Source organism: Bacillus sp. RC51 (genome assembly GCF_044908115.1).
In the GTDB taxonomy this organism is placed as follows: domain Bacteria; phylum Bacillota; class Bacilli; order Bacillales; family Bacillaceae_G; genus Bacillus_A; species Bacillus_A mycoides.
Genome location: NZ_JBIYCW010000002.1, coordinates 283,575 through 341,040 on the forward strand (window position 1 = coordinate 283,575; position 57,466 = coordinate 341,040).

Genomic DNA, 57,466 nt, shown 5'->3' on the forward strand with positions numbered 1-57,466 from the left:
AAGTTTGTTTAATAGAGGGGTCATGTTAGGCCGTGAAATCGCTAGCCGCTTGCCAATTTCTGAAACTGCTAATGTACCATTTTCATGCAAAAGCAGTAACACTTGCGTATGTGATGGCGGCATATGTCTTTGAGAAGAAAACTCTCCAGGAAGCATAAATTTGCGATAAAAAAGAGGCACTAGCGAAAGAAGATGATCAACAATACGTTCCCACTCGCGTGATTCCATATAATGGCCCCCTTCCACTATCATTGTAACAAAAAAGACAAGGTATAAAAATAGAATTGTTTCATGTTAGCCTTAATATTTGTAGGATAACACTTGCTTTGTAAATGTATTGGCAATAATCGCATAACCGTTATCATTTGGGTGTACTTGGTCAAATAGTAACTCTTTTTTATCATTCGATATTAATTTGCGAATTGGTAAAACGATCGACGGTTGATGTGCTTTTGAAATAGAATAAATAGAATCATTCCAACCGTCTAAAAACATATCTGCATAACTTGCGATGGAGTCCTCTAGTTGTAAAGGGTTATAGAGTTCAGAGAGAATGAGTAAAGCATTCGGATTTTGATCTCGAACGGTCTTTACAATGTTTTTTACATCCGTTTCAAAACGGGCTTTTTCTTTATTTAACATTTTAATACCATCTATAACACCTACATCACGATTTAAGCGGAATAAATTATTTCCTCCAATACTAATAGTAATGATATTTGCTTCCCTAATTTTTTGTTGAACATCTTCTGATTGAACTTTTTTTGCGAGACGATCTGTAGTAAGACCGTTTATCCCAAGGTTTTCTACTGTAATTGGTTTATGGATTTGTGTTTCTATTTGTCTAGAAGCTAATTCGGCAAATCCCCCTTGTGTAGATCCATATCCTTTTGCAAGTGAATCACCTAATACGAGGTGATAAAAAGAGTCATTCGTTTGCTTATAAATCCAACTCGGAGCAGATGTTTTTTCTGCTTTTCCTTCAGTTTCTTTTTGTTCTATCTCATCGTTCTTTTCAAAATTAGAACAAGAAATGATTAGAAGGAGGAGACAAACAATTGTTAAGATGACTTTTTTCATAAATTCATCCTCCTTGTAATTGGTAATTGTATCATATTCAGCAGTATTAGCAATGTAAGGGCATATTATATGTTTATGAAAAGTTTATAATAACTTTACAGAAAATTTGTTGAAGTTTGTCAAAAAATATTGACGATACGAAAGAACTTTATATATGATAATGTCAGATAAGGTGAAATTCTACTTAGTGGGAGCGTTATCTCCCGTTAATTGTTAGTTTTCATCAATCGGGCGTTTAAGGGGACTACTCGTTAGCGCAAGATGAAATGAAAATCGTGTCTCTAATAGAAGAAAAAAGGTATGTGGTTAGAGACAGATAGGGGTTCATTTCATTATTTCTGGTAATTGTATAAGGGGGATTTTTTGTGAAAAAGTCAAAAAAAATGCTAGCTGGAGCAACACTTGCTATTGGCGTTATAGCACCGCAAGTGTTGCCGACAACAGCTCATGCAGAGGAAAAAGCTGGGGAGAGTACAGTTAACTTACGAATTTTAGAAACATCAGATATTCACGTTAACTTAATGAATTACGATTATTATCAAACGAAAACAGATAATAAAGTAGGTCTCGTGCAAACTGCAACACTTGTTAATAAAGCACGTGAAGAAGCGAAGAACTCTGTCTTATTTGATGATGGGGATGCATTACAAGGTACGCCGCTTGGAGATTATGTAGCGAATAAAATAAATGATCAGAAGAATCCTGTTGATTCTAGTTATGTACATCCACTATATCGTGTAATGAATTTAATGAAGTATGACGTCATCTCTCTTGGGAACCATGAATTTAACTACGGTTTAGATTATTTAAACAAAGTGATTAGTAAAACAGAATTCCCAGTTATTAACTCAAACGTCTATAAAGACGATAAAGATAATAATGAAGAGAATGACCAAAATTACTTTAAACCATATCATATTTTTGAAAAAGAAGTAGAGGATGAATCTGGTCAAAAGCAAAAGGTGAAAATCGGTGTAATGGGATTTGTTCCACCCCAAGTTATGAACTGGGATAAAGCAAATTTAGAAGGAAAAGTAAAAGCGAAAGATATTGTTCAAACAGCGAAGAAAATGATACCGAAAATGAAAGAAGAAGGTGCAGACGTTATCGTTGCGTTAGCTCATTCAGGTGTTGATAAGAGTGGATACAATGTTGGCATGGAAAACGCTTCATATTATTTAACAGAGGTTCCTGGTGTAGATGCAGTATTAATGGGACATTCACATACTGAAGTGAAGGATGTATTTAATGGTGTTCCTGTTGTAATGCCTGGTGTTTTTGGAAGTAACTTAGGTATTATTGATATGCAATTGAAAAAGGTAAACGGAAAATGGGAAGTACAAAAAGAGCAATCGAAGCCGCAACTTCGTCCGATTGCTGATAGTAAAGGGAACCCATTAGTACAATCTGATCAAAGATTAGTTAATGAAATTAAGGATGATCATCAAGCGACAATTGATTATGTGAATACAGCTGTAGGAAAAACGACAGCGCCAATTAATAGTTATTTCTCATTAGTACAAGATGATCCTTCTGTACAACTTGTGACAAATGCACAAAAATGGTATGTAGAAAAACTATTCGCTGAAAACGGACAATATAGTAAATATAAAGGAATTCCAGTATTATCTGCAGGGGCGCCATTTAAAGCAGGTGGCCGAAACGGTGCTACATACTATACGGATATTCCAGCAGGGACGTTAGCAATTAAAAACGTAGCGGATTTATATGTATATCCAAATACGTTATATGCTGTAAAAGTAAACGGGGCACAAGTGAAAGAATGGCTTGAAATGTCTGCTGGTCAATTTAATCAAATTGATTCAAAGAAAACAGAAGAACAACCATTAGTAAATATAGGTTATCCTACATATAACTTTGATATTTTAGATGGCCTAAAATACGAAATTGACGTAACGCAACCAGCGAAATACGATAAAGATGGCAAAGTTGTAAATGAAAATACGAATCGTATTGTAAATATGACGTATGAAGGTAAGCCTGTAGCTGACAATCAAGAGTTTATTGTGGCTACAAACAACTATCGTGGAAGTAGCCAAACGTTCCCTGGTGTAAGTAAAGGCGAAGTTGTATACCAATCACAAGATGAAACGCGTCAAATTATTGTGAAGTACATGCAGGAAACACCAGTTATTAATCCAACAGCAGATCAAAATTGGGCGTTTAAACCGATTATTGCAGATAAATTAAATACAACATTTGATTCTTCACCAAATGCACAAAAATATATAAAGAAAGATGGAAAAATATCATATGTTGGACCATCTGAAAATGAATTCGCTAAATATGCAATTGATATAACGAAGAAGAATGATGATAAGGAAACTGGTGGAGAGAATCCAACGACACCGCCAACAGGTGAAGGCAATAATGGAGAGAATCCAACGACACCACCAACAGGTGAAGGTAATAATGGAGAGAATCCAACGACACCGCCAACAGGTGAAGGCAATAACGGAGGAAATCCAACGACACCACCAACAGGTGAAGGTAATAATGGAGAGAATCCAACGGCACCGCCAACAGGTGAAGGCAATAACGGAGGAAATCCAACGACACCACCAACGGATGAAGGTAATACTGTTAATGAACCAAAACAAGATGGAAACAACGCGGGATCTGGACAAACTACAACAGATAATCAAAATGAAAAAGAAACAACGAAAGTAAGTGAAGGTAAAGAAGAACGTGATTTACCGAAAACAGGTACAAGTGTTGCTTCTACAATTGGAGCAGGTCTGGCGTTTGTTGGAGCGGGATTACTTATGTTATTTAGAAGAAAGAAAGCGAATAGATAGTACAGTATTGTAAAAAGGATTACCGTAATCGGTAATCCTTTTTACAATATATATTATGAAACTGGTACTGTTTTTTCTTTCTTCCATGAAAGACCAAATCCAGTGAAACCAACAATAATTGTTAAGACCGGGCAAGCTAAACAGAAGATTGCGAATGGAACGTAATCAAATGTCGGAACGCCAAGGACATTCGATAAGAATACGCCACTTACTCCCCATGGTACGAGCGGGTTAATAACTGTACCTGCATCTTCTAATACTCGTGATAAATTACGACGTTCTAAACCGACTTCATCGTATTTGTTAGCGAATGCTTGTCCTGTTAAAACGATGGATAAGTACTGCTCACCAAGTAAGAAGTTTACACCAATTGCAGTTGAAGCAGTAGAAATAATTAAGCGTGTGCTATTTTTTACAAAGCTAGAGATAATATTCATCAGCTGCGTGATAATGCCCATTCCTTGTAGTAATCCTCCCATACAAAGAGCTAGGAAAATAAGAGCAATCGACATCATCATACTTTGTAGACCACCGCGAGATAGTAAGCTATCAATGTCTTTAATACCAGTTTTAGAAACGTAGCCGTCTTGCATAATTTTCATTAAATCAGCTAAAGAAGTGCTAGGTTTAAAAATAAAGAGAATAATAATTCCTACCACAATTCCTGCAAGTAATGTTGGAACTGCTGGAACTTTTTTAAATGCGAATAGGAACAGTAATAAAATTGGAATAAGTGTAACGATAGAAATCGTTGTGTTTTGTTCTAACGTGCTAATAAAGTTTGTGAAGTCAACGTCTCCACTAGTACCGCTTCCTAAAATGAAAAATGCGATAAAAGCAATAATAAAAGCAGGAACTGTTGTCCAAAGCATGTTACGAATATGCTCAAATAAATCTACACCTGTTACAGCAGGAGCTAAGTTTGTTGTATCAGATAAAGGAGACATTTTATCTCCAAAGAATGCACCAGAAATAATTGCACCAGCGATCAGAGCTGGATCGTATCCGAGAGCACTACCCATTCCCATAAAGGCAAGTCCTACAGTTGCGGCAGTCGTAAAGGCACTACCGATACTCGTTCCAACAATTGCACAAACAACAAAAACAGTTGGGACGAAAATTTTAGGAGATACAAGCTGGAAGCCGTATACCATTAAAGTTGGAATTGTTCCAGCAGCGATCCAAACACTAATTAATACGCCCACAAGTAAGAAAATAAAAATAGATGGAATACCAGCTGAAATACTACTTATCATTCCTTTTTCCATAATAGACCAAGAAATTTTTTTCATAAATCCAAATGCTAATAAAAGAACGATACCAAATAAAATTGGGATGTGTGGTGAAACTTCTAATTTGATAACACTAAAGCCAATACAGAAAAAAATAAAAATTGTTAAAAGAACAGATTCAATTTTTGAAACCATTGTTTTCCCCTCCTAAGTAATTTAAAATAGCTCTTTTTTATATAAAATTCGCCAATATTGTATATTTCCTTCTAAAATTTAGAATTTTGTGACAAATTACCGGTAATTGTCAACATCTCAATATGATACGGAAATGATTGGATAAAAAAACGCCCCTGCATATAATTATGCAGGGACGAAGAAATCGCGGTACCACCCTAGCTTGTGAAAGGAATGTATCACAAAATAAAGGGTCATATGATATGCGCTAATAAAATAAAAACGCCCCTGCAATATATGCAGGGACGAAAAATTCGCGGTACCACCCTAAATTGTGAAACAGTTTCGTTTCACCACTCTTTAGACATAACGGTCTAAACCGTCTTTCACTACTCCTCACGTTTCGTAAAAGAAGCTCCAGGGGGTAATTCATAAATCGCTCTGTACTGGTTCGCACCGACCACCAGCTCTCTGAAATCAGAAAACGAAATACTACTAAATCCTATCAACGCCGATTCATATGATGTTAGTTAAATTTTTATCATATATTCATCATACATGTCAATAAAAACATTCGATATTTTTTTAGGGAAATAAAGGAGAAATGTTTTTAATACTGTAAAAGTGTGCGTTATAATGAATTTGAAAGGGGAGGAAAGAGTGAAGAAAAAAATAATTCTTTTTACCACCTTACTAGTCGTTGGCGGAAGTGCTGGAATTTACACAGCTTTTGCAGCTGAATCAGAGCAGTCGAAACAAAAGCAAATACAGCAGTCAGAAGTGAAGAAAGTGAAAGAAATTGAAGAGAAGAAATCGATGGAAAAAGCAGCTATGAAACTAGGAGTTTCTACTGAGGGGAAAACAAAAGAAGAGGTTACAAAAGAAGTAGATACCGCTAGATTTGAGCAGCGCCATGATTTGTTAATTGAGCATGCTAAGCAACTTGGAATTGATGCAGAAGGAAAAAAAGATGAAGAGATTATTTTAGAAATTGGAAAGATACAACATGGAAAGTAGAACAACTTATCGTATGATAAGTTGTTCTTTTTTAAGAATTATTTGATTTAAAAATAATTGACAGTCATTTATTTTTAATGTTAACTTTATTTATAAACAAGTTAACATTAGGGGTGGCAATTGTGGCTGTTAATAGTAACATGAGTGAAAAATCATCTTATACATATGAAGAATTATCGAAGAAGAATAAAGATTACGTATGGCACCCATTTACACAAATGAAAGATTATTTAGAAGAAGATCCTGTCATTATTGAACGTGGAGAGGGAAGAAAGCTATACGATGTAAATGGAAATGAATATTGGGACGGTGTTTCATCTATTTGGTTAAATGTTCATGGGCATCAAGTACCAGAACTAGATGAGGCAATTCGCGAGCAATTAAATAAAATTGCTCATTCTACTATGCTAGGACTTGCTAACGTTCCATCTATTTTATTAGCAGAAAAAATAATTGAAGTTGTACCAGAAGGTTTGAAGAAAGTATTCTATTCAGACTCTGGTTCTAGCGCCGTTGAAATTGCAATTAAGATGGCCTTTCAATATTGGCAGCATAAAGGAAAACCGAAAAAACAAAGATTTGTTACATTAAAAGAAGCATATCACGGTGACACGATAGGTGCTGTTTCAGTGGGGGCAATAGACTTGTTTCACCAAGTGTATAGTTCACTATTATTTGAGGCAATTAAAATGCCGTATCCATATACATATCGTTCTCCTTATGGAGATAATAAGGAACAAATTGTAAAGAAACATTTAGAAGAAATGGAAGAAATGCTACAAGAAAAACATGAAGAAGTAGCAGCTATTATTGTGGAGCCATTAATGCAAGGTGCTGGTGGGATGATTACAATGCCAAAAGGATACTTAAAAGGGCTTCGCCATTTATGTACAAAATACAATGTATTATTTATTACAGACGAGGTAGCGACTGGATTTGGGCGTACCGGAAAAATGTTTGCATGTGAACACGAGGATGTGACGCCAGACATTTTAACAGCCGGAAAAGGTTTAACAGGTGGTTATTTACCGGTGGCAATTACGGTAACGACAGATGAAATTTATAATGCCTTTTTAGGAGGCTATGAAGAACAAAAAACGTTTTTCCATGGTCATAGTTATACAGGGAATCCGTTAGGTTGTGCCGTAGCAATTGCAAATTTAGAACTATATGAAAAAACTAATTTAATAGAAGATGTTGCGCATAAAGCAGAATATGTAGCGGCACAATTAGAAGCTCTTAATGAATATAAGCACGTAGGAGATATTCGTCAGTGTGGGCTAATGGTTGGTATTGAACTTGTGAAGAATAAGGAAATGAAAGAATCGTTTGAATGGACAGAAAGAGTCGGTGTTCAAGTGTGTAAACGCTCAAGAGAGCTGGGCATGATTTTGCGACCACTCGGTAATACGATTGTATTTATGCCTCCTCTTGCATCTACGGTGGCTGAGATTGATGAGATGTTACGCATTTTATATAAAGCAATCTCGGATGTTACGGAGGGAGAGTAATGAGTGGTTTCTTTATAACAGCAACGGATACAGAAGTTGGCAAAACGGTAGTGACAGGAGCATTGGCAGGTATATTTCGAGAGCGTGGACATAATGTTGGTGTATATAAACCGTTGCAAAGTGGACATGTTGCATCAAATCCTGAGGGTGATGCAGCAAGGTTAAAAGCATTATCGGGTGTACCGACAGAAGAGGATGAAATTTGTCCTTATTCCATTGAAGAACCACTTGCTCCGAGACTTGCCATGAAAAGAGCTGGAAGGACAGTAACGTTAAAAGAAATTACTGCTCACTATAATGAACTACTAAAAGAGTTTAATAGCCTATTTGTAGAAGGAGCTGGTGGGCTTGCAGTTCCATATACAGAAGATGCTTTAGTGATTGATTTTGCAAAAGAATTACAGCTCCCTCTTATTGTAGTAGCGCGTCCGACACTAGGGACAGTTAATCATACTGTCTTAACAATTTCTTATGCAAAGGCACACGGTTTAACAGTAGCAGGTGTAATTTTGTCTGGTTGTAAAGAATGTGAAAAAGAAAGAGTGCAAGAAAACAAAGAAATGATTGAGGAGTTAAGTGGAGTACCTGTTTTAGGGTTATTACCATTCCTTGAAGGTGAGTTTACAAGGGAAGAATTATTGGAATCGGCAAAAGAACATATTATGATTTCAAAATTAGAGGAGCTCATCCAAAATGAATCAAATGTGGCGCACGCATCTTCAATCTAAAGTAGAACAATTAAAGGAGCAAGGGCAGTATCGTAATTTACATGTAACAGAGAAAGCGGAAGAGACATGGCTTATTCGAAATGAGAAAAGGATGCTAAATTTAGCATCAAATAATTATTTAGGGTTAGCTGGAGATGAAAGGTTGAAAGAAGCTGCTATTGTCTGCACAAAAAAATATGGAACTGGAGCGACTGCCTCTCGTCTCGTTGTAGGAAATTATCCACTGTATGAAGAGGTTGAGAGAAGTATATGTGATTGGAAAGGTACTGAAAAAGCTTTAATTGTAAATAGCGGGTATACAGCAAATGTAGGTGCTATATCTGCTTTATCCTGTCGTCACGATATGGTTTTTAGTGATAAATTAAATCACGCAAGTATTGTTGATGGAATTATATTAAGCGGAGCAGAGCATAAAAGATATCGTCATAATGATTTGGATCATTTAGAAAAGATGTTGCAAATAGCGTCACCAGAAAAGAGAAAATTAATCGTAACAGATACGATTTTTAGTATGGATGGAGATATTGCATATTTGAGAGGCTTAGTTCAGCTGAAAGAGAAATACGGGGCAATCATTATAGTTGATGAAGCACATGCAAGTGGAATATATGGAATCGGTGGAGCCGGATTATCTCATGTAGAAAAAGATATTGCTCAAAAAATTGATATACATATGGGGACGTTTAGTAAGGCTTTAGGGTGTTATGGTGCGTATTTAACGGGCGATTCCATTTATATAGAGTATTTACAAAATATGATGAGAAGCTTGATTTTTACTACAGCTTTACCACCAGGAACATTAGGGGCGATCCGAAAAGTAATTGAAATTGTGAAAGAAGATAACGAAAGAAGAGAGCGACTTATAGAGAATGGTGCATATTTCAGGACGCATTTACAAGAAGCTGGTTTTGATATTGGGAATAGCTCAACTCATATTGTACCGATTGTAGTTGGGTCAAATGAAAATACTTTACGGTTTAGTGAAAGGTTACAAGAGGTAGGTATCGCAGCCATTGCAATTCGTCCGCCGACTGTTCCAGTTGGTAGTTCTCGAGTCCGTTTTGCAGTTACGTCACAACATACAATAGCCGATTTAAAATGGGCTATTCAGCATATTATACGCATTGGTAAAGAAGAGGGGTTTTTAGTATGAAAGAGCTAAAGCTTATTTTTATTCCAGGATGGGGAATGGAAGAAGGTGTTTGGACTTTGGTTCTGCCGTATTTTAAAGGATATTCTGTTCAATGTATAGATTGGCGTAACGTGAAAGAACAAAGTGAATTTGCAGGGCGAATAATAGATGTAGCGCAGGATGAAAATGTAATTTTAGTTGGATGGTCACTAGGAGCGTTAGCGGCAGTACAAGCTTATAAAAAGATTAAGGCCCAAGGTATGGTACTAATTGGTGGTACCGCTAAATTTACCAATACAAGTGACTATACAAGTGGATGGAATTCCTTGCATGTAGAACGTATGAAAAAGAATTTAACGAGAAAAAAAGAAGATACTTTGAAGCGTTTCTATGAAAATATGTTTACAAAAAGTGAGCTGAGGGAGAATACGAGTTTTGAAGAGATTGCGCAGAAGTTTAAAGGAGACTCGATTCAGTCTTTACAATTAGGCTTAGATTATTTAATAGAAACAGATATGAGAAATGAAGTAATAGATATGAAAGCCCCGCTGTTACTCCTTCATGGAGAGCAGGATGTAATATGTCCATTGTCTGCAGCCCATAGTATGGCGAATAATACGAATGCCAACCTAAAAGTAGTAAGCGGTGCTGGGCATGCATTATGTGTAACGAATTTTGAATATTGCGCAAATGAAATTATTCAATTTGTAGAGGGGATACGACATGATCAACAAAACGTTACTGCAAAAACGGTTTAACGGGGCGGCTGTATCCTACGATCAATATGCAAATGTACAAAAAAAGATGGCGTATTCGTTACTTTCTACATTGAAGGAACGATATAGTGAAACATCATCGATACGTATTTTAGAACTTGGATGCGGGACAGGATATGTAACAGAGCAATTATCAAATTTATTTCCGAAAGCTCATATTACAGCTGTGGATTTTGCTGATGAGATGATTGCAGTCGCGAAAACTAGAAAAAGTTTGGAAAATGTGATGTTTCGATGTGAAGATATTGAACAATTAAAATTAGAAAATTCATATGATGTCATCATTTCAAATGCTACATTTCAATGGCTTAATGATTTAAAAGAGACAGTGAAAAATTTATTTAACTATTTGTCTGAAGAAGGAATATTATTATTTTCCACGTTTGGTAATACGACTTTTCAAGAATTGCATACGTCTTTTCAGCGTGCTAAGAAAGAAAAGGGGATACACAATTGTACTTCAATAGGACAACGATTCGTTTCGACAGAACAGTTAGTAAATATATGTGAAATGCCATTAGGAAATGTACATGTTTCTGAAACATGTTACATAGAAAGATTTGCAGAAGTTAGGGAGTTTCTACATTCTATTCGAAAAGTAGGAGCGACCAATAGTAATGAAGAGTCTTATTGTCAAAGCCCTTCACTCTTTCGTACGATGCTTCGTATATACGAAAGAGACTTCACGGAAAAAGAAGGGATAGTAGCAACATATCATGCTTTATTTACGTATATAACAAAAGAGGGGAAGAGATGAAATGAAACAAGTGCAAATAAAAAGGGATTGGAAAAAACTTGCATACGACGTAGTAGAAGAGAAAATGATTGCGAAAGAAGATGCAATTGCAATATTAGAAGCTGATGATACAGAGGTTTTAGAAATTATGAATGCAGCTTACATCATTCGCCATCATCATTTTGGTAAGAAAGTAAAGTTGAACATGATTATAAATACGAAATCTGGATTATGCCCTGAAGATTGCGGGTATTGTTCACAGTCTATTATTTCAGAAGCACCGATTGATAAGTATGCATGGTTAACACAAGAGAAAATTGTTGAAGGAGCGCACGAAGCAATTCGTCGTAAAGCAGGTACATATTGTATTGTTGCATCTGGTCGTCGTCCGACGAATAAAGAAGTAAATCACGTTATTGGAGCAGTTAAGGAAATTCGTGAAACGACAGATTTAAAAATTTGCTGTTGTTTAGGATTTTTAAATGAAGATCAAGCAGGTCAGTTAGCAGAAGCTGGTGTGCATCGTTATAATCACAATTTAAATACGCATGCCAACAATTATGATAGCATTTGTTCAACGCATACGTATGACGATCGTGTTGATACAGTCCAAAAAGCGAAGCAAGCCGGTATTTCTCCATGCTCTGGAGCAATTTTCGGAATGGGAGAAACGATTGAACAGCGCGCTGAAATTGCATTTGAATTACAACGTTTAGATGCGGATTCTATTCCATGTAATTTCCTTGTTGCTGTAAAGGGTACTCCGCTTGAAGGACAAAAAGAATTAACACCTGTAGAATGTTTAAAAGTGCTGGCGATGATGCGTTTTGTAAATCCAACAAAAGAAATTCGTATTTCAGGTGGTCGAGAACTTAATTTACGTTCTGTACAGCCACTTGGTTTATTTGCAGCAAACTCTATCTTTGTCGGGGACTATTTAACAACAGCTGGACAAGAGCCGACTGCGGACTGGGGTATGATTGAAGATTTAGGATTTGAGATTGAAGAATGTGCGCTATAAGATAGATGAAAAGCAAACTCTTTAAAGGGTTTGCTTTTTTTTGTAAATAAAATGTAATAAAAGTCCATTAACGCTTGATAGTAGTCACTTTTGGACGAGAAAAATAATTTTGTGGACGAATTTTCCAAGCCCTAATTGTACATAGTAAAAATGTAATTTATATCGGGTTGGAGGATTTTACATGTACAAATACATATTAACTATTATGACCTGTCTGATTTTAATAAAAGCGATAAGTGCTGATCCAGTTAAGGCGGCTGAAAATCCTGAACAAAAAGAAATGCAACAAAGAATTGAACAGCATTTTCGAACGAAAGCTGAACATTTTGGGCTTGAAACAGAAGGAAAAGATTTAAAAGAAGTGAGGAAGGAAATTTCTATTATAGAAGAAGCGGAAAAGAGAGAAAATGTGTGGAGAACAGCACAAGCTCTTCGTATAAAAACAGAAGGAAAAACGATGGATGAATTAATAGAAGATGTACGAAAAAAGGTGAGAAAATAAAAAAGAGGCCGTAGCCTCTTTTTTAAGCCCATTGTTTTGATAAATGAGCCATTTCGATCGCAGCAACTGCCGATTCATATCCTTTATTACCAGCTTTTGTACCTGCACGTTCAATCGCTTGTTCAATTGTTTCTGTCGTTAATACACCGAAAATAACTGGAATGTCCGTTTGTAGTGATAAAGACGCAACACCTTTTGCTACTTCATTACAAACGTAATCGTAATGTGTTGTAGCACCGCGAATTACTGTACCTAATGTAATAACAGCATCATATTTTCCGCTATTGGCCATCTTTTTAGCGATTAAAGGAATTTCAAATGCACCAGGAACCCATGCAACATCAATATCATTCTCTTCTACACCGTGACGCTTTAATCCATCTAAAGCTCCGCCAAGTAACTTACTTGTAATAAACTCATTAAAACGTCCAACAACAACCCCAACTTTTAATCCTGTACCAACTAAATGACCTTCGAATACCATAATGTATCTCTCCTTTAATTATAAAGTGAAACTATAATCAGTGGGGGGATTCATCCCCCGCTGATTATTAGCCCGCACCAATCGGGCCTTTACGGGCAGCCCGACTCCCACCTAACTTCTTTGCTCCAGCCGAATTTTGAGGTGGGAGTTTTACTGCCCGTTAATGCGGGATAAGTTTAGTAAATGTCCTAATTTGCTGACTTTCGTTTGTAAATACGTTTTGTTTTCTTCTTTTGTTGGCATTTGCAACGGTACCCGCTCGGTTACTTCTAAATCGTAACCTTGTAAGCCAGCAATTTTTCGTGGATTATTCGTTAATAATCGTAAACTTTGTAAGCCTAAATCTTTTAAAATTTGAGCACCAATACCGTAATCACGAAGATCAGCTGGGAATCCAAGTTTTTCATTTGCTTCTACAGTATCTAACCCTTCTTCTTGTAACTTATAAGCGCGAAGCTTATTCAGAAGGCCAATGCCTCGTCCTTCTTGTCTCATATAGAGAAGAACACCTTTTCCTTCACGCTCAATTTGAGCAAGTGCAGCATGTAACTGTGGTCCGCAATCACAGCGGCACGAACCAAATGCATCTCCTGTTAAGCATTCTGAATGAACGCGTACAAGTAAAGGTTCGCCTGTTGAAATATCACCTTTTACGAGCGCGATATGTTCTTTCGTATCTAATGAGTTAGAATAGCCAATTGCATGGAAATTACCGAAATCTGTAGGTAATGTAATTTCCACTTCTCTCGTCACAAGTGTTTCGTGATGGCGGCGATAAGCAATTAAATCTTCTATTGTAATCATTTTTATATCAAATTGTTTTGCGCACTCTAGTAAATCAGGTACACGTGCCATCGTACCGTCCTCATTTATAATTTCGCAAATGACTCCAGCTGGCTCAGCTCCGCAAAGTTTTGCTAAATCAACAGCAGCTTCTGTATGACCTGCGCGGCGAAGGACGCCACCTTCTTTCGCAATTAATGGAAAGATATGTCCAGGGCGGTTAAAATCAGTTCCTTTAGATGCGGGATTTAATAATTCCTGTATTGTTGTAGCACGCTCATGAGCACTAATGCCTGTTGTTGTAGAAACGTGATCGATGCTTACTGTAAAAGCAGTGTGATGTGAATCTGTATTATGAGATACCATTGGTTCTAACTGTAGACGTTCTGCGTACTCCTCCGTAATGGGTACACAAACGAGACCACGACCGTGTGTAATCATAAAATTAATCGTTTCTGGTGTAATGTACTCTGCTAAAGCAATAAAATCGCCTTCATTTTCTCGGTTTTCATCATCACATACGATAACAACTTTTCCTTGTTTTAAATCTTCTAGAGCTTCTTCAATACGATGAAACATTGTGCTTCCCCCTTATAGAAATCCGTTTTCTTGTAAAAAGTTTTCGGTCATTGACCCTGTTCTTTTTACTGGCTTTGAAATAAAGCGTTCGATATATTTTCCAATCATGTCACACTCAATGTTTACGATGTCTCCGGCTTTTTTTTCTCCGATGACAGATTCACTTACTGTGTGCGGGATGAGTGAAATTGTAATTGAAGATTCGTCTATATCAAATATTGTTAAGCTAGTGCCATCAACAGCAACGGATCCTTTATGCAAACAATAGCGTAGTAATTCATCAGAAATTGCTATTTTGTAATAGATGGCATTGTAATGTTGTTTTTTAGTTAAAATCGTACCGATGCCATCGATATGTCCGGTAACGAAATGGCCACCGAATCGTCCATTTGCAGCCATCGCCCGTTCTAAATTCACTTTGGCACTGGGCTTTAGCATACGAAGTGATGTTGCTTTCATTGTTTCAGGCATTGCGTCGACAGTGAATGAAGTAGTCGTAAAAGTAGTTACTGTTAAGCAAATGCCGTTAACCGCGATACTATCACCTAATTTGACATCGGATAAAATTTGATTCGCGCTAATAGTTAGCTTCATTGCTTCACCACTTTGAGTCATGCTTGATATCGTTCCTAACTCTTCTACGATTCCTGTAAACATTCCGTCACCTCGCTTTTTAAGGTTGCAACAATTTTTATGTCATTACCGATTTGTTTCATCTCTTGAATTGTTAAGGAAAGTGCATCTTGTAACTTCGAAAAACCAGCTCCGCCAAATAAGGTGGGTGCATCTTTTCCACCAATTAATTTCGGGCTTATATAGGTCACGATTTCATTAAAACTATTTGTTTTTAAGAAGTTTGCATGCACCGTTTGACCACCTTCAACGAACAGAGAAAGAATTTGTTTCTCACCGAGCAGGGATAGGACATCTTGTATTTCAATTTGCTGTGTTTTCATTTGGAATACAGCTATATTGTTAGATTCATAAGACGCTATTTTCTCTTTGTTTACATCCTTACCGACAATAATCCATGTCGGAGTTAAGCCATCTGTTATGACATGAGAAGATGGCGGCGTTCGTAAGTGGGTATCTAAAATAACGCGTATAGGATGTTTACCTCCGTTTGAAATTCGTGTTGTTAAGTGTGGATTATCAGTTAGAACTGTATTCACACCGACTAGAATAGCATCATGTATATGACGATATTGGTGAACGTCAGCGCGTGCTTCTTCGCCTGTAATCCACTTACTTTCACCGGTTACAGTTGCTGTTTTTCCATCTAAGCTCATTGCTGTTTTTATTGTTACAAAGGGACGTTTCGTTTTCATATAGTGAAAAAAGTATCGATTTAATAAAGTGGCTTCCGCCTCAAGAACACCAGTAGTTACCTCGATTCCAACTTCTTCTAATCTCCTTTTTCCATTTCCGGAAACGAGTGGATTGCAATCAAGAGTAGCAATTACAACACGCTGAACTCCTTTTTCAATGAGTAATTCACAGCAAGGTGGTGTTTTTCCAAAATGGCTACACGGTTCAAGTGTTACATAAACAGTAGCACCTTTTGCTTTTTCACCAGCCATATGAAGTGCATGAACTTCGGCATGTTCTTCACCAGCACGCAAGTGAGCTCCCATTCCTATGATGTTTCCATCTTTTACAACAACAGCACCAACCATAGGATTTGGGCTTGTTTGTCCCGATGTTCCTTGTGCTAACTGCAAGGCAATCCTCATATATTCTTGATCTGTCATTCTTTTCACCTCTCCTGAAAAAATCAAAAAACCCCAAGGATTTTATATCCTTGGGGTTTGGGAGACGTGATTTCTAGAAATATAGTTCGAATACGAAAGTATAGGAAAGAAACCTAACGATGACTGATATTTTGGCATAAGGAAAAAACCTAGCAAAATATCAAATTCTTTCAACGCTAGTCGTATCTTTTTATTTCAGTATAGAAACATAAGTATACAAAATAAAACATATATAAAGATTCAAAATGAAACTTTAAAAATATGCATACTGAAATAAAAGTGTATTCGCTATATAAAATTACTAGAAAACATATCCTTCTCCCATCCAGACTATACTGTCGGCCCTAGAGTTTCACTAGATCCACCGTTTTCGCGTTGAAAACGGGTCACGGACTTAGAAGCTATCGCTTCATCACCGCCGGTTGGGAATTTCACCCGACCCCGAAGGATGTTGTTTGCTCACATTATAGCACAAAAAAGAAAAAAGCAAAGTGGAAAATATTCGAATGTGAAGAATTGTGTGAAAATATATGCCGATTTGAATGGGGACGGAAGTAATAGAAATGTTGAAAGGGGAAGGGCTGTATAGGCTTTGATCAAAAGAAAAAACATACACAAATAAATGTGCATGCTCTTTAAATATTTATTCTGCCTCTGGTGCTCTAACAACAGACTCGAATTTTCCTTTATGCGAAGCATCGCAATAAGGCATGTTTTTTGATAAACCACAACGACATAAAGAAAATGCTGGTTTTGCTGGGAATACATTCCCTTGTGAGTCAACTAATTCCACGTCCCCTGTAACGCGAAAAGAGCCATTATCATTCACTTTAATTTGTACTTTTGCCAACGTTATCCCTCCTTTCCAAACGCTTACTCTCATCATATAATTAGGGAGAGTACTTGACAATATAAAAAGAGCACTTTGTTTGAGAGAGAAGAGAGTGTTATAATAGTTTTTATAACTGACTAGAGTAAGGTGACGAAAGATGGATAAAAAATTACACACACTACAAAATATTGCAAATGAGCGCACATGGGCATCATTTTTGAATGATAATCATCCATATAGTTTACTTCATTGGTCAATCGCAGGTGTAGGACAAGAACCGAAAGATGTTTGGTTACTTCAAGATGAGGTAACTTTTCAAACGACGGAATTCCCAACGCTAGACGAGGCAGTAAAGTGGATTTCTGAAAATATGGAACAAGTTACAGACGTTTTAGCGCAGTAAAAAAACAGGCTTATGCAAGCCTGTTTTTTGTTTCTTTTACATATGTGTTTAAAAATTGATCGATGGCATCTTCGTACTCTTCTTTATTTTCATTATAAGAGCAAGCGTGTGCACCATGTTCTGCAATATAAAGCTGTTTATTATTTTCTTTCGCTTCATAAAGTGATTTCGTCATATCAGATAAAATATAGTCATCATCTTTACTATGAATAAAGAGAACCGGATTGTTAATATTTTTTATACAATCAATTGGTGAAACTTCACGAATTGTATAGCCATCACGAACTTTTAAAAAGGCATTTGCTAAAGGTAATAAAGGCCATTTTGGCAAATGAAACTCAACTTTCAAACGATGTTGTAACTGTCCATAAAAATCAGAGAAAGGACAATCAGCAATATAAAAATCAGCACCATCTTCTACAAGTCCTGCATATTGAAGAAGAGTTGCAGCACCCATAGATTCACCATGAATTCCGAGTGTAATATTCGTTCCGAAACGATCTTTTAGCCAGTCAACTACTGACTTTAAATCATGTTTTTCATAATAGCCATAACTTGTTGTTTTACCACCGGTTTTACCATGACGGCGATGATCATAAATAAATACGTTATATCCTCTATTTAAAAATAAGTTTGCATATTTAACGGAATTCATTTTATTTACAGTCACACCGTGGCAAAAAATCATAAATTTATTGGAATGACCAGCTGGCATGTAATATCCGTGAAGTTCGTATCCGAATTGAGAAGGGATGTGAACCTCTTCTTTTTGAATAGCCTTAAAATCGTCCAAATGAAAATGCTTTTTCGTTTCGCGTTCTAAAACTTCTTCCTCTGTTTTTTTCTTCAAGTACATAACTTTATTTGTAAAGAAAATCCCAATCGCAGTTAGTGCGCCTAGTATAGTAAACAATGCTGTAAAAAAACGTTTCATACTTTACCTCATCCTCCAAATACCTCTACATGTGATACACTAACATTGTATCACAATGATGTGAAAAGGGGAGAAATCGTGTATGGTTCATATACAAAAAATCACACCAGAAATGAAAGAAGCAATTCAGGATTTTATGTGTGAAAACTGGGGAAGCTCAATGATGGTCTCGCGAGGCAGAGTACATCAATTAGAAGAATTACCTGGTTTTATTGCACTTAGAAATAACAGAATAGTAGGAATTTTAACATATAAAGTGATAGAAAACATGTTTGAAATTGTATCGTTAAATAGTTTTGAGGAAGGGAAGGGGATTGGTACAAAACTGGTGGATTGTGTATTGCGAGTGGCAAAAGAGAACGAATGTAAAAAAGTGTGGCTTATTACGACGAATGATAATATGAACGCACTTCGTTTTTATCAAAAACGTAACTTCATGATGACGAACTTATATATTGATGCGGTAAAGGAAGCACGAAAAATAAAGAAAGAAATTCCATTTATTAGTTATGATAATATCGCGATTTCACATGAAATTCAGCTGGAGTATATTTTCTCCCACATTAACGGGCAGTAAAACTCCTACCTCAAAATTCAGTTGGAGCAAAGAAGTTAGGTGGGAGATCCACTGCCCGTAAACGCCCGATTGGTGAAGGCTAATAATCAGTGGGGGATGAACAAAACCCGCACTGATTAAAGTTTCACTTTATGAGTAGAGTGGAAATTGTGTAACAATTTTCAGAAATATAAAACAATAACCTTGACGAATGTTATATTTTGGTTTAATTTAAAATTGTAATCTATTACCATATTAAGGGGTGACGATGTGGCAACTATACGTGATGTTGCAAAATTGGCCGGTGTTTCAGTCGCAACCGTTTCAAGAGTCATTAACGAAAAAGGATATGTCCATGAAGATACGGTGAAACAAGTAAAAAAAGCAATTGAAGAATTACATTATAGACCGAATGCTACAGCAAAGCCTTTATTTAAACAGCCTTCAACGGTGATTGCATTACTTGTAGATAATTTGCATAATCCATCATACATCACTTTGCTCCGTTTCGTTGAGGAAATAGCATACAAAGAAGGGTATCAAGTAATAGTTTGTAATATAGAAAATAAGAATAGATACATAGATATGTTGGCGCAAAATAACATTGCAGGCGTTATAATGACGAAATCTGTTTTTCGAAGTATAGGAGAAATCTCACTTCCTTTCGCTGTGCTTGAAGAACGACAATCTCTTATGAGCTATTATGAAAGTGGACAGAAAGCTGTTTCTTTATTAAAAGAGAAAGGCTGCCAGTTTCTTGCTTATATCGGTGAGGAAGTAGAGAGTGAAGAAATGGAAGAGCATGTGGCAGGATTTCTAGATACTGCTTGGAAAGAAGGACTTTCTTATCGAGAGGAAATTGTACAAGGGTATACGAATCAACAGTTTCTTGAATTGTTACAAAAGCATCCATACATAGATGGGGTTGTAGCTTCAAGTGATAAGGTCGCTATTGAGCTAATCAGGGCGGCGAAAACTCTTAATATTCATATACCAGGTAAGTTACAAATCATTGGATTTAACGGGAGTGTAGAGGGTGAATGGATAAGTCCATCATTAACGACGATTGGAAGTTATATCGAAGAAAATGGGGAAATAGCTTTTCAACAGTTAATAGGAAAAATAAAGAAAAAACAAGTGCGACAAGAAGAAGTGGAAACAGAATTTAGATGCATTGAGAGAGAAACAACAAAGTAAAAGGTGCGTTTTTAAAACGCACCTTTTATAGTGTAATTGCGGCAATAAAGCCGAATATAAGTAACGGTATATTATAGTGTAGAAATGTTGGGACACATGTATCCCATATATGATGGTGCTGACCATCAGCATTTAAACCAGACGTTGGTCCAAGTGTACTATCAGATGCTGGAGAACCTGCATCACCAAGTGCACCAGCTGTACCGATAATTGCGATTGTAGCCATGGGACTAAATCCGAGCTGGACGCATAACGGTACGAAAATTGTTGTTAAGATTGGGATGGTTGAAAAGGAAGAGCCAATTCCCATCGTAACGAGAAGTCCAATAATGAGCATAAGAAATGCAGCAAGCGGTTTATTATTTCCGATTATATGTGCACTCGTTTGCACAAGAGATTCAACATGTCCAGTTTTTCGAAGAACAGCGCCAAATCCAGCGGCAGAAATCATAACAAATCCGATAAAGGACATCATACGCATTCCACTCGTTAAAATAGCATCGGCTTCTTTAAGAGGGAGGCTACCGCTAACTGATAAGACAATAATACCTGCTAAAGCACCAAAAATCATTGATTCTGTTGCTAATTGCACAGTTAATGTAGCGAGTATTGATAATAAACCCAAAGTAATGCTTCTTTTCGTATAGGGGACGATTTCATTCTGTGCAGCATGAATTTGTTCTGTTTCATATGTACGTGGTTTTCGGTATGTAATGAAAACCGCTACACATAATCCGATAATCATACCGATTGCTGGAATAGTCATCGCTTTTGGAATAAGTGCGACATCAAATGTAAGACCGCTTTGCGCAGCATTTGTTTGCAATACGTCATGATAAATTTTTCCGAACCCTGCTGGAACCCACATGTAAGGGGTAATTAACCCAAATGTAATAAGACATGTTACAAGCCTACGATCCACCCTCAGCTCATTTAATACTTTTAAAAGTGCTGGAATTAAGATTGGGATGAAGGCGATATGAACAGGGATAATATTTTGTGAGAAGCAAGCCATTGTTAAAATGATAAATAATATAAGTATTTTAGAATAGACTTGTTTTTTCGTGTCTTGTTCGTTGCCGATCCATTTTAAAGCTGATTGGATCATTGCATCAGGAAGTCCTGTTTTTGAAAGGGAAATAGCAAATCCACCGAGCATTGCGTAGCTCAATGCGATAGGAGCACTGTTCCCAAGACCGGCTGTAAAAGTACTAATTGTTTCTGAAATACCGAGTCCGCCGATAAGTCCGCCTGTTAAAGCTCCAACGATAATGGCGACAATGACTTGGACACGTAACAAACTAAGCAGTAGCATGACTGCTACTGCGATGAGTACAGCGTTCATAATAAATGTAATCTCCCTAATTTTTATTCTGTTAAGGCAAGCAAGTGTTTGTAGTGACATATACTTGCGACATATCATTATAAAATGTTTTCTATGAAATGTAAAAGCGCCTTTTGTTATTAATGTTGAAAAGATAGTTCTTGTTTAATTGATTGTAAAGATTTAGCGAATAACTCAGGCTCTTCTAAATCTGGAGAATGTGCCGAGTTTGGAAACCAAATCATCTTTTTAATAGGAGCTTGAATGATATCGCAATATTGTTGAACGAGTGCATAAGGAGTTTGATAATCATAGCGACCAGAACAAAAATAAACAGGAACAGATAAACTTGAAATAGATGAAAAGAAATCGATTGTCAGCATCTCTTCCCATAAAACTCCGGATTTTAAATTTCCTGCGAGAAATTTGAACCAATCTAATAGCGTATATTCAGGAGAAAAGAAGCCTTTTCGTATGAAAGAAAAGGAAGATCCATTTTGGATTGCTCCTCCGAATGTACCAAGCCACTTTCTTTGAATAATGAGGCGTCTCGTATCTAAAAAGGGTGGTTTCCCTAATTTTAAAAGAGAAGCTAATGCCTTTTTATGGTCATGTTTTTTGGCAGAGCTAATTAAATGTTGATATAGTAATTCTTCATTTTGCTTCATATGTACGATTTGACCGATGCCGATGTATGCTTCTATATATTCGGGACATTGATTAGCGATTTGTAGTCCGATAATACTTCCCCAAGAATGACCAGCGAGAAATAGTTTTTGCTTATTAAAGCGTTTGAGAAGATATTGAATAACCTTTTTTGCATCTGAAAAAAATTGATCAATCGTAAGATTTGTTTGGATGTCCCGCCATAAAAAGGATTTACCTGCCCCTCGCTGATCCCAATTAATAACGATAAAGTGCTTTTCTAACTCTTTTTGAAAATGGCGAATAAAGCCGATTTGTGCCATACCAGGGCCGCCGTGACAGCATAATAAAATAGGCTGTTCCACGTTTTGGCCGCGTATAAGGAGAGATTGTTTCCGGTCATTAATCATAACGCTTTCTATCGTAGCGATACTGTTAGGGATTAGTTGCTTCTTTTCGTTGTAAAACTGAGGGGTATGGCTACGAAAAAGCATATGTAAACCTCCTTTTCTTAAATGGTATGAATCGCACAGGCTCTTTCTTTTGCATATACTACTAGAAAATCATTGTATCATAACATACTGGTTTGATTTCAAGTTTAGGCGATTAAGAGAGGAGGGAGAATGTGACGATTGGAGAAATTATTGATTCTTTAAATAGACGCGAATCAATCGCTATTATAGCGAAACGGCTTGAAATGAGCCCATATACATTATCAAAGAAATTAAGGGTGATTGGATATGAATATGATGGAGAGCAGAAAAAACGTATCTTTATAGGTGATGGTGAAGAGCCACGTCATTTGCAAATCCAAGAAGCTACTGCCCTTCAATATGCAAAAACAGACTATCAATTACTAATTTATGAACAATTACAAAGCATTTATGAATTGCTAAGAAAAAGAGAAGAAGTAAGTGTTCAAATTATAAGTAAGAGCACAGAGAAAAAGAAACGAACCTTTTCGATTAATATAGAAGTATTAGCAAGACTAGATGTTATATCGGAATCAAAAGGGATTCAAAAGTCTAAAATTGTAGAAGAAGCACTACAGGAATTTTTGCAACGGTATGATGTTAATCATGAAACGTATCCAGAGAAATAAAAGAAAGGATACTATGTTCCATATAAGAGCGTGTATCCTTTCTTTTATTTCATTTTTTGTTTTGTTTCGAAAAGTAATATAGGAACCAAACGGCATGATTTTGTTCATCAGCTGCTGCGCGCTGAAATGTTTCTTTCACTTGTTGATTTGTCGTTCCGTCAGCAATTTCTAAGTAAAAATCAACTGTTCGTTGCTCATCTTGCCGAATTTCAAGGATTTGAGTTCGTTCATTTATGTCTGGAGCTAAAGTAGCTAATCTAGCATAAAAATGAATGGCGCTATATTCTCCATTAATTGCTTTCTCAATACTACGAATGTGTTTGTCGATACAATGTATCGTCATTGTTTGATAGAAATACATACAAATCTTCCCATTATAGTTTTCTATATACTACGAAGAAACAAGGGGCTATGTGCGTATCCTTTACTGCACTAGAAAAATGACAATACGTATGACTCTAAAAGAAGAAGCTCCTTGCATATAAAAGGAGCTTCTTCTTTTGAGTGTCACGCACTAGTTTGAATAGTATTTAATTGTTTTTTTGAATACGTCCATCAATAATCGGCTGAATTGGTTCTTTCACTTGTTTTACATAATCGACTAATGCTTCAAAATCGTTTGGACCAGTTTCAGCATTTTTTCCATTTTTAAAGGATACGAATCCATCACCGCCAGAAGCTAGGAAAGCATTTGCAACTACGCTATACGTTTTAGAGGGAACTAATTCTTCACCATTTGTTAAACGGATATTCGTAACCTTTTCGTTATTTGGTTTATTTGCATCCCAAGTGTATTGAATACCTGAAATTTGAAGCATTCTCGTTGCTCCTTTTTGCCATTGTTGATTTAATATATCACGAATATCTTGACCTGTTAGATCTACTTTAATTAATTGGTTTCCGAAAGGCTGAATGCCGTATAATTCGCCCCATGTAATATCTCCAGCGTCTAGATCATTACGAATTCCACCAGGATTCATAAGAGCGATTTGTGTTTGCATAGTTTGGCGCTGGGCATCCGCAACTAAATTTCCAAGTGTAGATTCACCAGCATCGTTTTGTTTACGGTCGATAGGTGCTGTAGATTTTCCGACTACTTCATTTACAAGAGGTGCGATTTTTTCTTTATATTGATCTAACTTTTGTTTTACTTGTTTATCAGGCTCTACACCTTCATGGTACGTTGTAATAACTTCAGCTTTTTTCTTCACAATATCTTTTGTTTTTCTATCAATCGTTACATCTACATCAGAGAAAGCCATCCCGTAAGAGTTCGCCTGCACGATAAGTTTATTATTTACAGTACCATTTACGTACGTATGACTATGTCCGCCGAAAATAACATCAACTTCTGGATCTGTTTCATTTGCAATTCGAGTGAGGTCTCCATTTGTTACACCAGACTCATCAGTTGTTCCGCCGACATGTGCAAGGACTACGATAGATTTAACGCCGAGACGCTTTAATTGTTGTGTGGATTTATTAATAGCCTCTACTTCATCAGTGATTTCTACATTTTTAAGCATAGTAGGCATAACGACATTTGGTGTATCCGTTGTAACAACTCCAATGAACCCTACAGGAACTCCGTCAACCATTTTTACAGTGAATGGTGGTAAAAATAAGCGGCCAGTTGATTTATTATAGAAGTTTGCAGCGACATAAGGGAAGTTTGCTCCTTTGAAATTCCCTGTTTTTTCGTGATATCCACCGTAAATGAGGCGTTTCATTTCATCGATACCTTCATCAAATTCATGGTTTCCGATTGTACCAACATCAAACTTTAAGTCATTTAAAAATTCAATTGTTGGTTCGTCTTGTAATAATGCGGAAACTGGTGGGCTGGCTCCGACAATATCACCGGCATGTACGAGAAGTGTATTAGGGTTTTGTTTTTTGCGTTCTTTTAAATAAGTAGCTAAATAATCAGCGCCACCAGCTTCTTTATTGTTAACTTTTTTTACAGTATCTAGTTGACCATGTAAATCATTAATACCAAGCATTTGTACGTCTATGTATCGGTTTTGTTCGGCAGGAGTCTGAGATGGAGGAGCGGCGAATACGCTTGAAAAAGTAATAGTACTTAAAACAGCAACAGCAGGAATAATTTTTTTCCACATAATTAATTTCTCCTTTTTTTATAATCTGACATCATACGACATAATTTTAATAGATTACTAGGATTATATCCATATAAAAATTTAGTTTTTTCGAAAAATTAACATATTTACAAAAGATAAATAATAGAGTAGGGAACCTTTTTTATTGTCGATTTCGCCGTGTATCCTCTATAATGGAGAAAAAAGTAAAAGGTGAATAGTATGAAGAAAAAGAAGCAAAGACAAACACAAAGACACTCTCAAATGAATCAACCAGAGAAAGAATCACTTACACTAGGTGATCAATTGAACGATTCGTTAATGCAACAATTAAAGAATAAGAAAAAAGAGTTGCAAGTGAGAGAAGAGAAAAAAGAGGCAGCAGAACAAGAAAGAAAGCGTAAGGAACAAAAAGAACGTGAAAAGAATAAATCATTTGAAGAACTGTTAAGTGAAAGTAGCCTTACTTGGAAAGACTTTAAATAATAAAAAGATGATCAGTGAAATGCCGCTGATCATTTTTTTGACGAGTGTGTAAGAAAAGGGGAGTTAGAATGAGGAAAATTGTAGTCGTTCCGTATGAAAATCATTGGAGTGAGAAATTCCAAATGGAAGCCGAAAGATTAAAATCGGCGATGCCAGAAACGGTAAAAATCCATCATATTGGAAGTACGTCAGTGCCAGGACTGGCAGCTAAACCAATTATAGATATGATTATGGAAGTAGAGAGTATCGACAGAGTAGATCATTGGAATGAACGTTTTAAAGAGCTTGGTTACATCGTAAAAGGGGAAAATGGTATTTCAAGACGTCGTTATTTTATTCATGGGACTGAGGAAAAACGCTCGTATCACTTACACGTATTTGAAAAAGGAAATCCTGAGATAGTAAGGCATTTAGCATTTCGTGATTATATGATGGCTCATTGTGAAGAAGCAGAAGCGTATGCGACTTTAAAGAAAGAACTAGCTGAAAAATATACATATGATGGCACGTTGTATACAGAAGGAAAAAATGAATTTGTACGTAATGTTGATGAAAAAGCGAAGAAATGGATAGAAAGTAACGTGAACGACTGAGTTCATGTTATTTTCTAAAGGGGTATAAAATTATTATGTAAACTGTACGTATGTTTTGACATTTTGAATAAATCTTGTTGAAATAAAGTAGTGGTTTATAAAAATGTAACATTGAAAGGGAGAACGACTGTGCATATTCCAACAACTACACTTCATAATGGCGTGAAAATGCCGATGATTGGTCTAGGCGTTTATAAAGCGAAAGAAGGCGACGAAGTTAAACAAGCAGTAAAAACAGCGTTAGAAGTTGGATACCGTTCGATTGATACAGCAACTGTATATGAAAATGAAAGCGGTGTCGGAGAAGCGGTTCGTGAATCTGGAATCCCGAGAGAAGACATATTTATTACAACAAAAGTTTGGAACGACGATCAAGGGTACGAGGAGACGCTCGAGGCGTTTGAAAAAAGTTTAAAGAAATTACAAATGGAGTATGTAGATTTATATTTAATCCATTGGCCGATAAGAGGGAAGTATGTTGATACGTACCGTGCTTTAGAAAAGCTATATGAAGAAGGTAAAGTGCGCGCGATTGGTGTTTCTAATTTTCATAAACATCATTTAGAACTGTTATTACCAAATTGTAAAGTGAAGCCGATGGTAAACCAAGTTGAACTTCATCCGATGTTAGCGCAATTTGAATTGCGTGATTTCTGTCAAGGTGAGCAAATTCAGATGGAAGCGTGGAGTCCTTTAATGAGAGGCGGCGAAGTATTCCAGCATCCAATTATTCAGGATATTTCTAAAAAATATGAAAAGTCACCTGCACAAGTTATATTAAGGTGGGATATTCAAAGTGGGATTGTGACTATTCCTAAATCTGTTACGCCATCTCGTATTAAAGAGAACTTTACTATTTTTGATTTCTCATTAACTGAAGAAGAGATGGATCAAATTAATACGTTAAATCGTAATTTACATGTAGGAACGAATCCTGATAAATATGATACGTTATAAAAAAAGACTGCCGCCTAGTGTTGGGGGGCAGTCTTTTGCTTTTATCGGTATCAATATTTTAGCGATGCAAAGCATATGAATCATACTTAACAATCTTTTGAAGTTGTACATATTCTTCTTTTGTTAAAGATAACTGTTGGCTAGCTTGTATATTTTCTTGCAATTGTTGAATAGAGCTTGCACCAGGTATAACAGCTGCAACAGTTTCGTTATGTAAGCAATATTGAATAGCTGTTCCTGTTAAAGAGCTTTCCCCGATTATTTCTTTTACACTCGCGAGTGTCGAATATAACTCATCGTAAGAATAAGAGAGGTAATCTTTTTCTTTTACTCTTTCTATCTTTCTTGCATTATTGTTAGTTAAAATCCCTTTTGCAAGTGGTCCGCGAGCAATAACGCTAATTTGCTGTTCATTAAGAAGCGGGAACCATTCTTCAGGGCGACGATTTAAAAGGCTGTATTCCATTAATATGCTAACGATATTTGATCGTTTTGCATACTCACGAATGACATTTGGACGTATAGAAGAGATACCATAATGACGAATAATCCCTTCTTTTTTTAATTCTTCAAAGGCTTCAACTGTTTCATCTATAGGATCTTCAATCGTCCCGCCATGCAGTTGATATAAATCAATATAATCTGTTTGAAGTCTACGTAAACTCTCTTTTACTTCGGTCTTTATATAAGCTTTAGAAGGATCCCAAGACCAACCGTTTTTTTCTTCTGTCCATCGATTTCCAACCTTTGTTGTAAGAACAATTTGGTCGCGTTTTCCTTTCAGAGCTTTTCCAACAAATTCTTCATTTAATCCATAATCGTATAAGTCCGCTGTATCAAAAAAATTAATTCCTAAATCGATTGCCTCATCGATAATACGCATAGCTTCAGCCTCAGATGCACCGAGAGACATACAGCCAAATCCAATTTCCGTAACATATAAATCTGAGTTTCCTAATTGACGTTTTTTCATAGGTCAACCTCCTTACCTTTATTGTACGAAAGGGGAAGGAGGTTGACAAACGTTTACTTTTTATTTGCTGTAATCCACTCTTGTACAGTTGTATACTCTTTTCCATATTGTTTTAGCTTATGACGAATTTGCCATGCTTTGCCGACTAAAGTGACGCGATTTGGTAAAATGTAAACTTTCATTTCTATCACGCTCCTTTCAATGTGGTAAAATGTATGAAGAACGATTAGGAAATAGAACAGGGAGATGAAGTAGTATGAGTAATCTTGCAGAAAGAACAGTAAAAACTGAACCGATTTTTGATGGTAGGGTTATAAAAGTTCGTGTTGATGATGTAGTATTACCAAATGGAGAAATGAGTAAACGTGAAATCGTAAATCACCCTGGGGCAGTTGCTATTATTGCTATTACTGATGAGGGGAAAATTGTACTCGTTGAGCAGTATCGTAAAGCTCTCGAAAAGGCAATTGTGGAAATTCCTGCTGGGAAGTTAGAACCTGGGGAAAAGCCAGAGGTAACAGCAGTTCGTGAATTAGAAGAAGAAACAGGATATGTATGTGAAAATATGGAGCTTATTACATCTTTCTATACATCACCTGGTTTTGCAGATGAGATTTTATATGTATATAAAGCGACAGGATTAAAACAAAAAGAAAATAAAGCAGCTTTAGATGAAGATGAATTTGTGGAATTAATGGAAGTGTCATTAGAAGAAGCGATTGATCTTATGAAAGACCTTCGCATACATGATGCTAAGACGATGTTTGCAGTACAATATTTACAATTACAAAAATAAACACTCGCCTAAGGCGAGTGTTTTTAGTTGATTTTTGCATATACACGTGCATCGCGTAAGCTGCCATCGGGTGCTAGGAAATCATTTTCCATTGTACCTTCTAAAATAAATTCTAGACGTTCTGCTAAGTTACATGCGTTTATATTTGTTGCATCAGTACGAATTTCAATTCTTCTAGCACCTAGTTTATCAAATGCAAATTGAATCGCACCTTTAATGGCTTCTGTCATATAGCCATGCTTTGTATAAGCGCTATGTAGCCAAAAGTGAAGTGAAAACTTTGGAATATCCCAGTTTTCAGGCTTGAGCGTAATAGCTCCGATGAATGTACCAGATACTTTATCGTATAAGTGGAAATCAAGTGTTTCACGAAGTAAAAACTGTCCGTGAGCTTCGCGAACAATTTCTTCAGCACGTTCTTCTGTTTCAGCTGTAATTGGCATCCATGGTAATAAGTCTTCTAGCGAAGCTTGGATTGCTTCATATACCTCTGTTCCATCACCTGGAAACGGCTTACGTACTTGCAAGCGCTCAGTTTGAAATAATGTTGGAAAATCTAATAATAATGGTTTCAAGAGAAATCCCTCCTATTCTCTACTTTTTAGTTTAGCAAAGTAGAGCGGAATTTCAATGCTAATTCGTCATACTTTTTTTCTTTCTTTCATACATTTTTAGTAAGAGTGTGAACGGAGGGAAGGAAAATGTGGCGAAAAACGTGGCAAGACCGTGTAATGTCTCACATACAGGAAAATTCTTCACTATATATATTTAATGCGGTTTTATTACTGATGGGAGTAATATTTGGAGCGATTCTTGTGAATAGTTTACAAATAAACCAAAAGCAAGATTTATCATTTTATTTACAGCGTTTTTTTGGACAAGTTTCTAAAGGAGAATTTGCTGTCGCAGGCGAAATGTTTCGAGAAAGTTACTTTTCGCAATTAAAATATATCGGCTTTATTTGGATTTTGGGGATTTCAATTATTGGGTTGCCGCTCATTTTTATCTTACTATTTTTAAAAGGGGTAGTTGTTGGATTTACAGTAGGTTTTTTAGTAAGTCAGCACGGATGGAATGGACTATTATTAGCATTTGTATCTGTATTGCCACAAAATTTAATTATAATTCCTGTATTTCTCGTAATGACAACAATTGCTGCAAGCTTTTCCTTACGCATGATTAGGCATCAATTTATTCGGAAAATAACTGAGCCACTATTACCGTTATTAATTCGCTATACATGCTTTTTTCTCGTGATTGGAGCGGTATTAGCTATTGCTTCCAGTGTCGAAGTGTATGCATCACCAGTTTTAATGAAAGAAGTTGTGGAGGCTATTAACAAACAATAAATGTTTTTTGAGAATAATTATCAATTTGTTTTTATTGTTTTTCTTTTGACAGGAGCCCTTCTTCTGATATAATGGTGTAAGAGTGGCGAGGAGGGAGTAGTACCGAATGGAAGAAAGAATTGAACGAATTAAGAAGCAATTACATGCAGCGAGCTATAAATTGACACCACAACGTGAAGCAACAGTTCGTGTGCTGCTAGAAAATGAAGAAGATCATTTAAGCGCAGAAGATGTATACCTCCTTGTAAAAGAAAAGTCGCCAGAGATCGGATTAGCAACCGTTTATCGAACTTTAGAGTTATTGTCTGAGTTGAAAGTTGTCGATAAAATTAACTTTGGAGACGGTGTTTCGCGTTATGACTTACGCCAAGAAGGTGCACAGCGTTTCCATCATCATTTAATCTGTACACAATGCGGTGCTGTACAAGAAATACAAGAAGATTTACTTGGTGAAGTGGAGAATAAAGTGGAACGAGACTGGAGCTTTAAGGTGAAAGATCATCGTTTAACATTCCATGGGATTTGTAAAAATTGTCAAGAAAATGAAACGGATGAAAAATAACCTTTTCCTATTTAACTAGGAAGAGGTTTTTTATTTGAATAAGGTATAAATTGGTGAAAGCTTGGCATATGTTGTAATAACTTATATTTTGGAGGAATTTACAATGCGCCGAGCTTTAAAATTAACTTTTGATGGGATGAAAGTATTTTTATTATTTACAAGTTGTACGATTTTGTTTTATTTCGCTATACTATGGATAAATCAAGAATATGAAAGTTACCATCGTTATGAAAAGCCAAAAGAAGAGACTGTAGAAAAAGTATCAGGGAATGAGGAGCCGGAAAAGGATGCTTTCGTAAATAGAATGATGTTTTTCTATGAAAATGGGGAGTAGTGTAGATTGGAAGATCAATTAAAAGATTTTATTCATTATATGATTGTTGAAAAAGGTTTAGCGAAAAATACAGTTGTATCTTATGAACGCGATTTAAAAAGCTATGTGAAGTATTTGCAAAATGTAGAACAAACGAAGACGTTTCATGAAGTGACACGCTTGCATATTGTTAACTTTTTGCAGTATTTAAAAGAAAACGGGAAATCTTCAAAAACATTGGCGCGTCATATTGCATCGATTCGTTCGTTTCATCAATTTTTACTTCGTGAACGAGCAGTGGAGCATGACCCATCGGTACATATTGAAACGCCACAAGGGGAACGGAAATTACCAAAAGTATTATCAATCGACGAAGTGGAAGCATTGCTTCAAACACCGAAAACGGCAAGTGCTTTTGGGATTCGTGATAAGGCAATGTTAGAGTTGTTGTATGCAACAGGACTTCGTGTTTCAGAATTAATTGCATTAAATTTAGAAGATGTGCACTTAACGATGGGATTTGTTCGCTGTATCGGGAAAGGGAACAAAGAAAGAATTATTCCACTAGGAAGCTTAGCGACAGAAGCGATTCAAAAGTATATTGAAAAAGGAAGAAGAGAATTGATGGGTAAAAAAGCAGTAGATGCGCTCTTTTTAAACCATCATGGTAATCGATTATCGAGACAGGGATTTTGGAAAATTTTAAAACGGCTAGCGAAAGAAGCGAATATTGCAAAAGAGCTTACACCGCATACGTTGCGTCACTCTTTTGCTACGCATCTATTAGAAAATGGGGCAGACTTACGTGCTGTACAGGAAATGCTTGGACATGCAGATATTTCGACGACACAAATTTATACGCACGTTTCAAAAACTAGATTAAAAGATGTATATAAACAGTTTCACCCGAGAGCATAGTCACTATGCTCTTTTTTCATAGATTAAGAAGAGTGAACCATTTCACAGAAACTTCACAAACATTTCGTACATTGTTTTCAGCAGAAGACTAGAATATTACAATGTATTTCCTCTATACTAAGGAAAGTATGAAGGAGGAAATGAAGATGAAAAAACTTATTATTACATTATTTATCGCGATGCTAGCATTGGCTGGCTGTAATACAAACAAAGAAGAACCGAAAAAAGGACAGAAACTTGAAGGTATAGACGTAGCGGTTCAAACGAATCCGAAAGAAATTAAACCTGGTGAAAAAACAGAAGTACAAGCACTTGTTACACAAGGAAAAGAAAGAGTAACGGATGCTGATGACGTAAAGTTTGAGATTTGGAAAGATGGCGACGAGAAACACGAGATGTTAGATGGTAAGCATAAAGGAAAAGGCGTTTATGCAGTAGAGAAAACATTTGAAACTGATGGAGTATATCATATTATTCCTCATACAAATGCACGTGATATACACGTTATGCCAGAACACAAAGTTGCTGTAGGGAATGCGAAAGTAGAAGATGCGAAAAAAGAAAGTGGTGATCATAGTGCAGGACACGGTGATCATAAAAGTGACACAATGATTCATCTTATGGCCGGTGACATAAAAGCAAATGCTGAATCAACAATGAAAGTTCATTTGAAGCAAAAAGAAGAAGCGTTAACTGGTGCTGAAGTACAACTTGAGATTTGGAAAGATGGTGTTGAAAAGCACGAATTTATTCCAGCGAAAGAAGGAAATAAAGGAGAGTATGAAACGAAACATACTTTCAAAGAAAACGGTGCTTACAAAGTGAAAGTTCATGTAAGAAAAGGTGAACTACATGAACATAAAGAAGAAACAGTAGAAGTAAAATAAAAAGGAGCTCTTTAGAGCTGCTTTTTATTTTTATATTAGGAAATATGTTATAAAATGATTAGCACTTCTTTGCAGAATGGATTACAATAGAAGGGTAAAGAAAATGAGGAATTCTACGAAAATGTATTAAAAAGAAAGCGTAAACATGTTATGATATCAATATCAGATGTCTGACATCTGACTTGGAAAAACCTAGAAATGTTTTTTATTCGTTTGAAAGTAAAACGAAAAAGTTAGAGAATGATTTAAAGCAGTACTGTTTAATAATGAGGACGAAAGATAATTCCCATTGATAACAGTTTCACTTTATAGCGTTTTGAACATACTACAAGAAGTAGAACTGAACATATAGGAGGTTGCAGTTATGAATAAATATAAACGTATTTTCCTAGTCGTAATGGACTCTGTGGGAATCGGTGAAGCACCAGATGCTGAGCAGTTTGGTGATTTAGGTTCTGATACAATTGGTCATATCGCTGAACATATGAATGGATTACACATGCCAAACATGGTGAAATTAGGCCTTGGTAATATTCGTGAAATGAAAGGAATCTCTAAAGTAGAGAAACCGCTTGGATATTATACAAAAATGCAAGAGAAATCTACAGGTAAAGATACAATGACAGGTCACTGGGAAATCATGGGCCTTTACATTGATACACCATTCCAAGTGTTTCCTGAAGGATTCCCGAAAGAATTACTTGATGAATTAGAAGAAAAGACAGGTCGTAAAATTATCGGTAATAAACCAGCTTCTGGAACTGAGGTACTTGTTGAGCTTGGTCAAGAACAAATGGAAACAGGTTCTTTAATTGTTTACACTTCTGCTGATAGTGTATTACAGATCGCAGCTCATGAAGAAGTAGTACCACTTGAAGAGCTATATAAAATTTGTAAAATCGCACGTGAATTAACATTAGATGAGAAGTACATGGTAGGGCGTGTTATTGCTCGTCCGTTCGTTGGAGAGCCAGGAAACTTCACACGTACACCAAATCGTCATGACTATGCGTTAAAACCATTTGGTCGCACAGTAATGAATGAACTTAAAGATAGCGATTATGATGTAATTGCTATTGGTAAAATTGCTGACATTTATGATGGAGAAGGTGTAACTGAATCACTTCGTACGAAATCAAATATGGATGGAATGGACAAGCTTGTAGATACATTAAATATGGACTTTACAGGTATTAGCTTCTTAAACTTAGTTGACTTTGATGCCTTATTTGGTCATCGTCGTGACCCACAAGGGTACGGAGAAGCATTGCAAGAATATGACGCACGTCTTCCAGAAGTATTCGAAAAACTAAAAGAAGATGATCTATTATTAATTACAGCAGACCATGGTAATGATCCAGTACATCCTGGTACTGATCATACACGTGAATATGTACCGTTATTAGCATATAGCCCAAGCATGAAAGAAGGCGGACAAGAGTTATCACTTCGTCAAACATTTGCTGATATTGGTGCAACTGTAGCAGAAAACTTTAATGTTAAAATGCCAGAACATGGAACAAGCTTCTTAAACGAGCTAAAGAAATAGGGGGATAAACAGATGAATCGTGAACTAATTACAAAATCAGCTTCATACTTAAAAGAGAAATTTCAAGAGACACCACAAGTAGGACTAATCCTTGGATCTGGACTAGGTGTATTAGCAGATGAAATCGAGAACGCAGTAACAGTACCATACAGTGAAATCCCTGAATTCCCAGTTTCAACTGTAGAAGGACATGCAGGTCAACTTGTATTCGGTACACTTCAAGGTGTAACAGTAGTAGCAATGCAAGGACGTTTCCATTTCTATGAAGGATACGATATGCAAAAAGTAACATTCCCAGTTCGTGTTATGAAAGAATTAGGTGTAGAAACAGTTGTTGTAACGAACGCAGCTGGTGGTGTAAATACATCATTTGAACCAGGCGATCTTATGTTAATTTCAGACCATATTAACTTCATGGGTACGAACCCATTAATCGGACCAAATGATTCTGAAATGGGTGTACGTTTCCCTGATATGTCTACATCATATACGCCAGAACTTCGCGAAATGGCGAAACAAGTTGCAGCAGATTTAAATATTAAAGTACAAGAAGGTGTATATGTTGGAATGACAGGTCCTGTATATGAAACACCTGCTGAAATTCGTATGCTTCGTACACTTGGCGGAGATGCAGTTGGTATGTCAACAGTACCAGAAGTAATTGTAGCTCGTCATGCAGGTATGAAAGTACTAGGTATTTCTTGTATTTCAAATATGGCAGCTGGTATTTTAGATCAACCACTTCACCACGATGAAGTAATTGAAACGACAGAACGTGTTAAAGCTAATTTCTTAGCATTAGTAAAAGCAATTGTAAAACAAATGAAGGGGTGACTTCACAATGAGAATGGTGGACCTAATTGCAAAAAAACGTGATGGACATGCATTAACGACAGAAGAAATTAACTTTATCGTTGAAGGATACACAAATGGTAGTATTCCAGATTATCAAATGAGTTCACTTGCAATGGCAATTTTCTTCCAAGATATGAATGATCAAGAACGTGCAGATTTAACGATGGCAATGGTAAATAGCGGTGATACAATTGACTTATCAGCCATTGAAGGGGTAAAAGTAGATAAGCATTCAACGGGTGGAGTCGGTGATACAACGACACTTGTATTAGGTCCATTAGTAGCTGCTTTAGGTGTACCAGTTGCGAAAATGTCTGGACGAGGTCTAGGACATACGGGTGGTACAATTGATAAATTAGAAGCAGTACCAGGATTCCATGTGGAAATTGAAAATGATGAATTCATGCGTCTTGTAAATGAAAATAAAATCGCTGTTATTGGTCAAAGTGGAAACCTAACACCTGCTGATAAAAAGTTATATGCGCTTCGTGATGTAACTGCAACAGTAAATTCAATTCCTCTTATCGCTAGCTCAATTATGAGTAAGAAAATTGCTGCTGGTGCAGATGCAATTGTTCTTGATGTAAAAACTGGAGCAGGCGCGTTTATGAAAACGGATGAAGATGCAAAGCGTTTAGCAGAAGCAATGGTACGCATCGGTAATAACGTTGGTCGTAATACGATGGCGGTTATTTCTGATATGAGTCAGCCGCTTGGTGAAGCAATCGGTAATGCATTAGAAGTACAAGAAGCAATTGATACATTACAAGGTAAGGGACCGAAAGATTTAGAAGAGTTATGTTTAACACTTGGAAGTCAGATGGTGTACCTTGCTGGACAAGCTTCATCTTTAGAAGATGCACGTGAAAAGTTAATTGAAGTAATGAACAATGGTAAAGCGCTAGAATCATTTAAAACGTTCTTATCAGCACAAGGCGGCGATGCATCTGTTGTTGATGATCCTTCTAAATTGCCACAAGCACAATTTAAAATTGAAGTGGAAGCGAAAGAAGACGGTTACGTATCGGAAATCGTTGCAGATGAAATCGGAACAGCAGCAATGCTTTTAGGAGCAGGGCGTGCAACGAAAGAGTCTGAAATTGATTTAGCAGTTGGTCTAATGCTTCGCAAAAAAGTAGGCGATAGCGTGAAAAAAGGTGACTCTCTTGTTACAATTTACGCAAACCGCGAAAATGTTGAAGACGTAAAAGCGAAAATTTATGAGAACATGAAAATCGCTAAAGATCACGTAGATGCACCAACTTTAGTACACGGTATTGTAACGAAGTAATAAAGTGAAACTTTAATCAGTGGGGGCTTTATCCCCACTGATTATTAGCCTTCACCAATCGGGCATTTACGGGCAGCCCGACCTAGACCTAACTTCTTTGCTTTCGCTGAATTTTGAGGTAGGGGTCTTACTGCCCGCAAATAGCGGGATAAAAAAAGCTGAGGAGATTTCTCCTTGGCTTTTTTTACTATTTTTTGTTTATAATAGTAATGGGTGAAATTATGATTAGAATTTGTGCAATAACGAAAAAAAATGAAGTTTTATATGATGTTTCGCTAGAAGAAACGAAAAAAGAGAACATCATATGGTATTGGCTTGATTTATATAAGCCAACGAAAGAGGAGTATACATATATTTTACAAGATCACTTCAAGTTCCATCCCCTTGCAATTGAAGATTGTGTAGAGTATGTACAGAGACCAAAGGTAGATTTTTATGATGGATATAACTTTTTAGTTCTTCATGCATTCGGAGAAGACGGATTAGAACCGCATGAAATCGATTTATTTATTAGTGATCGATATATAGTCTCTTTCCATTTCTCTCATAACAATGCGATTGAAAGAGTATGGAAAACGCTCGGTGAAAAGAAACGTATTAAGAAGAGCCCTTTGCATGTAGCACATACAATTATTGACCAAATTGTAGATGATTATTTCGCACCTGTTTATTACATTGAAGACCATTTAAATGCAATTGATGATAATTTAACGGGTGAGACAGCAGGAAGTGTGCTAGAAGAAGTATTTGATATTCGTGCAGATTTATCTAAGCTAAGGCGTACGATTATTCCGATGCGTGATTTATTGTATCGTATATTAAATTCAACACGTTTTTACGGTATAAGCGATCATGAAATTTATTTTAAAGATATACATGATCATTTGCTTAAACTGACAGAGATGATTGAAGCGAGCCGTGAATTAACAGCAGATATTCGAGATAGTTACTTTTCGTTGAATTCCCACCATATGAACAATATTATGAAAACATTAACTGTTTTCTCAACTATTTTCATGCCGTTAACATTTATTGCAGGGGTATACGGCATGAACTTCGCACATATGCCAGAGCTTGGCGGGAAGTATAGTTATTTTATTTGCTTAATTTTAATGGCATTAATTGGCGGTGGAATGATGGCTTGGTTTTATAAAAAAGGTTGGTTTAAGTAAAAAAACACCGAGGATTTCTCGGTGTTTTTTTCTTAGCCAATAGCGTGTAATACGAACATGGCTAAGAATAAGCATGTAATAATATACATGGACGGTGCGACTTCTTTACGCTTTCCAAGTGCAACTTTCAAGATAGGATAAGCAATAAATCCGAACGCAATGCCATCAGCGATACTATATGTGAGCGGGATCATAACGATAATTAAAAACGCTGGAAATCCTTCTGAAAAGTCGTTCAGAGGAATTTGTTGAATGCTTGTAATCATCAGCCCGCCAATAATAATTAAGATTGGTGCAATGGCACTGTCAGGAATTATTTTGACAAACGGAAGCGCAAACAGTGATGCGAAGAATAACAACCCTGTAACGATAGACGTCAGACCTGTCTTTCCGCCTGCAGTAATACCTGCGGCACTCTCTACTGTTGAAACGGTAGGGCTTGTGCCAAATAGACCACATGTCATTGCTGAAATTGCATTTGCTTGGTAAGCACGTGGGAATTTACGATCATCTTCTAATAAACCATGTAAAAGTCCCATGTTCTCAAAAATAAGCACCATGCTTAAGGAGAATGTTGCAATCCAAAATGGCAAGGAAGAAAGTTTCCCAAATGACATAGCTCCAAACACATCGCCATAATTAGCGAATGAAAACGAACTATTTCCCATTTGACTCGTATCAACAAGACCAAACAGCCATGCAATACCAGTTCCAATTGCAATCGTCCATAAAAAGCTTCCACGTACGTTACGCGCAAATAGTACAAGTGCGACAATAAGAGTAAGTAGTGTGGCAAGAACGACAGGACTACTTAATTTTCCCATTGCAACAGCAGTATTAGGATGCGAAACGACTAAACCACCTTTTTGCAAGCCGATGAAAGCTAAAAACAACCCGATACCGACAGTGATCGCTTCCTTTAATGACTTTGGAATCGATACCGAAAGCACGCGAGCAATCGGTGTAAAAGCAGCAATTGTAAAAATAATACCGGCGATAAAAACAGCTGCCAATGCTTCTTGCCAAGTTAAACCGAGCGTATGCACAGCAGTGTACGTGAAGAATGCATTTACACCCATACCAGGGACAAGAATAGCAGGTGCATTTGCCCAAAATGCCATAAGTAGACATCCGACAAATGAACTGAAAACAGTTGCTAAAATTCCAGCTTCAAGAGGAATGCCGGCATCTGATAAGATTGACGCATTTACAATCATAATATAAACGATTGTGAAAAATGACGTGACTCCAGCTAAAACTTCTTGTTTTGGTGATGTTTGGTGTAAGTCTAATTTAAATGTTCTTTCAAGTATTCCTTTCATGTTAAACCTTCTTTTTCATATCCCTCTCCCACCCGTGATATCTCTTATGTAAGAGCTCACCGTCCTTTATTATATCAGAACATCATGTTTTTACAACAACGAAAATGATAACGGTTACTTATAAATGAGTTTATTTATAAATACGTAAAAATTGCCCGGATAGATGAAATGATTTCTAGTTCTCCTGATTGAATGGGCGGAGCTGCTTGCGCATGCAAAGTAGCATATGATGCGATCTCCCGTGGTAATTGGGCAGATTCTTCAACGAGTGAGAGGGGAACAGGATTAATATTTAAATTGTAGGTACTCGCAATTGTACGAGCTTTGTCTACTGCTTGTTGCAGAGCTTGAATGAGAGCTTGCTCATAATATTTATTTGGATGAGATATTCGAAAACGTAAGCCTTTTGCTACGTTTGCACCATTTGTAACGGCTATATCATATACTTCCCCTGCTTTTTGCACATTTAAAACGGTAATTTCATACAAATGCTCCACACGGTAGCCTTGTAGTAATGCTTTATCATTTACATATTCGTATTGAGGAGTAATGGTATAAGAAATGGTTTCTATATCTTTATCGGCAATACCTAGCTGTTTGAGTGCATCAAGCAATTGTTTCGATTGCACTGCATTTTCTTCTTGCGCCTGTTTTACATTTTTACTATCTGTTCGAATGCCCAGTGTTAATATGACAACATTTGGTTTTGCCTTTATAATGCCTTCTCCTTGTACAGTAATAGTAGCTTCTTTACCAGTATTTGTCGTACGGATATTATGTAAATACGGATTCATTCCACTTTGCATTTATGCTCACCATCCTTTTTTATATGTATATGTGTGAACAAAAAAGAAAATCTTATGAAAAAAGTTACATAAATGAGAATGTTAAGGGAAGAAAGCATATACAATATAGGTATTTATAGATTATAATATGTGTAAATATGATAAAAAAGGGACGAGGCTAGTGAACGAAAATAGAGAAACACTGATTTTAGATTTATCTGCATCATTTCGAAAGATGATACGTTTATTACAAAATGATATTAATACACGTTTTTCAGAGCATATGCCATATAATGAATTCTCTGTATTACGTGCGTTATTTTTAAACAGTCCACAGATGGCTTCGCAAATTGCGAGTGAAGTAAACGTAACCTCCAGTCATATTACAGCTGTAACAGATCGTCTCGTGCGAAAAGGGTTTGTTGAAAGAAAACGTTCAAATTCGGACCGTCGTATCGTATACTTAGAAATTACTGAAAACGGACGAGAAGTAACTGAAAAGCTTGAAGCTGTGCGTAAAGAATATTATAAAGAGAAATTTAAAGGTTGGAGCGACCAAGAGATAGAAATGGTTTTAGAACTATTTGGCCGCGTATTATAATAAATGAGGATAGGAAGCGAGAGCTTTCCTATCCTTTTTCTTTTGAATAAAAATATTTTGAAACTCCGATACTTTAATTAAACAGATCGGAGGAAAGATTATGAAATATATTGCTGCACTTACCATTTTACTTGGAAGTTTTTTCTGCTTTCATACATTCATGTACGCTGATACCCCTATCCAAGTGGTGCAAAAAGAAGTGAAGTACATTGAAAATGATAATACTGTCCTGTATTCGAAATTATGGGTTCGTTCTATGCAAAACGCAGTATTATTTCATCATAGCGATAATGTTCGTAATCAGGACACTTTGCGTAATGTAACAAGTTCATCGCTCGTTAAAGCGAAGCAATTACCATTTAAGAAAGCATCAATGTACATTCCAAGATTATCGCAATACGTATCAAAAGCAGGGAAAGAAAATATTCAAGTGCACTACATTGCGGTGCACTATAATGTAAAAAAAGAAAATGCGTATCAATTAAATGGTATGAACTATTTTCTGCAAGTATTTGTGAAAGAGCGCGGGGAATGGAAAATTGCTGAAAGTGTAGTCGCACCGACAGAGCAAATTGTACAAAATGGTGATGGGTTTGGGATGAAAGAAGAGAGGGGGTATGGAGATAGGAGAGAGAATGTGAAATAACCTCCTTTTGAAGGAGGTTATTTATTAAAAAATTACATTTTGTTATTTTAATCCCCAAGAAATCTTTTTCTTTAATAAGCGTGATAACACGATATAGCAAATTAGACCAATTACAACGAACCCAATATAATACCCAATAATGGATTGTATACCTCCTATTATGCGACCTCCAAATAGGGCGAAACAAGATGCAGTACATGCTATAAAAGGCTTGTAGAGCTTTGAGAATAAAAGCAACTTACCGTTTTGTTCATTAGGCGATTGTGTATATAAATAGGTACCTAAAGGTAATAAGATAAGTATATACACAATTGGAGTTAATAATTTCCAAGCAGAAGGTATTTTCGAAAAATTAGGTTCGTTTATGCGTTTTCCGTTTTTATCTGTATAAGCTGATTGTGGATCGTAATCAAATCTAATCTCTAAGTCCTCAATAGGTGAAAGTATACTTATATGTGATGAAATTGATACGTATTGATTTTCAATTTTATAAGTTTTCTCATGAGTTTCGTACAAGTGAACTGAAACAAAACCAGCCAAAAGTAAGGCCAATCCGTATGGTAAAATAAGCATAATACCAGTGAATATACTTTGAGAAAGTATATTAGCAGTTATTGTTCCCATAAATAATGTCAAAGTATAAATAGCAATTAATACAATGACTGTATAAAGAAAATAAGAATGAAATGGTGAGAATAACTGGTATTTATTATGAAAGGTCGTCTTTTTTAAAATTGCGAAAAGTCCCCAATTTATTGCATAGACAGCAATAATATTGAATACCCCTAATAACCATTTTGTAAGATATATATATCTTCGTTTAAAAGGCATTGACCATAAAGCATCCATGGTTTGGTTATGGCGCTCCCAACCAATTTGAACACATGCTAATGCAATAATTACAATTCCCTGTATAAATAAATGGTCTTCAGGACTAAGGAAATATTGATAATGATAATTAACTTTTTTCGTGATAGTTTGTGAAAAATGAAAGGATTTTGCAGCATCTAAATAATATTTATAAGATAGTGTATAGAAGCTAGTAATCCAAAAAAGCCAAATGAAATATTTTCCCTGTTTATAGCTTTGTAACCATAATGCTTTTTGAAACATAGGATCTCTCCTTTATAAAACTTTATAATTTGTAAGGCGTGATAGTGCAAAATAGCTGAGGGTTCCAAATAAAATTAGCCCAAAATAATAGCTAAATATCAAATCAAAATAGTGTAACATGCTCCCACCGATTAAAGCAAAATAGAAAGTTGTCCCGACAATCCATAGTTTTTGTTTCTTTTGAAATGAAAATACTTTCTTATTATTTTCATTAGGTGAATGCTTATATAAAATAACCCCCAGTAATAAGAAACATATTGTATATAGAATGGGTACTAGTAATATTTTAGGAGAACTATAGTCATAGAATACAGGTCCTTCCTTTTTAGTTGGTTGGTTCCTCATATCGTAATTATATCGAATATGAAAATTTTTTATGGGAGCAAGAATTTCGGTTTGCTGGTTTAAATGATAGATTGCTTCATATTTATTTGAAGAATGTTCTGTATCCATATTTAAATGTGCATTATAAAAAGAGAAGAGCAAAGAAAAAATTCCAAACCCTTTAATTAAATATAGAACACAGAAGGTACCTTGAGAAATGATACTTCCTGTAAAAGTTCCGATACACAAAGCTGTAGTATAGAGAGCGATATAAGTAATTATTGCATAGAAAAAATATCTATGGAAAAAGTTGAATGATTGAAATTCAAAGTGAATTGTCGTTCTATATACAAGGTACATTAGAGCCCAGCATAGTAAAAGACATGTAACAATGTGAATAATGCCAAATAACCATTTTGAAAAAAAGATGGTGCTACGTTTAAAAGGCATTACCATTAAAGAATCACTCAACTTCAAATTGCTACGTTCCCATCCAATCATTAAGCAAGCTAGTGCAATGATAGAGAGAATAATGATGGAATTGTAATCTGAGAAGTAATAGTCGTAATAAAACTCTCCTGTTGGGTTATATTTATAGAAAAAATCCATCTGGGTTTGGGATGCCTTATAGTATTTATAAGGGAAAACATACATAGATATTAAAAACATTATTAGTACAGCATATTTCCCGCGCTTCCAATTCCACATCCACAACGCCTTATGAAACATACCCATCCTCCTCAAGTGTCGTAACGAAGACATCTTCAAGTGACATTGTTAATTCTTCAATGAGTATTGGTTGCTCTTTATAAAACTTTTCAAGCGTTGTAGCAACATTTCCTTCGATTAAAATCGTATATACTTTTCCTGTTTGGTTTAATATTTTAATATTGCTTAAGTTTTCTAGTTTTTGAGGTAGTGATCGTTCGTAAGCAACTTGGACTTTAGCAAATTGTGATTTTGCATCATCTAGTGATGTAATAGAATCTACTGTATGTCCTTTTAAAATAATGATTGTATCGGCAATTTTTTCAACTTCATCTAAATGGTGAGTGGAGATGAAAATTGTAATTTCTTTTTCTGCTACTTCTTCAACGAGAAATTGTAGAATCTGTCTTTTAACGATAGGATCAAGTCCGTTTGTCGGTTCATCTAAAATGACATATTCTGCTTTTACAGCGAAAGCTAAAATGATCGCAAGCAGTGCTTTCATTCCTTTTGAGTAACTACGAATGCGTTTGTTTGGTAAATTAAAACGTTCTAATATTTCATAAAAATATTGTTCATCAAATGCTGTATAAACCGCTTTATAAAACTTTACGATTTCCTTCACTGTATATCCGTTCAGTATGTTAGTAGAATCTGGAACGTATACAACTTTTTGTTTAATTTCAGGATGCATATGAACATCTGTATTATCATATGTAACAGTTCCTTCATCGGGGTCTAAAATGCCGACCATCGTTCGTAATAAAGTTGTTTTCCCTGCGCCATTTCTTCCGAGTAATCCGACGATACTACCTTTTTGTAATGTGAAAGAAACATCGTCTAAAATCGTTTGGTTATCAATTGTTTTCTTCAAGTTTGTCACTTTCAACATCTGTATTTCCTCCAATCTCTTTATAGTATGAATCTATCCAATCGTGAATTTTATCTTTCGTAATCCCAAGATAAGAGGCTTCTAGTAATAATTGATGAAATTGCTTTTCAACCATAGTGATTTTCCTTTCGTCTAATGTTGGGGTAATCGATTGGGCTACAAATGTTCCTTTTCCTCGTAATGTTTCAATAATCCCTTGTCGCTCTAATTCTTGATAAGCTTTACTTACTGTATTTGGATTTATAACGAGCAAAGAAGCAAGCTCGCGTACAGAAGGAAGCTTATCACTTGGAGCTAACATATTTTTTAGTACGAGCTCTTTTATATTTTGAACAATTTGTTCCCATATCGGAGTGTTGCTTCTTGGATCAAGTTGAATATGCAAGAGCAATGTCTCCTTCCTGATGAGTATTAAGTGTACTACTACGTGTAATACACTTAATACAATATAGGCAATGAACTTATTTGTCAACTGAAAATAATAGAAAAATATGGTATTAAAAATGTATAAATTGGAAAAAATAAGTTTGATATAGAATGGAGGGTTAGTCATGAAGCGAGTTTTTGGAATACTTGTTTGTTTCATGTTATTGCTTTCTGGTACTTCAGTTAGTTTCGCACAATCTGAGAAAACGAAGCAGGAAAAAACAGAAGAAACCACGCCGAAGTTAGCGGAACAAGCGTCGTCAGCGATCGTAATTGAACAAGATACAGGTAAAGTTTTGTTTGATAAAAATCCGAATGAAAAGTTACCACCTGCTAGTATGACAAAGATTATGACAATGCTATTAATTATGGAACAAGTTGAAAAAGGAAAACTAAAACTAAACGATAAAGTTAGAGCGAGTGAACACGCAGCTTCAATGGGCGGATCACAAATTTTTCTAGAACCTGGGGAAGAGATGACTGTAAATGAAATGTTAAAGGGCATTGCAATTGCATCTGGAAATGATGCATCTGTTGCAGTAGCTGAGCATATCGCTGGTTCAGAAGAAGGTTTCGTAAATATGATGAACAAAAAAGCGAAAGATCTAGGATTGAAAAATACACATTTTCAAAATCCGACAGGTCTCCCGGCTAAAGATCATTATTCTACAGCGAATGATATGGCTATTATGGCGAAAGAGTTGATGAAGTATCCACTTATTCGAAAATACACAGGTAAATATGAAGACTATTTACGTGAAAATACGGATAAGAAGTTTTGGCTTGTTAATACGAATAAGCTAGTACGTTTTTATCCTGGAGTAGATGGGGTGAAAACAGGCTTTACGACAGAAGCGAAATATTGTTTAACGGCATCGGCTGAGAAAAATGGTATGCGTGTTATTTCAGTTGTAATGGGAGCACCTACATCAAAAGAACGGAACAATCAAGTAACGAAGCTTCTTGATTATGCATTTGGACAATACATGACAAAGAAATTATATACACGTGGTGAGAAAATTAAGACTGTACAAGTAGGAAAAGGTAAGGAAGAAAAAGTAGATTTAGTTGCGTCAGACAATGTGTCTCTTCTTATGAAGAAGGGCGAAAATATGGACAAAGTTAAACAAGAAGTGATTGCTGAAAAGAAAGTGAAGGCACCGATTAAAAAAGGTGATGCACTTGGCACACTTGTTATTAAAAGAGATAAAGATGTTTTATTAAAACAAACAATTGTAGCGAAAGAAGATGTTGAGGCAGCGAGCTGGTGGGAGTTATTTAAAAGAAGTTTTGGGATGTTTTCAACATCAAAATAGCGGCGGGAATTTTGATGTTTTTCTGTTCGTATTTACTGAAATAATTGCTGAAAGGTTTCACTTTATGACGAAATAGTTCTTCTTTTGTCAGTAGGAAGGATTCTGATTTTATATCACGAAAATCTTATGTTAATGAGTAAAGTTTGAGCATAAGGAGGAAATCGTGTGAGTCTTTCCATGCATTTAGAAGTAAAACGTGACGTCTTATGTGTGAGGCTAGAGGGCGAGTTAGATCATCATACTGCTGAAGAGTTGCGAACGAAAGTCACAGATATGATTGAGACACATGGTGTTCATCATATTGTTTTGAGCCTAGAGAACTTAACATTTATGGATAGTTCTGGTTTAGGCGTTATATTAGGCCGATATAAACATGTAAAGGGATTAGGTGGAGAGATGGTTGTCTGTGCAATTTCACCGCCCGTTAAACGTTTATTTGAAATGTCAGGTCTATTCAAAATTGTTCGTTTAGAAGAAAGTGAAGCGCGTGCGCTCGCGACGTTGGGGGTGGCGTAGATGAGAAATGAAATGAACCTTCAATTTTCAGCGTTAAGTCAGAATGAATCATTCGCTCGTGTTACGGTAGCTGCTTTTATTGCGCAATTAGACCCGACGATGGAAGAACTAACAGAGATTAAAACAGTTGTGTCAGAAGCGGTTACAAATGCAATTATTCATGGGTATGAAGGAAATGCAGAAGGTGTTGTTTATATTTCAGTGATTTTGGAAGAAGCGATGGTGAAACTCACGATTCGAGATGAAGGGATTGGTATCTTTAACTTAGATGAAGCAAGACAACCCCTTTTTACAACTAAACCTGAATTAGAGCGTTCCGGAATGGGATTTACTATCATGGAAAATTTTATGGATGAAGTAGAAGTTATTTCAAACGAATCTTTCGGGACAACAATCCATTTGACAAAATACTTATCAAATAGTAACGCTCTATGCAATTAAGGAGAATAGCCAATGGACATAGAGGTCAGAAATGAGAAGAAGAAACCTCAGTTAAAGGACCACGAGCTAAAAGCGTTAATTCAAAAAAGTCAAGATGGAGATCAACAAGCGAGAGATACAATCGTTCAAAGTAATATGCGTCTCGTATGGTCGGTTGTACAGCGATTTCTTAATCGAGGATACGAACCAGACGATTTATTTCAAATTGGATGTATTGGACTCTTAAAATCGGTAGATAAATTTGATTTATCTTTCGACGTGAAATTTTCAACATATGCAGTTCCAATGATTATCGGTGAAATACAACGATTTTTACGTGACGATGGATCAGTGAAAGTAAGTAGATCTTTAAAAGAAACAGGAAACAAAGTCCGAAAGATGAGAGACGAGCTTTCGAAAGAATTTGGAAGGGCTCCAACGATTAATGAGGTAGCACAGGCTCTTGAACTAACGCCGGAAGAAGTTGTTCTGGCGCAAGAAGCGAGTCGTCCTCCTTCGTCGATACATGAAACTGTGTATGAAAACGATGGAGATCCAATTACTATTTTAGATCAAATTGCAGATCAATCGGAAACGAAATGGTTTGATAAAATTGCTTTAAAAGAAGCAATTAGAGAATTGGATGAACGAGAAAGGCTAATTGTGTATTTGCGCTATTATAAAGACCAAACCCAATCAGAAGTAGCGGAGCGCATAGGCATTTCGCAAGTACAAGTTTCAAGACTTGAAAAGAAAATATTAAAGCAGATGAAAGATCGAATAGATGAATAGCTATCTATTCGATTTTTTTTATTGTCACGAAAAGGAGAAGATTCCAACTATCGATAAAAAATTCACAGAATTTATTGATAATTTAGTTAATTTAAACTATAATCCAAATATGAACTTGTCACAAAGGGGGAAGGAAACATGGAAACGAGGCAACAATGGGGAACTAGGGCTGGATTTATTTTTGCAGCAATCGGTTCCGCTGTTGGACTAGGGAATATATGGCGTTTTCCTTATACAGCGTATGAAAACGGGGGAGGCGCATTCTTTTTACCGTACTTATTTGCATTATTAACGACTGGTATTTCATTGTTAGCTTTCGAGTTTGCTCTTGGGCATCGTCATCGTGGTTCGGCGCCACTTACATTCTTCCGTATTCATCGACGTGCTGAATTTATTGGATGGTGGCAAATGTGTGTGACATTTATTGTTTCAACATATTACGCTGTAATCATTGCTTGGTCTATTTCGTATACGTACTTTGCAATTACTGGAGCATGGGGGAAAGACACGCAATCATTTTTATTTAAAGAATATTTACATGTTGCAGATAAGCCAGGACAATTCGGGGGGCTCGTACCAGAAGTATTAATTCCGTTAGCTCTCGTTTGGATTATTGTGCTTGGTGTTGCGTTTAAAGGAGTTAAAAAAGGAATCGAAGTTGTTAACCGCATTTTTATTCCTTTACTAGTTGTTATGTTCCTTATTATCGTTGTTCGTGCAGTGACGATGGAAGGTGCGATGCAGGGGCTAGATGCATTCTTTAAACCAGATTGGAGTCGTATTTTTGATGGGAAAGTATGGCTTGCTGCTTACGGTCAAATTTTCTTTAGTTTATCTTTAGCATTCGGAATTATGATTACGTATTCTAGTTATTTACCGAAAAACTCAGATACAACAAATAATGCTTTTATTACAGGATTTGCAAATTCAGGATTTGAATTATTGGCAGGTATTGGTGTCTTTGCAGCTCTTGGATTTATGGCGAATAACATGGGGGTACCGGTTGATAAAGTAGCTAGTGCTGGTGTAGGACTTGCATTTGTAGTATTCCCGCAAATTATTAATGAGTTACCGATGTCGCCGTTATTTGGTGTATTATTCTTCTTATCTCTAACTGTTGCTGGAATTACATCACTCATTTCACTTGCAGAAGTATGCTTTGCCGCTGTATCTGAAAAATTCAGTTTGAGTCGTCAAAAGACGATTGGAATTATGGGAACGCTATTAGTATTAGTTTCTCTTGTTTTTGCAACACGTGGTGGACTTATGTTCCTAGATGTTGTTGATTACTTCGCTAACAATTTTGGATTGATTACAATTGCACTCGTTGAAGTAGTTACAATAGGACTAATCTTGCGCCGTTTACCAGTTTATCAAAATCATGCAAACTTTGTATCTGATATAAAGTTAGGAACGTTTTGGAGAGTGAGTTTACTCGTTATTACTCCACTTATGTTAGGGTATATGTTAATTGATGGTACAATCCAAAACATTAAAAAGAACTACGGAGGTTATCCAACAGAGTTTGTTGTAACGTATGGTTGGTCGATAGCGGCAGCGTTTCTTATAGTTGCACTAGTCATTAGTCTGAAGAAATGGAATGCACAAATACATTCAGACTCTGTCCAGCTTGAAAAAGAATGGAAGGACCGAGGTGTTTCATGATGAGTGGATCAGCGATTATGATGATGGTTATAGGTATGGTAGTCATTTGGGGAGGACTTGCATTAAGTATTGCAAATTTATTTAAGAAAAAGGCATAAGCTAAAAACATCTGTACCGAAATGGTACAGATGTTTTTTTTATGAAAAAATTGTATTAGAAAAAATTCCAATAACCATACTACAACTACGAGGAAGAGTGAAGGGGTGAATGAAAATTGGAACAAACGATTTATATTAAAATGCGCAATCGCTTAAAAGTGTCTCCTACGTATGAAGTAAAGCTGAGCGATGTTGCTCAACTTGCCGGAGATTCTTTTGTAGTTGAGTTGTTACAAAATGAAATAGTCTACAAAATAACAGCGCATGATAAAACACATGTTGTAATTGATGTTATGAAAGTGATTGAGATTATTCAACAAAAAGCGGCTCACATACAAATTAATTTACTTGGTTCTGGACAAACTCTTGTTGAAATTATATACGAAAAAAAGAAAGTGCATCCGGTTTTCTTCGGACTTGTATGGTTGTTACTTTTCATTGGAGCGGCCCTTGCAATCATTTATTTCCATGAAGATGTAAGTATGCAACAAGTACACCAACGGTTATATTACATGATTACTGGAGAATTTAAGGCGCAACCACTTTTATTTCAAATTCCTTATTCATTAGGTCTTGGATTAGGTATGGTCTTATTTTTTAATCATGTATTTCAAAAGAGAATTAATGAAGAGCCGAGCCCGTTAGAAGTTGAGATGTTTCAATATCAGCAGTCGCTTGATCAATATGTAATTGTTCATGAAAACAAGGATAATATGAAACAGATTGCTGATGATTGAGTGTGCATTTGTTGTATTAATTGGCTTAGCTGGAGGGATTGCAGTAGGTAGCGGATATGTCGCGTTTTTAGCTGTACTTGGTATAATCCCTCGTTTAGCTCAATTAACGAGAAGTGGAAAGCATATTCAATACTTTGAGTGGGCGGTCATTGCAGGTACTTTAACAGGGGCTTGGTGTAGTTTGAAAAATATTACATTTCAAACGTCACAATATTGGCTTGTTATATTAGGGATATTTTGTGGCACATTCATTGGAATGCTCGCTGCGGCGTTAACGGAAGTGTTAAACGTTTTACCTATTTTAGCGAAACGAGTAAGGGTAGAGGAGAAAATTATTGTTTTACTCGTTGCTCTTGTACTTGGGAAAGTAATAGGCTCGTTGTTTCACTGGATTTATTTCGTAAAGTAGGAGGCAATATATATGGCAGGGCGAAAATTGAAGGACGATTACATAAATAAAGTGAAGGAGTACCATCCAAAATCGAACTATTTCATAAATTGTGTGAAGGCATTTCTTGTTGGTGGACTCATTTGTACAGTCGGAGAAATATTGATGAAATTTTATATACATTATTTTCACTTTAGTGAACAAGAGGCGGGAAATCCGACAGTTGCAACGCTTGTTTTATTGTCGGCGATTTTAACAGGGTGTGGTGTATATGATAAAATCGGGCAGTTTTCTGGAGCGGGATCAGCTGTACCAGTTACTGGATTTGCGAATTCTATGGCGAGTGCCGCACTAGAGCATAGGAGTGAAGGGATTGTTCTAGGAATCGCTACTAACATGTTTAAGCTTGCAGGAAGTGTCATTGTATTTGGAGTCGTCGGTGCATACATTATTGGGTTAATAAGATATACATTTCAAATTTTAATGTCTTAAAGGAGGGGTGGGTATGAGATTGACAGGAAAACAAACGTGGGTATTTCAAAATGATATCTTCGTGAATGCAACTGGTACTGCTGTCGGTCCGAAAGAAGCTGAAGGCCCTCTTGGAAAGGATTTTGATATTTCATATTCTGACTTACATTGCGGAGAGGAAAACTGGGAACTTGCTGAACGAAGGTTAATGTCAGACTCAATTCAACAAGCGATGCAAAAAGGGAATATAAAAAAATCGCAAATTGATTTCTTTTTAGCGGGAGATTTATTAAACCAAACAGTGACAGCAAATTATGTTGCTCGTGAGTATGGTATTCCTTTTTTAGGGATGTTCAGCGCTTGTGCGACGTCAATGGAAACTTTGGCGATTGGATCAGCTTTTATAGATGGTGGATTTGCGAATCGTATTTTAGCTACAGTAAGTAGTCATAATGCGACGGCTGAAAGACAATTTCGTTCCCCAACAGAATACGGAGGACAAAAGCCAGGGACAGCAAACTCAACTGTTACCGGAGCAGGGTCAATATTAATTAGCAATGAGGAGAGTGCAATTAAAATAACAGCAGCAACAATTGGTAAAGTGCAAGATTTAGGAATTGCTAATCCTTTAGATATGGGATCAGCGATGGCACCAGCTGCTGCTCATACAATTCAACAACATTTTGAAGATTTGAGAAGAAGTGCAGCTGATTATGATCTTATTGTTACTGGTGATTTATCGGCTGTTGGGACACCAATTGCGAAACAACTTTTACTTGAGGAAGGGTATGATTTGGGGAATGTATACAATGATTGTGGATTAATGATTTACAATTCAAATCAAGAAGAAGTGTTTGCAGGGGGCAGTGGTTGTGCTTGTTCAGCTGTTGTAACATACGGCCATTTATTGCGTGAAATGCAAAAAGGGAATTTACAAAGAATTTTTGTCGTTGCAACTGGAGCTTTATTAAGCCCCATGATGATGCAACAGAAGGAAACGATTCCAACGATTGCGCATGGTGTTGTGTTTGAAAGCGTTAAAGGAGAGTGAATTGTGGATTTTATATATGCATTTCTTGTAGGAGGAGCTATTTGTGTAATTGGACAAGTGTTGCTAGATTTCGCAAAGTTAACACCGGCACATTTAATGGCAACTTTTGTAGTCGCCGGAGCTATTTTAGACGGATTCGGATTGTACGATCAGCTCATAAAATTTGCAGGTGCTGGGGCAACAGTCCCTATTACAAGTTTTGGACACTCACTATTGCACGGGGCAATGCATGCAGCAGAAAAACATGGATATTTAGGAATTGGAATCGGCATGTTTAGCTTAACGTCTGCGGGGATTTCAGCAGCGATATTATTTTCATTTTTTGTTGCACTTATATGTAAACCGAAAGGATAAATCAAATGAGACGAAGGGTTGTTTTGGTCACAGATGGAGATGAATATGCAAAGCGGACAATTGAGCTGTTAACAAAGGAATTTGGGGGGAGGTGTATTTCAGCATCGCAAAGTAATCCGACCAAATTGACAGGGAAGAAAGTTGTTGAGCTTATTATGCAAACGCCATATGACCCTGTATTTGTCATGTTTGATGACAGCGGATTTATAGGAGAAGGATCTGGTGAAAAGGCGTTAAAGTATGTCGCAACACATAAACAAGTTGATGTACTCGGTATTTTAGCAGTAGCATCTAATACACATCATTGGGAATGGGCGCGTGTAGATGTAAGTGTAGATCGGAATGGGAATTTGACAGAATATGGCGTTGATAAATTTGGACTCCCAGATGGTGAAATTGGCAGGATTAGTGGGGATACGATTTATTGTTTAGATGGTCTGAATGTTCCTGTCATAGTGGGGGTCGGTGATATTGGCAAGATGTGCGGAAATGATGAATGGGAGAGAGGATCACCTATTACTAGAAAAGCGATTCAATTAATTTTGGAAAGGAGTGGCTTTTATGACGAAGCCTAAAAAAGTGAATATCCCGATTTCATCTTTTTTAAGTGATAATGAAAATTATTTAAAGCAAACAGTTGGGCTTGGTGTTACATACGATGTTGGCATTCGTAAATTTCAAATTTTAAATAAAGAAATTGGTGTGTTATTTGTAAATGGACTTTGTGATACGAATTATATTATCCCTATTTTAGAAGAAGCGGTGGATACAAATGAAATAAGGGATGTAGAAGAAGATACAGTAAAGCTTTTAGAGAATCGTTTAATTCATCAACAAGTAAGTAAAGTAAAAACGATGGATGATGTAATGCTCCAAGTATTATCAGGACTCATTGTTATATTTGTGGAAGGTGAAACTGAAGCGTTCGCAATAGATGTTCGTAGTTATCCGGGCCGGACACCCACAGAACCAGATACAGAAAAGGTAGTGCGTGGTGCAAGGGATGGATTTGTTGAAAATATCGTTGTAAATACAGCGTTAATTCGTAGAAGAATACGCGATCCACGTCTTCGAAATGAAATGATTCGAGTAGGGGATAGATCGCAAACGGATATTTGTATTACATATGTACAAGATGTTGCAAATCCGGATTTAGTTAAGATTATAAAACAAGAATTAAATAATATTGAAGTAGATGGGATTACGATGGCGGATAAAACGGTAGAAGAATTTGTAGTGAAACAAGGTTATAATCCATTCCCGCTTATCCGATACACAGAGAGACCAGATGTAGCAGCAAATCATCTGTTAGAAGGACATGTGTTAGTACTCGTTGATACATCACCAAGTGCTATGATCACTCCAACAACATATTTTCACCATTTACAGCATGCAGAAGAGTTTAGACAAAATCCAGCTGTAGGTACATTTTTACGTTGGGTACGTTTTTTAGGTGTTATATTTTCGCTATTTTTACTGCCATTTTGGCTAGTTTTTGTTTTTGATCCGACTCTTTTACCGGAAAGCCTTGCTTTCATTGGACCAAATAAGATGACGCATTTACCGATTTTATTACAAATTTTGATGGCGGAAGTCGGACTCGAATTTTTAAGAATGGCCGCCATTCATACACCGACATCATTGTCGTCGGCAGCAGGATTAATTTCTGCCATATTAATTGGTCAAATTGCAATTGATGTAGGTTTGTTTGTACCAGAAGTTATTTTATACGTAGCCGTTTCTATGATTGGGTCATTTGCAACGCCGAGTTATGAACTTGGACTTGGAAATAAGGTCGGAAAATTGTTTGTCATTATTTTAACAGGCATATTTCATGAAATGGGATTTGTCATTGGAATGACGATGTTGATTCTGTTTTTAACATCTATAAGAAGTTTGCAAACACCGTATTTATGGCCGTTTTTACCGTTTGATTGGGGCGCGTTAACGAAAATTTTACTTCGTCCAACTATGTCTAGTTTAAAGGTTCGTCCAAGTATTGTAAGACCTCAAAATGTGCGAAGACAAAAATAAGCGGGATTATGCTCCGCTTATTTTTTATTGAAAATTTATTGTTTTTTTAACAAAAATCAAACATTTTTTTTGTACAATTAGAGTAGATATTGTGTATGGAAGGGGAAGAGGACATGATTAAACTATTTGTAAGTGATTTAGATGATACACTCGTTTACAATATGAATGATATGCAAAAAGAAGATGAACGAGCGCTTTGTTGGCTAGCTGAAAACGGGACAAATATTTGTTTTGCCTCTGGTCGTTTTACTCACCGAATTGATGAGGCGGTAAAAAGGTTTTCGTTCCCGTATTACACAACTAGTTTAAATGGAGCGACAATGATACTACCGGATGGAAAAGTATTTCATGAATCGAGTTTTGAAGATGGGGTTGCCCAGGAAATATATCGATATATACATAAAAAGGGACTAGCAGATATTGTTTGTGCAAATGAGCAGCGATATACAAAAAGGAAGAATGAACATCACCATACTTTTGAAGAGTATATGGGAGTGCATATTGCTGAAATCGAAGAGTTAGAAGAGGAATTTGGGAAGACTGTACATCCTGCGAAATTATTTGTTTTTGGCGAAGAAGAAAAAATTGTAGCATTAGATCAAGAGTTGAGAGATACATTTCATAGCGAAGCGGAAGTCTTTATATCGGGTAAGCGATATGTTGACATTATGCCAAGAGGTGTGAGTAAAGGAAGCGCTCTGAAGCGATTAATGGAACATTTACAAATTGAAGCAAATGAAGTTGCATGTATTGGAGATTCTTTCAATGATATTTCTATGTTTGAAGTAACCCCGCACTCCTTCACCCTCCATCATGCTCATCCGTATGTGAAGGAGAAAGCAAATCATGTTGTCCGTTCGGTTGAAGAAGCTATTATGAAATTACCGTTACTTGTATAAAAAAGAAGCTCGTCACTGGCGAGCTTCTTTTTTTACTTGAATAAAGATTTAACGAAATCAATGATACTAGAGAAGAAATCTTTTACTTTATCTAGGAAACTTTGCCCCTCTTCAGATCCTAAGAAGGCAGACACATGGTCTTTTGCTTTCTCTAATTGGCTACCAACTTGGTTCCAATCGATATTAAGATTTTTCATTTTATCAAATAACGCTACTAGGCTATCCAGCTGTTCATCTGTTAATGTAATACCGAGTTGATCAGCAATTTTTTTAATTAATGTACGTAAATCTTCAGTTGTTTTTGGCTGTTCTTTTGCAATTTCTTCTTTAATTTTTGCAACAAGTTGAACTGCTTTTTCTTCGCCGATTTTATCACCAAGCTGGGCTGTTTGTACCATTTCTTCATTGGCTACTTTTTTTACTTCTTCAGGAATGGCTTTGTTTGATGTTGTTTCATAGGCCTTCATTAAACCTGTTAAAGCAGCAGTTCCTGAAACTTTAAATGGTGCAGTAATTTGAATCTCTGCATCTTTCACACCTGCTGTAATAAGTGCATTTGTGTACATTGCATCTGTTATCGAATTAATGTTTTTTGAGCGTACAATGAGACCTGACCCTGGTTTTGTGTATGTAATCATAGAAGAGGAAATAGCTCTCGTACCAATTTGCGCTTTTGGAACGATGCCCTCTAGAAATTTATGTTCTTCCGCATTAGATACAGTAATAATTTGTGCATCTTTTGGTGCTTTCATTTCTTTCAAAAGATCTTGTTTCTGTTGTTCAGATAAGTTTTCTCCTAGTGTAACAATTGATTCTCCCTCAATGATGTCTGCAAATGAAGCTGTTGGCATAATAAATACGGCTACAGCTAATAGCAGAGCTAGTAATTTCGTTTTCACGAAAAATCGCTCCCTTTCTCTTTCTTAAATTTTCGGGCAACACAGTTATTATAGTATATTTTTCTTATTTGTCACCTAGCTTCTTCCACATTTCAAAAAAGAAGTATGCAGATTGTCGGATTCTTTTTGTTTCTCGTCATGAATATGGTAATATAGTGCTGAGATAGTTGAAAGGAGACATATACATATGAAAACTTTAGGATACATATTAATGGAAAATGGCGAAAAAATCGATTTAGAATTTTTCCCAGAAGAGGCACCAAAAACAGTAGAAAACTTTAAAAAATTAGCAGAGCAAGGATTTTATGATGGTGTGACATTCCACCGCGTTATTCCTGGCTTCGTAAGCCAAGGTGGAGACCCAACAGGCACAGGAGCAGGTGGCCCAGGTTACTCTATCCCATGTGAAACTGATGGAAATCCTCATAGACATCTTGTTGGCTCACTTTCTATGGCACATGCTGGCCGTAACACAGGTGGTAGCCAATTCTTTGTTGTTCATGAGCCACAACCGCATTTAGATGGCGTACATACTGTATTCGGTAAAGCAACAAGCGGTATTGAAACAGTATTAAACATGCGTCAAGGCGATGTAATGAAAGAAGTTAAAGTTTGGGAAGAATAAGTTACGAGAAAAGGAGAGCGATTTTGCTCTCTTTTTTAATTTCCTATAAACAGGGATTGGTATATATTTTAAAGTATATGACACAAATAGGACGGCTACTAACGTTAAATTATATTGTTCATGAGAACACACTTTTAACAAAATACATAGAATGGAGTACGAATTATATGCTTCAATAAATGTATTTCTCTTAACATATTGCTTTTAGTAGAACTACTTTGTTCAAAAGTGGTTAATAAGTGAAATGTGATGAGAAAGGGATTTTC

66 protein-coding genes, 1 riboswitch and 1 other annotated feature (1 of these 68 running past the window's edge) are annotated in these 57,466 nt (G+C 36.3%); of the genes, 43 read left to right on the forward strand and 23 right to left on the reverse strand.

The window, feature by feature from the left end; translation table 11 throughout:
* Both ABH959_RS06245 and ABH959_RS06250 read right to left on the reverse strand, forming a co-directional pair.
* A protein-coding gene (locus ABH959_RS06245; RefSeq protein ID WP_113937112.1) for a MarR family winged helix-turn-helix transcriptional regulator crosses the window boundary here: on the reverse strand, positions 1–228 show its 5' portion. The gene continues 219 nt to the left of window position 1, outside the view; the window shows 228 of its 447 coding nt (coding positions 1–228); it begins with the start codon at positions 226–228; the stop codon falls past the left edge of the window.
* A gap of 72 nt (positions 229–300) precedes the next feature.
* Positions 301–1,080, reverse strand: a complete 780-nt coding sequence (locus ABH959_RS06250; RefSeq protein ID WP_113937113.1) for a GDSL-type esterase/lipase family protein — start codon at positions 1,078–1,080, stop codon at positions 301–303.
* Positions 1,081–1,445: 365 nt separating this feature from the next.
* On the opposite strand from ABH959_RS06250, the gene cpdB reads away from it, so the two are divergent.
* Positions 1,446–3,899, forward strand: coding sequence for a bifunctional 2',3'-cyclic-nucleotide 2'-phosphodiesterase/3'-nucleotidase (gene cpdB, locus ABH959_RS06255; protein WP_404492389.1), 2,454 nt, complete (start codon positions 1,446–1,448; stop codon positions 3,897–3,899).
* A gap of 53 nt (positions 3,900–3,952) precedes the next feature.
* On the opposite strand, the gene nhaC is transcribed toward cpdB, so the two are convergent.
* On the reverse strand, positions 3,953–5,326 hold the full coding sequence (nhaC, locus tag ABH959_RS06260) for a Na+/H+ antiporter NhaC (RefSeq protein WP_404492390.1): 1,374 nt from the start codon (positions 5,324–5,326) through the stop codon (positions 3,953–3,955).
* A 277-nt stretch (positions 5,327–5,603) separates the two neighbouring features.
* Positions 5,604–5,823 (reverse strand) — a binding site (T-box leader).
* 142 nt (positions 5,824–5,965) lie between these two features.
* On the opposite strand from nhaC, the gene ABH959_RS06265 reads away from it, so the two are divergent.
* The 8 genes from ABH959_RS06265 to ABH959_RS06300 all read left to right on the forward strand — a co-directional run bounded on the left by ABH959_RS06265 (position 5,966) and on the right by ABH959_RS06300 (position 12,728).
* Entirely contained in the window at positions 5,966–6,322 is a 357-nt protein-coding gene (locus tag ABH959_RS06265; RefSeq protein WP_113937201.1) for a hypothetical protein, read from the forward strand.
* Between the two features lie 77 nt (positions 6,323–6,399).
* Positions 6,400–7,833 carry an adenosylmethionine--8-amino-7-oxononanoate transaminase gene (gene bioA / locus ABH959_RS06270; RefSeq protein WP_113937116.1) on the forward strand — a complete coding sequence of 478 codons (1,434 nt, stop codon included), beginning with the start codon at positions 6,400–6,402 and terminating at the stop codon, positions 7,831–7,833.
* A complete protein-coding gene (bioD, locus tag ABH959_RS06275) occupies positions 7,833–8,561 on the forward strand; it encodes a dethiobiotin synthase (protein WP_113937117.1) in 729 nt (242 codons plus the stop codon). Before bioA ends, bioD begins: the two co-directional genes overlap by 1 nt.
* A complete protein-coding gene (gene bioF / locus ABH959_RS06280; RefSeq protein WP_113937118.1) occupies positions 8,527–9,714 on the forward strand; it encodes an 8-amino-7-oxononanoate synthase in 1,188 nt (395 codons plus the stop codon). The genes bioD and bioF overlap by 35 nt, the downstream gene beginning before the upstream one ends.
* Positions 9,711–10,451, forward strand: a complete 741-nt coding sequence (locus ABH959_RS06285; protein WP_219303496.1) for an alpha/beta fold hydrolase — start codon at positions 9,711–9,713, stop codon at positions 10,449–10,451. Before bioF ends, ABH959_RS06285 begins: the two co-directional genes overlap by 4 nt.
* Positions 10,417–11,226 carry a malonyl-ACP O-methyltransferase BioC gene (bioC, locus tag ABH959_RS06290; RefSeq protein ID WP_113937120.1) on the forward strand — a complete coding sequence of 270 codons (810 nt, stop codon included), beginning with the start codon at positions 10,417–10,419 and terminating at the stop codon, positions 11,224–11,226. The genes ABH959_RS06285 and bioC overlap by 35 nt, the downstream gene beginning before the upstream one ends.
* A 1-nt stretch (position 11,227) precedes the next feature.
* Positions 11,228–12,226 (forward strand): biotin synthase, encoded by a 999-nt coding sequence (bioB, locus tag ABH959_RS06295; RefSeq protein ID WP_113937121.1) that lies wholly within the window; start codon positions 11,228–11,230, stop codon positions 12,224–12,226.
* A gap of 181 nt (positions 12,227–12,407) precedes the next feature.
* Positions 12,408–12,728 carry a hypothetical protein gene (locus ABH959_RS06300; RefSeq protein ID WP_002088493.1) on the forward strand — a complete coding sequence of 107 codons (321 nt, stop codon included), beginning with the start codon at positions 12,408–12,410 and terminating at the stop codon, positions 12,726–12,728.
* Positions 12,729–12,750: 22 nt separating this feature from the next.
* On the opposite strand, the gene ribH is transcribed toward ABH959_RS06300, so the two are convergent.
* The 5 genes from ribH to ABH959_RS06325 form a co-directional block, all read right to left on the reverse strand.
* A complete protein-coding gene (gene ribH / locus ABH959_RS06305) occupies positions 12,751–13,212 on the reverse strand; it encodes a 6,7-dimethyl-8-ribityllumazine synthase (protein ID WP_000230892.1) in 462 nt (153 codons plus the stop codon).
* Positions 13,213–13,362: 150 nt separating this feature from the next.
* Positions 13,363–14,574: a bifunctional 3,4-dihydroxy-2-butanone 4-phosphate synthase/GTP cyclohydrolase II gene (gene ribBA, locus ABH959_RS06310; RefSeq protein ID WP_113937122.1), complete on the reverse strand. Its 1,212-nt coding sequence runs from the start codon at positions 14,572–14,574 to the stop codon at positions 13,363–13,365.
* 12 nt (positions 14,575–14,586) lie between these two features.
* Positions 14,587–15,231 (reverse strand): riboflavin synthase, encoded by a 645-nt coding sequence (gene ribE / locus ABH959_RS06315; RefSeq protein WP_404492391.1) that lies wholly within the window; start codon positions 15,229–15,231, stop codon positions 14,587–14,589.
* Positions 15,213–16,325 (reverse strand): bifunctional diaminohydroxyphosphoribosylaminopyrimidine deaminase/5-amino-6-(5-phosphoribosylamino)uracil reductase RibD, encoded by a 1,113-nt coding sequence (gene ribD / locus ABH959_RS06320; RefSeq protein ID WP_242307760.1) that lies wholly within the window; start codon positions 16,323–16,325, stop codon positions 15,213–15,215. The genes ribE and ribD overlap by 19 nt, the downstream gene beginning before the upstream one ends.
* A gap of 309 nt (positions 16,326–16,634) precedes the next feature.
* Positions 16,635–16,778: riboswitch (FMN riboswitch) on the reverse strand.
* A 190-nt stretch (positions 16,779–16,968) separates the two neighbouring features.
* Positions 16,969–17,175: a CDGSH iron-sulfur domain-containing protein gene (locus tag ABH959_RS06325; RefSeq protein ID WP_001151582.1), complete on the reverse strand. Its 207-nt coding sequence runs from the start codon at positions 17,173–17,175 to the stop codon at positions 16,969–16,971.
* A gap of 139 nt (positions 17,176–17,314) precedes the next feature.
* On the opposite strand from ABH959_RS06325, the gene ABH959_RS06330 reads away from it, so the two are divergent.
* A complete protein-coding gene (locus tag ABH959_RS06330; RefSeq protein ID WP_002014992.1) occupies positions 17,315–17,560 on the forward strand; it encodes a DUF2552 family protein in 246 nt (81 codons plus the stop codon).
* A gap of 10 nt (positions 17,561–17,570) precedes the next feature.
* On the opposite strand, the gene ABH959_RS06335 is transcribed toward ABH959_RS06330, so the two are convergent.
* Entirely contained in the window at positions 17,571–18,494 is a 924-nt protein-coding gene (locus ABH959_RS06335; protein WP_002014993.1) for an alpha/beta hydrolase, read from the reverse strand.
* A gap of 82 nt (positions 18,495–18,576) precedes the next feature.
* Here ABH959_RS06335 and ABH959_RS06340 point away from each other — a divergent pair, with 82 nt between their 5' ends.
* Positions 18,577–19,071 (forward strand): GNAT family N-acetyltransferase, encoded by a 495-nt coding sequence (locus ABH959_RS06340; RefSeq protein ID WP_404492392.1) that lies wholly within the window; start codon positions 18,577–18,579, stop codon positions 19,069–19,071.
* 249 nt (positions 19,072–19,320) lie between these two features.
* Positions 19,321–20,247: a LacI family DNA-binding transcriptional regulator gene (locus ABH959_RS06345; protein WP_404492393.1), complete on the forward strand. Its 927-nt coding sequence runs from the start codon at positions 19,321–19,323 to the stop codon at positions 20,245–20,247.
* 25 nt (positions 20,248–20,272) lie between these two features.
* On the opposite strand, the gene ABH959_RS06350 is transcribed toward ABH959_RS06345, so the two are convergent.
* On the reverse strand, positions 20,273–21,592 hold the full coding sequence (locus tag ABH959_RS06350) for a Na+/H+ antiporter family protein (protein WP_137058368.1): 1,320 nt from the start codon (positions 21,590–21,592) through the stop codon (positions 20,273–20,275).
* A 119-nt stretch (positions 21,593–21,711) separates the two neighbouring features.
* Positions 21,712–22,710 carry an alpha/beta fold hydrolase gene (locus ABH959_RS06355; RefSeq protein ID WP_404491054.1) on the reverse strand — a complete coding sequence of 333 codons (999 nt, stop codon included), beginning with the start codon at positions 22,708–22,710 and terminating at the stop codon, positions 21,712–21,714.
* A 131-nt stretch (positions 22,711–22,841) separates the two neighbouring features.
* Between ABH959_RS06355 and ABH959_RS06360 the strand changes: the two genes are divergently transcribed.
* Complete coding sequence (locus ABH959_RS06360; protein WP_002014948.1) at positions 22,842–23,318, forward strand: ribbon-helix-helix domain-containing protein; 477 nt, start codon at positions 22,842–22,844, stop codon at positions 23,316–23,318.
* A gap of 49 nt (positions 23,319–23,367) precedes the next feature.
* Here ABH959_RS06360 and ABH959_RS06365 read toward each other — a convergent pair whose 3' ends face one another.
* Together ABH959_RS06365 and ABH959_RS06370 are read right to left on the reverse strand one after the other, a co-directional pair.
* On the reverse strand, positions 23,368–23,679 hold the full coding sequence (locus tag ABH959_RS06365) for a ferritin-like domain-containing protein (RefSeq protein ID WP_113937126.1): 312 nt from the start codon (positions 23,677–23,679) through the stop codon (positions 23,368–23,370).
* A 169-nt stretch (positions 23,680–23,848) separates the two neighbouring features.
* Complete coding sequence (locus ABH959_RS06370; RefSeq protein WP_113937127.1) at positions 23,849–25,438, reverse strand: bifunctional metallophosphatase/5'-nucleotidase; 1,590 nt, start codon at positions 25,436–25,438, stop codon at positions 23,849–23,851.
* Between the two features lie 201 nt (positions 25,439–25,639).
* Between ABH959_RS06370 and ABH959_RS06375 the strand changes: the two genes are divergently transcribed.
* The 3 genes from ABH959_RS06375 to ABH959_RS06385 all read left to right on the forward strand — a co-directional run bounded on the left by ABH959_RS06375 (position 25,640) and on the right by ABH959_RS06385 (position 27,453).
* On the forward strand, positions 25,640–25,903 hold the full coding sequence (locus ABH959_RS06375; protein WP_002014945.1) for a YqkE family protein: 264 nt from the start codon (positions 25,640–25,642) through the stop codon (positions 25,901–25,903).
* A 68-nt stretch (positions 25,904–25,971) separates the two neighbouring features.
* Entirely contained in the window at positions 25,972–26,496 is a 525-nt protein-coding gene (locus ABH959_RS06380; RefSeq protein ID WP_404492394.1) for a GrpB family protein, read from the forward strand.
* Between the two features lie 129 nt (positions 26,497–26,625).
* Positions 26,626–27,453: an aldo/keto reductase gene (locus ABH959_RS06385; protein ID WP_113937129.1), complete on the forward strand. Its 828-nt coding sequence runs from the start codon at positions 26,626–26,628 to the stop codon at positions 27,451–27,453.
* A 58-nt stretch (positions 27,454–27,511) separates the two neighbouring features.
* Here ABH959_RS06385 and ABH959_RS06390 read toward each other — a convergent pair whose 3' ends face one another.
* Together ABH959_RS06390 and mciZ are read right to left on the reverse strand one after the other, a co-directional pair.
* Positions 27,512–28,426 carry an aldo/keto reductase gene (locus ABH959_RS06390; protein ID WP_002192597.1) on the reverse strand — a complete coding sequence of 305 codons (915 nt, stop codon included), beginning with the start codon at positions 28,424–28,426 and terminating at the stop codon, positions 27,512–27,514.
* Between the two features lie 53 nt (positions 28,427–28,479).
* Positions 28,480–28,608 carry a Z-ring formation inhibitor MciZ gene (mciZ, locus tag ABH959_RS06395; protein ID WP_000870295.1) on the reverse strand — a complete coding sequence of 43 codons (129 nt, stop codon included), beginning with the start codon at positions 28,606–28,608 and terminating at the stop codon, positions 28,480–28,482.
* A gap of 74 nt (positions 28,609–28,682) precedes the next feature.
* Here mciZ and ABH959_RS06400 point away from each other — a divergent pair, with 74 nt between their 5' ends.
* Positions 28,683–29,222, forward strand: coding sequence for an NUDIX domain-containing protein (locus tag ABH959_RS06400; protein WP_002014941.1), 540 nt, complete (start codon positions 28,683–28,685; stop codon positions 29,220–29,222).
* 23 nt (positions 29,223–29,245) lie between these two features.
* Here ABH959_RS06400 and ABH959_RS06405 read toward each other — a convergent pair whose 3' ends face one another.
* On the reverse strand, positions 29,246–29,797 hold the full coding sequence (locus ABH959_RS06405) for a GNAT family N-acetyltransferase (protein WP_002033881.1): 552 nt from the start codon (positions 29,795–29,797) through the stop codon (positions 29,246–29,248).
* Positions 29,798–29,923: 126 nt separating this feature from the next.
* On the opposite strand from ABH959_RS06405, the gene spoIIM reads away from it, so the two are divergent.
* From spoIIM to corA, 9 genes are all read left to right on the forward strand, one after another.
* Positions 29,924–30,571: a stage II sporulation protein M gene (gene spoIIM, locus ABH959_RS06410; RefSeq protein ID WP_002014939.1), complete on the forward strand. Its 648-nt coding sequence runs from the start codon at positions 29,924–29,926 to the stop codon at positions 30,569–30,571.
* 106 nt (positions 30,572–30,677) lie between these two features.
* Positions 30,678–31,133, forward strand: coding sequence for a ferric iron uptake transcriptional regulator (fur, locus tag ABH959_RS06415; RefSeq protein WP_000392654.1), 456 nt, complete (start codon positions 30,678–30,680; stop codon positions 31,131–31,133).
* Positions 31,134–31,236: 103 nt separating this feature from the next.
* Positions 31,237–31,467, forward strand: a complete 231-nt coding sequence (locus tag ABH959_RS06420) for a YqzK family protein (protein ID WP_002165108.1) — start codon at positions 31,237–31,239, stop codon at positions 31,465–31,467.
* Between the two features lie 6 nt (positions 31,468–31,473).
* The gene (xerD, locus tag ABH959_RS06425) at positions 31,474–32,364 is read left to right on the forward strand and encodes a site-specific tyrosine recombinase XerD (RefSeq protein ID WP_002088471.1); all 891 of its coding nucleotides are present in this window, start codon (positions 31,474–31,476) and stop codon (positions 32,362–32,364) included.
* Positions 32,365–32,510: 146 nt separating this feature from the next.
* A complete protein-coding gene (locus ABH959_RS06430) occupies positions 32,511–33,251 on the forward strand; it encodes a FixH family protein (protein WP_215551747.1) in 741 nt (246 codons plus the stop codon).
* 364 nt (positions 33,252–33,615) lie between these two features.
* A complete protein-coding gene (gene deoB / locus ABH959_RS06435) occupies positions 33,616–34,800 on the forward strand; it encodes a phosphopentomutase (RefSeq protein ID WP_002014935.1) in 1,185 nt (394 codons plus the stop codon).
* Between the two features lie 12 nt (positions 34,801–34,812).
* The gene (locus ABH959_RS06440) at positions 34,813–35,634 is read left to right on the forward strand and encodes a purine-nucleoside phosphorylase (protein ID WP_001078443.1); all 822 of its coding nucleotides are present in this window, start codon (positions 34,813–34,815) and stop codon (positions 35,632–35,634) included.
* Positions 35,635–35,641: 7 nt separating this feature from the next.
* On the forward strand, positions 35,642–36,946 hold the full coding sequence (locus tag ABH959_RS06445; RefSeq protein WP_002067030.1) for a pyrimidine-nucleoside phosphorylase: 1,305 nt from the start codon (positions 35,642–35,644) through the stop codon (positions 36,944–36,946).
* Positions 36,947–37,155: 209 nt separating this feature from the next.
* A complete protein-coding gene (gene corA / locus ABH959_RS06450; protein ID WP_002067031.1) occupies positions 37,156–38,118 on the forward strand; it encodes a magnesium/cobalt transporter CorA in 963 nt (320 codons plus the stop codon).
* 32 nt (positions 38,119–38,150) lie between these two features.
* Here the strand turns inward: corA and ABH959_RS06455 are convergent, their stop codons facing one another.
* Complete coding sequence (locus ABH959_RS06455) at positions 38,151–39,440, reverse strand: NCS2 family permease (RefSeq protein ID WP_002143039.1); 1,290 nt, start codon at positions 39,438–39,440, stop codon at positions 38,151–38,153.
* Positions 39,441–39,574: 134 nt separating this feature from the next.
* Positions 39,575–40,246: an SIMPL domain-containing protein gene (locus ABH959_RS06460; protein ID WP_002138209.1), complete on the reverse strand. Its 672-nt coding sequence runs from the start codon at positions 40,244–40,246 to the stop codon at positions 39,575–39,577.
* Between the two features lie 160 nt (positions 40,247–40,406).
* On the opposite strand from ABH959_RS06460, the gene ABH959_RS06465 reads away from it, so the two are divergent.
* A complete protein-coding gene (locus ABH959_RS06465) occupies positions 40,407–40,826 on the forward strand; it encodes a MarR family winged helix-turn-helix transcriptional regulator (RefSeq protein WP_113937133.1) in 420 nt (139 codons plus the stop codon).
* Positions 40,827–40,926: 100 nt separating this feature from the next.
* Positions 40,927–41,472 carry a hypothetical protein gene (locus tag ABH959_RS06470; protein WP_113937134.1) on the forward strand — a complete coding sequence of 182 codons (546 nt, stop codon included), beginning with the start codon at positions 40,927–40,929 and terminating at the stop codon, positions 41,470–41,472.
* 42 nt (positions 41,473–41,514) lie between these two features.
* On the opposite strand, the gene ABH959_RS06475 is transcribed toward ABH959_RS06470, so the two are convergent.
* Genes ABH959_RS06475 through ABH959_RS06490 form a run of 4 tightly spaced genes read right to left on the reverse strand, consistent with a single transcriptional unit; the run spans position 41,515 to position 44,894 of the window.
* Complete coding sequence (locus tag ABH959_RS06475; RefSeq protein WP_113937135.1) at positions 41,515–42,585, reverse strand: ABC transporter permease subunit; 1,071 nt, start codon at positions 42,583–42,585, stop codon at positions 41,515–41,517.
* Positions 42,586–42,597: 12 nt separating this feature from the next.
* Positions 42,598–43,638, reverse strand: coding sequence for an ABC transporter permease (locus tag ABH959_RS06480; RefSeq protein ID WP_113937136.1), 1,041 nt, complete (start codon positions 43,636–43,638; stop codon positions 42,598–42,600).
* On the reverse strand, positions 43,628–44,509 hold the full coding sequence (locus tag ABH959_RS06485; protein WP_113937137.1) for an ABC transporter ATP-binding protein: 882 nt from the start codon (positions 44,507–44,509) through the stop codon (positions 43,628–43,630). Before ABH959_RS06485 ends, ABH959_RS06480 begins: the two co-directional genes overlap by 11 nt.
* Entirely contained in the window at positions 44,475–44,894 is a 420-nt protein-coding gene (locus tag ABH959_RS06490; protein ID WP_061689300.1) for a GntR family transcriptional regulator, read from the reverse strand. The genes ABH959_RS06485 and ABH959_RS06490 overlap by 35 nt, the downstream gene beginning before the upstream one ends.
* Before the next feature lie 166 nt (positions 44,895–45,060).
* Here ABH959_RS06490 and dacF point away from each other — a divergent pair, with 166 nt between their 5' ends.
* The 14 genes from dacF (at position 45,061) to ABH959_RS06560 (ending at position 55,676) form a co-directional block, all read left to right on the forward strand.
* Positions 45,061–46,251 (forward strand): serine-type D-Ala-D-Ala carboxypeptidase DacF, encoded by a 1,191-nt coding sequence (dacF, locus tag ABH959_RS06495; protein WP_002088461.1) that lies wholly within the window; start codon positions 45,061–45,063, stop codon positions 46,249–46,251.
* Between the two features lie 165 nt (positions 46,252–46,416).
* Positions 46,417–46,767 (forward strand): anti-sigma F factor antagonist, encoded by a 351-nt coding sequence (gene spoIIAA, locus ABH959_RS06500; RefSeq protein ID WP_113937138.1) that lies wholly within the window; start codon positions 46,417–46,419, stop codon positions 46,765–46,767.
* Positions 46,768–47,208, forward strand: coding sequence for an anti-sigma F factor (spoIIAB, locus tag ABH959_RS06505; protein WP_001243400.1), 441 nt, complete (start codon positions 46,768–46,770; stop codon positions 47,206–47,208).
* 12 nt (positions 47,209–47,220) lie between these two features.
* On the forward strand, positions 47,221–47,979 hold the full coding sequence (sigF, locus tag ABH959_RS06510; protein ID WP_002088458.1) for an RNA polymerase sporulation sigma factor SigF: 759 nt from the start codon (positions 47,221–47,223) through the stop codon (positions 47,977–47,979).
* Positions 47,980–48,117: 138 nt separating this feature from the next.
* A complete protein-coding gene (locus tag ABH959_RS06515; RefSeq protein ID WP_002014921.1) occupies positions 48,118–49,644 on the forward strand; it encodes a sodium-dependent transporter in 1,527 nt (508 codons plus the stop codon).
* Positions 49,641–49,742, forward strand: coding sequence for a methionine/alanine import family NSS transporter small subunit (locus tag ABH959_RS06520; protein WP_002094424.1), 102 nt, complete (start codon positions 49,641–49,643; stop codon positions 49,740–49,742). The genes ABH959_RS06515 and ABH959_RS06520 overlap by 4 nt, the downstream gene beginning before the upstream one ends.
* A 116-nt stretch (positions 49,743–49,858) precedes the next feature.
* Positions 49,859–50,479 (forward strand): stage V sporulation protein AA, encoded by a 621-nt coding sequence (locus ABH959_RS06525; RefSeq protein WP_002067040.1) that lies wholly within the window; start codon positions 49,859–49,861, stop codon positions 50,477–50,479.
* On the forward strand, positions 50,472–50,888 hold the full coding sequence (gene spoVAB / locus ABH959_RS06530; protein WP_016092269.1) for a stage V sporulation protein SpoVAB: 417 nt from the start codon (positions 50,472–50,474) through the stop codon (positions 50,886–50,888). The genes ABH959_RS06525 and spoVAB overlap by 8 nt, the downstream gene beginning before the upstream one ends.
* A gap of 12 nt (positions 50,889–50,900) precedes the next feature.
* Complete coding sequence (gene spoVAC, locus ABH959_RS06535) at positions 50,901–51,359, forward strand: stage V sporulation protein AC (RefSeq protein ID WP_113937139.1); 459 nt, start codon at positions 50,901–50,903, stop codon at positions 51,357–51,359.
* 13 nt (positions 51,360–51,372) lie between these two features.
* The gene (spoVAD, locus tag ABH959_RS06540) at positions 51,373–52,389 is read left to right on the forward strand and encodes a stage V sporulation protein AD (RefSeq protein ID WP_002088448.1); all 1,017 of its coding nucleotides are present in this window, start codon (positions 51,373–51,375) and stop codon (positions 52,387–52,389) included.
* Between the two features lie 3 nt (positions 52,390–52,392).
* Positions 52,393–52,743, forward strand: coding sequence for a stage V sporulation protein AE (spoVAE, locus tag ABH959_RS06545; RefSeq protein ID WP_113937140.1), 351 nt, complete (start codon positions 52,393–52,395; stop codon positions 52,741–52,743).
* A 5-nt stretch (positions 52,744–52,748) separates the two neighbouring features.
* The gene (spoVAEA, locus tag ABH959_RS06550; RefSeq protein WP_002088445.1) at positions 52,749–53,318 is read left to right on the forward strand and encodes a stage V sporulation protein SpoVABEA; all 570 of its coding nucleotides are present in this window, start codon (positions 52,749–52,751) and stop codon (positions 53,316–53,318) included.
* Positions 53,305–54,777: a spore germination protein SpoVAF gene (spoVAF, locus tag ABH959_RS06555; RefSeq protein WP_113937141.1), complete on the forward strand. Its 1,473-nt coding sequence runs from the start codon at positions 53,305–53,307 to the stop codon at positions 54,775–54,777. Before spoVAEA ends, spoVAF begins: the two co-directional genes overlap by 14 nt.
* A 95-nt stretch (positions 54,778–54,872) precedes the next feature.
* Positions 54,873–55,676, forward strand: a complete 804-nt coding sequence (locus ABH959_RS06560; RefSeq protein WP_002067045.1) for a Cof-type HAD-IIB family hydrolase — start codon at positions 54,873–54,875, stop codon at positions 55,674–55,676.
* Positions 55,677–55,708: 32 nt separating this feature from the next.
* On the opposite strand, the gene ABH959_RS06565 is transcribed toward ABH959_RS06560, so the two are convergent.
* Positions 55,709–56,575, reverse strand: coding sequence for a DUF1002 domain-containing protein (locus ABH959_RS06565; RefSeq protein WP_002014912.1), 867 nt, complete (start codon positions 56,573–56,575; stop codon positions 55,709–55,711).
* A gap of 187 nt (positions 56,576–56,762) precedes the next feature.
* Between ABH959_RS06565 and ABH959_RS06570 the strand changes: the two genes are divergently transcribed.
* Positions 56,763–57,200, forward strand: coding sequence for a peptidylprolyl isomerase (locus ABH959_RS06570; RefSeq protein ID WP_000853785.1), 438 nt, complete (start codon positions 56,763–56,765; stop codon positions 57,198–57,200).
* Positions 57,201–57,466 lie beyond the last annotated feature (266 nt).

Coding starts and splice junctions, on each gene's coding strand:
- ABH959_RS06470 (WP_113937134.1), top strand. CDS start 40,927: ATGAAATATATTGCTGCACTTACCATTTTACTTGGAAGTTTTTTCTGC.
- ABH959_RS06485 (WP_113937137.1), bottom strand. CDS start 44,509: ATGTTGAAAGTGACAAACTTGAAGAAAACAATTGATAACCAAACGATT.
- deoB (WP_002014935.1), top strand. CDS start 33,616: ATGAATAAATATAAACGTATTTTCCTAGTCGTAATGGACTCTGTGGGA.
- spoVAF (WP_113937141.1), top strand. CDS start 53,305: ATGACGAAGCCTAAAAAAGTGAATATCCCGATTTCATCTTTTTTAAGT.
- ABH959_RS06455 (WP_002143039.1), bottom strand. CDS start 39,440: ATGAAAGGAATACTTGAAAGAACATTTAAATTAGACTTACACCAAACA.
- ABH959_RS06350 (WP_137058368.1), bottom strand. CDS start 21,592: ATGAACGCTGTACTCATCGCAGTAGCAGTCATGCTACTGCTTAGTTTG.
- ABH959_RS06285 (WP_219303496.1), top strand. CDS start 9,711: ATGAAAGAGCTAAAGCTTATTTTTATTCCAGGATGGGGAATGGAAGAA.
- corA (WP_002067031.1), top strand. CDS start 37,156: ATGGGTGAAATTATGATTAGAATTTGTGCAATAACGAAAAAAAATGAA.
- ABH959_RS06420 (WP_002165108.1), top strand. CDS start 31,237: ATGCGCCGAGCTTTAAAATTAACTTTTGATGGGATGAAAGTATTTTTA.
- bioD (WP_113937117.1), top strand. CDS start 7,833: ATGAGTGGTTTCTTTATAACAGCAACGGATACAGAAGTTGGCAAAACG.
- ribE (WP_404492391.1), bottom strand. CDS start 15,231: ATGTTTACAGGAATCGTAGAAGAGTTAGGAACGATATCAAGCATGACT.
- ABH959_RS06515 (WP_002014921.1), top strand. CDS start 48,118: ATGGAAACGAGGCAACAATGGGGAACTAGGGCTGGATTTATTTTTGCA.
- ABH959_RS06460 (WP_002138209.1), bottom strand. CDS start 40,246: ATGCAAAGTGGAATGAATCCGTATTTACATAATATCCGTACGACAAAT.
- ABH959_RS06445 (WP_002067030.1), top strand. CDS start 35,642: ATGAGAATGGTGGACCTAATTGCAAAAAAACGTGATGGACATGCATTA.
- ABH959_RS06250 (WP_113937113.1), bottom strand. CDS start 1,080: ATGAAAAAAGTCATCTTAACAATTGTTTGTCTCCTCCTTCTAATCATT.
- bioF (WP_113937118.1), top strand. CDS start 8,527: ATGAATCAAATGTGGCGCACGCATCTTCAATCTAAAGTAGAACAATTA.
- spoIIAB (WP_001243400.1), top strand. CDS start 46,768: ATGAGAAATGAAATGAACCTTCAATTTTCAGCGTTAAGTCAGAATGAA.
- spoIIM (WP_002014939.1), top strand. CDS start 29,924: ATGTGGCGAAAAACGTGGCAAGACCGTGTAATGTCTCACATACAGGAA.
- spoVAB (WP_016092269.1), top strand. CDS start 50,472: ATGATTGAGTGTGCATTTGTTGTATTAATTGGCTTAGCTGGAGGGATT.
- ABH959_RS06430 (WP_215551747.1), top strand. CDS start 32,511: ATGAAAAAACTTATTATTACATTATTTATCGCGATGCTAGCATTGGCT.
- ABH959_RS06335 (WP_002014993.1), bottom strand. CDS start 18,494: ATGAAACGTTTTTTTACAGCATTGTTTACTATACTAGGCGCACTAACT.
- ABH959_RS06330 (WP_002014992.1), top strand. CDS start 17,315: ATGGATAAAAAATTACACACACTACAAAATATTGCAAATGAGCGCACA.
- ABH959_RS06370 (WP_113937127.1), bottom strand. CDS start 25,438: ATGTGGAAAAAAATTATTCCTGCTGTTGCTGTTTTAAGTACTATTACT.
- ABH959_RS06355 (WP_404491054.1), bottom strand. CDS start 22,710: ATGCTTTTTCGTAGCCATACCCCTCAGTTTTACAACGAAAAGAAGCAA.
- ABH959_RS06380 (WP_404492394.1), top strand. CDS start 25,972: ATGAGGAAAATTGTAGTCGTTCCGTATGAAAATCATTGGAGTGAGAAA.
- bioC (WP_113937120.1), top strand. CDS start 10,417: ATGATCAACAAAACGTTACTGCAAAAACGGTTTAACGGGGCGGCTGTA.
- ABH959_RS06390 (WP_002192597.1), bottom strand. CDS start 28,426: ATGAAAAAACGTCAATTAGGAAACTCAGATTTATATGTTACGGAAATT.
- ABH959_RS06340 (WP_404492392.1), top strand. CDS start 18,577: ATGGTTCATATACAAAAAATCACACCAGAAATGAAAGAAGCAATTCAG.
- spoVAD (WP_002088448.1), top strand. CDS start 51,373: ATGAGATTGACAGGAAAACAAACGTGGGTATTTCAAAATGATATCTTC.
- ABH959_RS06400 (WP_002014941.1), top strand. CDS start 28,683: ATGAGTAATCTTGCAGAAAGAACAGTAAAAACTGAACCGATTTTTGAT.
- dacF (WP_002088461.1), top strand. CDS start 45,061: ATGAAGCGAGTTTTTGGAATACTTGTTTGTTTCATGTTATTGCTTTCT.
- ABH959_RS06475 (WP_113937135.1), bottom strand. CDS start 42,585: ATGTTTCAAAAAGCATTATGGTTACAAAGCTATAAACAGGGAAAATAT.
- bioA (WP_113937116.1), top strand. CDS start 6,400: ATGTTAACTTTATTTATAAACAAGTTAACATTAGGGGTGGCAATTGTG.
- ABH959_RS06440 (WP_001078443.1), top strand. CDS start 34,813: ATGAATCGTGAACTAATTACAAAATCAGCTTCATACTTAAAAGAGAAA.
- ABH959_RS06570 (WP_000853785.1), top strand. CDS start 56,763: ATGAAAACTTTAGGATACATATTAATGGAAAATGGCGAAAAAATCGAT.
- spoVAC (WP_113937139.1), top strand. CDS start 50,901: ATGGCAGGGCGAAAATTGAAGGACGATTACATAAATAAAGTGAAGGAG.
- ribBA (WP_113937122.1), bottom strand. CDS start 14,574: ATGTTTCATCGTATTGAAGAAGCTCTAGAAGATTTAAAACAAGGAAAA.
- nhaC (WP_404492390.1), bottom strand. CDS start 5,326: ATGGTTTCAAAAATTGAATCTGTTCTTTTAACAATTTTTATTTTTTTC.
- bioB (WP_113937121.1), top strand. CDS start 11,228: ATGAAACAAGTGCAAATAAAAAGGGATTGGAAAAAACTTGCATACGAC.
- ribD (WP_242307760.1), bottom strand. CDS start 16,325: ATGACAGATCAAGAATATATGAGGATTGCCTTGCAGTTAGCACAAGGA.
- ABH959_RS06560 (WP_002067045.1), top strand. CDS start 54,873: ATGGAAGGGGAAGAGGACATGATTAAACTATTTGTAAGTGATTTAGAT.
- ABH959_RS06300 (WP_002088493.1), top strand. CDS start 12,408: ATGTACAAATACATATTAACTATTATGACCTGTCTGATTTTAATAAAA.
- fur (WP_000392654.1), top strand. CDS start 30,678: ATGGAAGAAAGAATTGAACGAATTAAGAAGCAATTACATGCAGCGAGC.
- ABH959_RS06480 (WP_113937136.1), bottom strand. CDS start 43,638: ATGTTTCATAAGGCGTTGTGGATGTGGAATTGGAAGCGCGGGAAATAT.
- mciZ (WP_000870295.1), bottom strand. CDS start 28,608: ATGAAAGTTTACATTTTACCAAATCGCGTCACTTTAGTCGGCAAAGCA.
- spoVAEA (WP_002088445.1), top strand. CDS start 52,749: ATGAGACGAAGGGTTGTTTTGGTCACAGATGGAGATGAATATGCAAAG.
- ABH959_RS06520 (WP_002094424.1), top strand. CDS start 49,641: ATGATGAGTGGATCAGCGATTATGATGATGGTTATAGGTATGGTAGTC.
- ribH (WP_000230892.1), bottom strand. CDS start 13,212: ATGGTATTCGAAGGTCATTTAGTTGGTACAGGATTAAAAGTTGGGGTT.
- ABH959_RS06365 (WP_113937126.1), bottom strand. CDS start 23,679: ATGTATTTCTATCAAACAATGACGATACATTGTATCGACAAACACATT.
- sigF (WP_002088458.1), top strand. CDS start 47,221: ATGGACATAGAGGTCAGAAATGAGAAGAAGAAACCTCAGTTAAAGGAC.
- ABH959_RS06375 (WP_002014945.1), top strand. CDS start 25,640: ATGAAGAAAAAGAAGCAAAGACAAACACAAAGACACTCTCAAATGAAT.